This is a genomic window from Ureibacillus yapensis (assembly GCF_003515775.1).
In the GTDB taxonomy this organism is placed as follows: Bacteria; Bacillota; Bacilli; order Bacillales_A; family Planococcaceae; genus Ureibacillus; species Ureibacillus yapensis.
Genome location: NZ_QWEI01000005.1, coordinates 57,672 through 115,342, shown reverse-complemented (window position 1 = coordinate 115,342; position 57,671 = coordinate 57,672). Strand labels below are relative to the sequence as shown.

The following is a 57,671-nucleotide window of genomic DNA, read 5'->3' as shown; positions in this document are numbered from 1 at the left end:
AATATAATCGTTGACCCTGTTTCCGGATAAATAATAAACATTGTATAAATATAAATAATTGAAATTAATACAATTAGCCAACGAACCTGGCTTTTGGGATATCTTGGATACAATAACAACGTAATAGATAACATAGTTACAAATATTATATGGAGAGTATATCCAAAGTTCCTGGAACCTATTAGCGGGTTATCCAAAAATAAACCGGCAGCCATAATCAAGATTAATAGAATTGCCGTAATATAGTAATAACTTTTCAACTTTGGATTTGTTATGATTGTTTTCATGTAATTCTCCATCCACTTTCATTTTACTTCATTTGTAGAAGTCTCCCACTTCCATATTGGCGAGAAGAGGTTTTGTCGACGGCTAAAGCATTGGGAGCAGTGTAAATAGTCCAAAACCTATTGATTGCTTTATTAAACATTGTATATCTTGCCATTATTTTCTACAATCCATTTCACTATTTGACCAATCTCCGCGTTAGTTCCTTATGTTTCCCCCTATTCCCAAATTTTCAACCCATGCATACACTAAGAAAAAAAACGGAGGATTTTTTGACTTATGTATAATGGCTATCCCTATTATTATGTGCCATATATTCCGGTGAATCAAAATCAGGTGAATAACAACGGTTTTATGGAACCACCTCTTCAATATGTACAACGAAATGCTCAACAAACAAATCGACCGAGTGTACAGCAAATCCTGCAACGAATTCGTACACAACATAGCAATTTATATACCCAACTTGAAGGCGTTGGCATGAATCGACAATTAATTGAAGCATTCTTTTTCTATCTTGTAAACTTCACAAGAAATGAAGCAAACATTACGATGACACCAAGTCAAGTCTATAATCAGTTTCAAAATGAAACACCTTGGTTTAATCAGTTCATTCGTATCTTGAACGTACCTATTGATATCGTGGATCGAATATTTACTACCGTAATTGAAATTACTTTAAATATTTTGCGGGGCAGTCAACCTGGCCCTACTCCCTCTCCAGGTCCAGGCCAAAGATGGTCGGATTGGGAAAGTCTTGGCGGGACAATTATCGGGGCTCCGGCTGTTTCTTCATGGCAGCCGAATCGTTTGGACGTCTTTGCAAGAGGAACAGATAACGCTTTGTATCACAAATGGTGGGACGGCAGTCGATGGAGCGATTGGGAAAGCCTTGGCGGCGTGTTAACTTCGCCTCCTGGTGCTGTTTCTTGGGGACCGAACCGCATTGATGTATTCGTCAGGGGAACAGATAACGCTTTGTACCATAAATGGTGGGATGGCAGTCGATGGAGTGACTGGGAAAGCCTTGGCGGTGTATTAACAAGCGGTCCTGCTGCTTCATCACGCCGTGCAAACCAATTGGATGTATTTGTGAGAGGAACAAACAACCGTCTTTACAAGAGAACGTGGAATGGATCTCGCTGGGAGGATTGGGAAGACCTTGGCGGCAACTTAAATTCAGAACCAGCGGCGGTTTCTTGGGGACCAAATCGGATTGATGTCTTTGCCAGAGGACAAAACAATGATTTAATTCATAAGTGGTGGAGCGGGAACAATTGGAGTGACTGGGAGAGCCTTGGCGGAACGTTGACAAGCGCGCCGGCCGTTTCTTCCCGACGCGCAAACCGGCTTGATGTTTTTGTAAGAGGTACCGGCAACCGTCTATATAAACGTTCATGGAACGGATCACGTTGGGATAGCTGGGAATCCATCGGCGGCAATCTTACAAGCGCACCGGCTGCCGTTTCTTGGGGGCCGAATCGAACAGATGTTTTTGCCAGAGGCCAGAATAACGATGTCATCCATATCTATCAAGGACAATAATCATGAAGAGAAGGGAGATGCCTTAAAGGTATCTCCTTTCTCTCATCCATCAAACCCGGCTTTTTACAGTTTTTACTATTTCCATTACGTTTAAATAAATAACATGATATATTCATATATAGTACTGAAGGGTTGTTCATTTGGGCATCATATTGTTAAGGAGGCAAGATGATGGAACAAGCGAATTTAAAGTTAGTAACTCAGTTAAGGCATGAGCTGCATGCACAGCCTGAATTATCCTACGAAGAAACTTGGACAAAACACCATCTCATTCACTTTCTGAAAACCCATACAAAGAATATAGAAATTATGGATCAGGGGAAATATTTCTACGCTGTTTACCGTGCCGGTGAAAATCGAAAAAATATTGCATTTCGCGCCGATATTGATGCACTCCCAATCCCGGAAACAATCGATTTACCTTATGCTTCCCAAAACCCCGGCGTAGCCCATAAATGCGGGCATGATGGCCATTCCGCATCTTTAGCCGGATTTGCACTTGAAGTAGATCAAAAAGGGGCACAGCATAATATCTTTTTTCTATTCCAACATGCCGAAGAAACAGCTCAAGGCGCAATTGAAGCAGTTGAGATGATCAGCAAGGAGAAGATCGACGAAATATACGGCTATCACAATATGCCAGGGCTTCCATTAAAATCAGTCAATGTAATCGATGGCACAGCACACTTTGCTTCCAAAGGCATGTCAATTGAAATGGAAGGCTACCCGGCACATGCAAGCGAACCGGAAAACGGCATCAATCCAGCCTATGCCATTGCCAAAATTATTGAAGCGATTCCACAATATACAGCAAAAGAAAAAAACGAAGGTCTTGTGCTTTGTACCATTATCCAAATAGACGTTGGCTCGGAAAATTACGGCATTTCCGCACATGAAGGTAAATTACGCATGACGATTCGAGCAGAAAAAGAAGTTGAATTGGAACGCCTTCAAAAAAATATAGAAAGTTTAGCAGCCCGCCTTGCTGAAGAACAAGGGATGAAAGTGACTTTCACGTATCATGATATATTTCCTGAAACTGCAAATCATAAAGAATGCTCGGATATTGTACGGCAGGTTTGCAGGGAAAAAGAGCTTTCCCTTTTGGAGCTTCCAAAACCTTATCGCGCTTCCGAAGATTTTGGGCATTATTTGAAACTTGCCAAAGGTTCTTTCTTTTTTGTAGGAATGGGAGAGGATGCACCAACCCTGCATACTCTGCATTACGATTTCCGCGATGAAATTATCGAAACCGTTGTAGAAGTTTATAAAGGGATATCAGGTACACTGTAAATAGAAGAGAGACTACACTGTAAGATTAAGCGCAAGTAATTTTACATCAAATCTTATTAAATAATATTCTATAAAATGCACATTACTAAAAGTTTAAAATTTAGTAGTGTGTTTTTTTTGCTCGGTTTTTTTGTGAATTCTTTGGTGGACAATCAGATTACGTTTTTCTACCAACAATGCAATGCTTGGGTTGTGAAGCTGAATTTCCAAACCCAGATCAAGAGGATGAATTATGAAGCCATTCAATGCAAAAACGATTTAAACAAATTGGATTAGAGTCGAATTCGTAAAGCTAAACAAACAAGCAAAGCAAGAGTGGTAAAGTGAACCATTCCCGCAAAAACTGAAATCCCCAATGAATTCGATGAAAGCTCATTACGAAGGATGTCGACAATAGAGACCTGAACGTAGCAAAAAAAATTATTTTAAAACTCCACAATTGCACCAGATCGGTTAGAAAAAATCTCATAAATTATATAGTGTTAAGGGGGTGAAAAATATGGGATACAAAGAGGATTATGTTGCTGGTTCTTATGACCGAAAACACAACAATGAATTTGCTTTGATCGTTGTACTATTCATCCTATTGATTATTGTTGGTACTCACTTTATGAAGAAAGATAACTACTACTACTAATTAAATCTTGTCCGCCACCGCAAGATTTCTCATCAAAGCATCTCCCCATACCGAACAAAAGCGCTCCAATCGAGCGCTTTTTTTATTTACCGTCAAATAATTGCACCCTCAATGACGGTTTTTGGACAGCTGTTTTGTTTAATCGTTTATGTTTAATTTAGGCAAACGCCTAGATCCTCAATCAACACATTGCATAACTTATACTGAGTTCTGAAAGGAGGAATAGTTATGCAGAATTATGAACAATATGACAGAGATGATAGGTACGATGATGGCTATGAATACGATTATGACAGTTATGGAAGACGTCATAGAAGAAGACGGCGTCCACGTTACCGATATCCATTTTTCCCATTCTTCCCAATCTACCCAATCTACCCGCCATATTACCCCTACCCTTATTACCAATATCCATACTACAACCGTCCATACGGCTACTAGTTGCCATTGATGCAAATAAAAAACAGGATCATAAATATAGATCTTGCTATTATTTTTGAATTTTAAGTTTAGCATGTCCTCTACTAACATAAAACGACATAATATACTGTAAGTTTAAGAAAACTTCCATTTCTTTTGAAATATTCATCATTTAAAGCCAAATTCATATAATTTGGCTTTTATTTTTTTGTGCTTCTCTAACTAATCTGACCCGTCAGTTTAAGCCTGTTTATTCACAAGCAAAGTAATTCAGAGTTTGCAAGTTATAAAATGATATTACTTTAATTCTTGTTTTTCAATAACATCCATTTCGAGCAATTTTTATAAAAAAGATAACAATATTCCCCCAATTACCCCGGTAGCCACAACAATCCACGGAGCTATTTTCCAATAGCTCAGCATCCCAAAAAGAATGACAGCGAAAACAAAGTCCACCGGTTCGAGAATAGCGGAAGTGAAAATAGGATCATACAAAGCGGCAAATAAAATCCCTACTACCGCCGCATTCATCCCCATGAACGCTCCTTTCATTTTGCCATTTTTCCGTACAATATCCCAAAATGGCAGAGTACCGAAGACCAGCAAGAATGCCGGTAAAAAGATGGCAATCATTGCAACAATTCCGCCTAGCCAGCCGTCCATTACAGCTCCAATATACGAAGCAAATGTAAACATCGGACCAGGAACAGCCTGTGTTGCACCATAACCCGCCAAAAAGGCCTCTTCGCTGATCATGCCTGTTGGCACAAACTCCCGTTCCAATAACGGCAACACTACATGCCCCCCGCCAAATACAAGAGAGCCTGCCCGGTAAAAACTATCGAACATGGCAATTAGCGTTGAGGTCGTTATCTCTCTTATAATCGGCAAAATCACTAAAAGAGCAAAAAATAATGTGAGGCAAAAAGCTCCTGTTTTTTTAGAAATAGGAAATTGGAAATTTGCCTTGTCGGTTTCATTATCTTGCTTGTAAGCAAAATATCCTATCAAACCAGTGACCAAGATGACCCCTACCTGAGCATATGCCGTTTGCCACAACAGAACGACGGATAAAGCAAAAATGGCGATTGCTTTACGCGATAAATCCGGCGTTAGGTTTTTCGCCATTCCCAACACGGCATGCGCAACGACGGCTACAGCGACGATTTTCAATCCATGAATCCAGCCCGCATCACTTACATCAAACCCTTGCACTAATAAAGCGAAGATGATTAACGCCACAACAGAAGGTAATGTGAACCCCAGGAACGAGATCAAGCCGCCTAAAATACCGCCTCGCATCACCCCGACTCCGATTCCCACCTGGCTGCTTGCCGGCCCAGGCAAGAACTGGCAGAGTGCAACTAATTCTGCATATGTTTTTTCATCCATCCATTTTCTTCTGCGGATATATTCTTCATGAAAATAGCCTAAGTGTGCTGTTGGCCCGCCAAAGGAGGTCAACCCCAATTTAGTAGAAACTTTCAGAATCTCCAATAATGAGCCCGATTTATTATTCCTTAACTTCATGATTCCTTTTTCCTCATTTACATTTTTCTTTCATCATAACAAGGGATTCTTCTATATTTCAGCGGGAAAATCTAAATTTTACATAAGCTTAATATACTTTAGAAAAGAAAATTTCAATAAATTATTAGAAAATACTTATTTTTTCGAGTTAATTCGTCAAATGTTATAATAAGTATTTGACCAACGACCATTTACGTAGTAATATTTTTTTCATAATTCAAATAGAATAGGTGTTAATTTTGTCGAATTTATTTAGAAAAAAACAAATAGGTGAATTGTTAAATAAAAAAGGGGACACACAACTTAAGCAAACATTAAGTGCGTTCGACTTAATCATGCTTGGCGTTGGAGCAATCGTCGGAACAGGAATCTTTATCCTTCCCGGGACTGTAGCGGCTACCCATTCCGGACCGGCCATTATTATTTCCTTCGTTCTTGCTGCTTTCGTTTGTGCTTTAGCCGGAATGTGTTATTCCGAGTTTTCTTCCGCTATACCGGTAACCGGCAGTGCCTATACTTATGGCTACATCATATTTGGCGAAATCATTGCATGGTTTGTAGGATGGGCATTGGTACTGGAATATGGCTTGGCCTCCGCCTCAGTTGCAACCGGTTGGTCGGCATATTTGGTTTCTTTATTGGAAGGGTTGAATATTACAATTCCCGCTGCATTATCCGGACCCTTTGATCCGGCAAACGGAACCTATGTTAATCTGCCCGCTGTCTTGATTGTTTTCGCTCTTTCATTCTTATTAACTAGAGGCATTCAAGAATCAGCGAAAATTAACCGGATTATGGTCTTTGTTAAAGTCGGCGTCATACTTCTGTTTATCGCGGTAGGTGTATTTTACGTTAAACCTGATAATTGGCAGCCATTCATGCCATTTGGCTTTGAAGGTGTTTTAGCTGGAGCAGCGCTTGTATTCTTTGCTTTCTTAGGCTTTGATGCCGTCGCTTCGGCAGCAGAAGAAGTAAAAAATCCACAGAGAAACTTGCCAATCGGCATCATTGGTTCATTGGTTGTTTGCTCTGCACTTTACATCTCGGTTTCTTTAGTCATAACCGGCATTGCTCCTTATACACAATTAAACGTCAGCAACCCGGTAAGCTATGTTATTCAACTTGTTGGACAAGATTGGATTGCGGGCATCATTTCGCTAGGTGCCGTTACAGGGATGATGACTGTTATTCTTGTGATGCTTTACGGCAGCTCCCGCTTGATTTATGCGATTGCTCGTGATGGCCTTCTTCCAAAGGTGCTATTCAAGGTCAATCCGAAGCATAATACACCAGTCGTGACAACTTGGATTGTGGGATTGGTTGTAGCCTTTTGTGCAGGGTTTATTCCTTTGGACAAGCTTACTGAGCTAGTAAATATGGGAACACTAATTGCCTTTATGGTCGTATCCATCGGCGTTATTTTCCTAAGAAGAAATAAAACCATCCCTAGCGGCGGATTTAAAGTACCGCTTTTCCCTGTACTTCCAATCCTGTCATTCCTGGCTTGTTTATTTTTAATAAGCCGGTTATCGATTGATACATGGATTGCATGTGGCATTTGGTTTATTGCCGGCATGATTTTCTATTTCATCTATGGGAAAAGACACAGTAAATTGAATCAATAAAAAATGAGTCCCCTTCAAAGCGGGACTCATTTTTTATTTTTCATTTTCTAAATAGGATTGGTATAGATAAGCCACCCACACACATCTGCTCTCTACTTTAATATTTTTCAATAACCCTTGGATTAAAGCCCCACTTAACTTCGGTTCTTGTAAATTTTCGTTTAACATTTGTAAAGATTCCCAAATAATTGAATTGATTTCCGTTTCCTGTTGTATACTTTCAAGGAGTTCCATTAGCTGTTCTTTTGAATAGCTTGTCTTGATATTTACACTAGATAGATACTCTGGTGCAATCGCCTGGATCTTTGCGTGCTCGGCAATAATGCCGACCTTTTCAACAATGGAACTGCATAGAACATGCAAGTCAACTTTATAATGTTCGATTAAAAATAATTCTGCATGACTTTTCATTAAACCACTGGTTGCAAAAACAATATCCAAGTACATGCTTGGGTGCAGCTGATCAAACTGCCGCTGAACAATGGATAACAAAATTTTATTTAAAATCGTGATATAGCCTTGCATTTTATTTAAAAGCTCTTCGTTAAAGGCATGAATTTGTTCTTTCAGAAAAACTTTGGCGAAATTTGCTTGTTGCCCAAACTCGCTGAACGATACGTTGAGATAGTTATATAATAATTCTTCTTTTGGTTGCCCCTCACTGACCGACCGTTCAATTTTCGCTACAAACTTTGTCATAAAATCGTCAATTAAACTATCAATCAGTTCATCTTTTGACTTAAAATGCAGATAAAATGCTCCTTTTGATATTCCGCAACGTTCGGTTATTTGCTGGATCGATGTAGCTTCAAAGCCGTTTTCAGCAAACAACTCCAGTGATTTCTCCATAATGATCTGTTTTTTTACCACTCAAGACACTCCCAATCTTCATTTGACAACTGACCGATTAGTCATTAGTATAAATAAAGGTAAAACAAGAGTCAATTTTTTTAAGGGCAGGTGTAAAGGTGAAAGGTTTAGTGAATTTTGTATTGAAAAATAAACTGGCTGTTTGGTTATTAACGATCATCATTACAGTATCAGGTATTTATTCAGCTACGAAAATGAAAATGGAATCCATTCCGGACATTTCCATTCCTTATTTAATTGTGATGGGAGTCTACCCGGGCGCTACTCCGGAACAAGTAATGGATGAATTGTCCATTCCAATGGAAAAAGCCGTGGAAGGCCTGGAAGATGTTAAAGCCGTCTACTCAAGTTCTTCATCAAGCGTATCCCAACTTCAAGTTGAGTATGAATATGGCGTTGATATGGATGAGAAGAAACGCCAGCTTGAATCGGCAATAGATAACGTAACATTGCCGGAAGAAGTAGAACAACCAACAATTATGGCCATTAGCATGAACATGATGCCTGTTGTTGCTCTTTCGGTAAGCAGTACGGAAGAGGATATCGTTGATTTAACATCCACTGTCGAAGATATCTTGCTTCCAAAAATCGAAAAAATTGATGGTGTTGCTTCTGCTACAATCACCGGTCAACATATTGAAGAAGTAGAATTTACATTCACTGAAGAAAGAATGGCTTCATTGGGATTAACGGAAGATAAAGTAAAAGAAATGGTGAAAGCCAGCGACATGGCATTATCCCTGGGGCTTTATGAGTTCGTTGAAGGCGAAGAAGCCGTAGCAATTGATGGCGACTTTAAAACAGTTGATCAGCTAGAAGAGATGCTGATTCCCGTTACGCCAACCGCTGCAAACCCATCTCCATTTGTTCGTCTTGGTGATATTGCGACAATCGAAACAGTCGGTAAAGTTCAATCCGTTTCGCGCACAAACGGTGAAGATGCGATTGCAATCCAGATTGTTAAAGGCCAAGAAACAAATACTGTTACTGTCGTAAATGCAGTCAAAGATTTAATCAAGGAAGAGCAAGGAAAGTTGGATGGTTTAGTAATCGATATATCCCTTGACCAAGGTGAACCAATTGAAGAATCTGTTTTCTCGATGGTTGAAAAAGCGGTATTCGGCGGGTTAATTGCTGTATTGATTATTCTCTTATTCTTGCGTGATTTCAAATCTACCATTATTTCCATTATCTCGATTCCAGTTTCTATTTTCATGGCATTGTTGCTTTTGCACTGGCTGGATATCACATTAAATATTATGACATTGGGTGCCATTACGGTGGCAATCGGCCGTGTAATTGATGACTCGATTGTCGTTGTGGAGAACATCTACCGCCGCATGCACTTGAAAGAAGAAAAACTTCGTGGCCGCGCGTTAATCCGTGAAGCAACGATTGAGATGTTCAAGCCAATCCTATCGTCTACATTAGTTACCGTTGCGGTATTTGCACCGCTTCTATTTGTAGGTGGAATGGTTGGGGAATTGTTCATGCCGTTTGCATTAACCATGTCCTTTGCATTGGGTGCTTCCTTGCTTGTAGCCATTACAATCGTACCCGCACTCTCGCACTTCTTGTTCCGCAAAAAACTTTATGGCGAGAAAACCGAAAAAAGCCACAAAGAAGTTGGCAAACTGGCCTTATGGTATAAGGGCATACTGGAAAAAGCATTGAACCATAAGATCATTACTTCGTTAATTGCGATTGTATTATTGGTTGGTTCGCTTGCTCTTACGCCATTAATCGGCTTCAGCTTTATGGGTTCTGCCGAAGAAAAAGTAATGTACTTGACTTACACGCCAAAAGCTGGAGAGTTAATGGAAGAAACAGAAGCAAATATTGAGGAAGTCGAACAAAAATTATTAAAACGCGATGATATTGATATTGTGCAAATATCGATCAATGATCCTGAAAATATAGACCCTACTGCCATGATGATGGGCAGCGGCGGCGGTGCATTAATGTACCTGATCTTTGATGACGAAATGGATAACTTCCCTGAAGTGAGGGAAGAAATCGAAGAATATGTATTCAACATTAACCAATCCGGTGAATGGACATCACAAAACTTCGCTGCAGCATCCATGTCTTCCAATGAAGTAAGCTATACACTGTATAGCGAAGATTTAAATGACTTAATGTCAGCCGTTAAACAAGTTGAAGATGCACTAAATGAAGTTGAAAGTCTCGAAGATATCACATCCGATGCGGAAGATCCATATGTGGAAAATGTCCTGAAAGTTTCCCAGGAAAACATCCTTCAATATGGCCTTACTACAGCACAAATCGTGATGGCTTTATCAAATTCAGGCTCCAAGGAAGTATTGACAACCGTTGAAAATGACGGAGATGAAATCGAAGTCATCATTCAGCGCGAAGCAAAAGCAACGCCTGAAACAATGGAAGATTTATTGGAAACTGAAATCCCGACTGCTCTCGGCACAACGATGCCATTATCCGAGTTGGTTGAGCTGGAAGAAGGAACAACGTTGAATACGTTATCCCGTTCTGCAGGAGAGTACTATGCAACCGTTTCAGGTACAATAGTCGGGGATGATATTTCGGTCGCTTCAAAAGAAGCACAAGAGAAAATTGATGAACTCGATTTACCTAAAGGCGTAACAACTGGCGTTGCGGGTGTAACAGCGGATATGGCCGAGACATTTACACAATTGGGCATTGCCATGATTGCGGCCATTCTCATTGTATACTTCATCCTTGTTGTTACATTCGGAGAAGGTTTGGCGCCATTTGCCATCCTCTTCTCGCTGCCATTTACAGTCATCGGGTCGTTTGTAGGTCTGTTTATTACAAATCATACGATTTCGGTTCAAGTAATGATGGGTCTATTAATGTTGATCGGTATTGTTGTCACAAACGCGATTGTCCTGGTAGACCGCATTATTCATATGGAGCACGATGGACTGGTCATGCGTGATGCCATCCTTGAAGCCGGTGCAACTCGTTTGCGTCCAATCTTGATGACGGCTATTGCAACAATGGGTGCCATGCTGCCAATGGCTCTTGGTGTTGGCGGAGGCGGAGGCCTAATGTCCGCTGACCTGGCGATTACCGTCATCGGAGGCCTTTTAAGTTCTACATTATTAACGCTCGTCGTGGTGCCAATTGTTTACGAGATTCTTTCCAAACTATTAAAGAAAAAAAGATATTACAGAAGACTAATTAGTTAAGAGGTGTCCCAGTTATGGGGCACCTTTTTTATATCAAACGGACAAAAGCCGAGAACGCATTGTCCTCGGCTGAATTCCCGCTTATTTTTGGATGAACATTTGTGTCCAGTAATGACCGTTTTGGACATACCCTACACCCATGTGAGTATAGCTTTTATTTAAAATATTGGCTCTGTGGCCTGAGCTATTCATCCATGCATTTACTACCTGCTGGGCTGATGTTTGCCCCATTGCAATATTTTCGCCCGCAGCTTTATATTGAATGCCGTAATTTTTCATCATCGTAAACGGTGAGCCATATGTAGGGCTTGTATGGCTGAAATAGTTTTTGGCTGCCATATCTTGCGATTTATGTTCTGCTACTCTAGCAAGCTCCCAGTCCATCTTTAAAGCTGGAAGACCAGCATTCGCTCTTTCCTTGTTTACCAAGTTCAAAACTTCTTGCTCGGCCGTGGCATTTTCTAGATCGGGCACAGTTATTTTTTGTCCAGGATAAATTAAGTCGATATTTTTCAATTGTGGGTTTGCGTTAATTAACTCATGGATGCCTGTTTGGGTTTTTACTGCTACTTTCCAAAGGGTATCACCTTTTACTACAGTATATGTATCAGCTGCCAATGCTGTCGCCGGCAATAATAATGAAGCCCCTATTACAGTAGCCGTTGCCGCTTTTTTAAATTTCTTGAACATCGAATCGTTCCTCTCCTGTATGTTATAACCATATCCTACAGGAGATTCCTGGTTTGATTCATTATTAAAATATTGGCAGCAATTTTACAAAACCATGACAAGGTGGTTTTCCCCTCCCTATCCCCCTTATTCCATGCGCCTTTATCAATCCATTTATGTGTAATTTTTGTAATATTATTGTAATAGGTATTTTTTTCTGATGGAAAATAATATCCAAATTCAATCTTATCTATTTTGATAAAATAATAGATTGATGAAGAGCCTTTTCTTTAAGCACTCTTTCTAACCATTTTTTACAGTGAAATAACAATCTAATTAATGGTTCCACATGAAACAATTTATTAAAATAGCATTTACCTTTTCTTTGAAGAAAAGGGTTGTTATAGTCTATCATGAAGTTGAGGTGATGGTGTGAAAACGAAAATTTATATTGATAATGATCAGTACATTGCAGGCATTACGTTGAAAGATCCACTGCAACCAGAACTGAATAATATGGCACTGCATGTTTGCGAACAGCCACTTGACGTGATTGAAAACCGAATTAAGCTTGCTGCTTCTTTAAATTGCGTTATTCAAGATTTTGTTTGCGCAAATCAAACGCATAGTGCAAATGTTCATCATGTGACGCTTGAGGATAGAGGGCGAGGCGCCCAAAGCACCGAAAATGCAATTCCCGACACGGATGCGCTCTATACTTTTGAACCCAATACATTGTTATGCGCCTTTACTGCGGATTGCGTTCCGGTTATTTTCTATGAAGAAAAATCGAGTCTGACAGGCGTGATTCATTCCGGTTGGCAAGGAACAGTAAAAGAAATTACCCTTAAGGTTTTTCAGCATCTCATCCAAGATAAACAAATCAATCCAAAAGCGATTAAAGTAATGCTTGGTCCAGCGCTTAGCCAAGAGAAATTCGAGGTGGATGAAGATGTATACCAAAAATTCGTTTCACTGGGCTATGCGGATGACTTTATGTATTATAACGAAGCTACAAATAAATATCACATTGACAATCAACAAACAGTTAAAAAACAATGTGAACTTGCAGGCATTCCTTCAGAAAATATAACAATCGATCCTACTTGCACTTTTGAGAGTTCCGAAGGCTTCTCTTACCGACAAGATAAAAAAAGCGGCAGACATTTAAGCTTTATTTTAAGAAAAGCATAAACACCTCAGGCTACTCGTTTATTGAGTAGCTTTTTTTGCTGAAAAAAACCCCAATTCAACGTTTGCTGGTAGAGTTGTATTTTCTAAGCATGCATACAACGTTATCTTTCATATAGTTTATATGGAACATATAATGAGGAGGATCAAAATTTGATCATTCATGTTGTCAGTCAAGGCGAATCACTTTGGCAAATTGCAAATCGATATAACGTATCGGTAAATGCCATCCAGCAAATAAATCAATTGCCCAACCTGAATCAGCTGTTAATCGGCCAAGCGATAGTGATTCCGGTGGCAGGTTCACTGCACAGGGTTCAAACTGGTGAAAATCTATGGTCCATCGCACAACGTTTTGGTGTTTCGGTAAACGCAATTATAAATGAGAATCGACTTGCGAATCCAAACCTTTTATATCCAGGTGCTACCCTTTATATCCCTCCCAGAATCCATATTGTTCAACCAGGCCAAAATCTATGGCAGATAGCAAATAATTATGGCACAACGATTGAAGCGATTATGAATGAAAACCAACTCCAGAACCCTAATATTCTTTACATTGGCACGCCACTCATTATTCCGCGCAGAAAACCATTTATTGAAGTGAATGCATATTCCTATCAACCAGATGAGGAAGCAGCCCAAACAGTGAATGAAATTGGCCATCTTCTAACGTACCTTAGTCCTTTTGCTTATATAATCCAAGAAGATGGTTCCCTACAGCCATTTGCTGATGAATTAATGATTGCAGCCGCCAACTCAAAAAATGTGGTTCCTATGATGACCATCACGAATTTATCGGTCACATCGGCAGGAACCAACCTTGCGCATACTGTCTTATCCAATAAAGAGCTAACGGAAAAACTGCTATCAAATATTATCGAAATAATGAATACAAAAGGCTATAAAGCGTTAAATATCGATCTTGAATATGTGCCGCCTGAAGACCGGGAAAATTATAATCAGTTTATTCAATCAGCAGTTGATCGTTTGCATCCGCTGGGTTATCTTGTTTCGACCGCGGTTGCGCCAAAAACAAGCGGAGAACAAACAGGATTATTGTATACAGCGCATGATTATGAGGCCCATGGAAGAATTGCCGATTTCGTCGTTCTGATGACCTATGAATGGGGCTGGAGAGGAGGGCCTCCTCAAGCGATTTCACCAATCAATCAAATGCGTCGTGTTGTGGAATATGCTAGGTCCGTCATGCCGGCCAATAAAATTTACCTAGGATTTCAAATTTATGCGCGGGACTGGACCCTCCCTCATGCCCAAGGAGATATAGCCGAAACATTTAGCGCACAGGAAGCGATTCGTCGTGCAACCAAGTACGGAGTTGAAATTCAATACGACGAAACAGCTCAGTCACCTTATTTCCAGTATGTAGATGAACAAGGCACAAGGCATGAAGTGTGGTTTGAGGATGCCCGTAGTGCACAAGCCAAGTTTGACTTAGCAAAGCAATATAACTTGCGAGGAATCAGTTATTGGGTATTAGGCTATCCTTTCCCGCAAAACTGGGCGCTGTTGAATGATAACTTTGCAATTATTAAAAAGTAAGGAGGAACGATTTGGACGTTTATGTGTTGCCCGGAACATCCTTTTGGTCTTTAAGCCCGCTGTTTTCGATTCCGATGCAACTGATCATTGATTCAAATCGAGATCTAGGCACTCCATATCTTTCTATTGGGCAAAGAATTAGAATACCCGGCTATGTATCTGTTGAGGAACAAATTCGACAAGGAGATTCTTTTTGGAGAGTAGCGGGAAGAAATAACATACCGGTTGAAAGCCTCTTGCTGACGAATCCAAATGTGAATCCAAACTTTCTGCAAGCTGGTCAAACCATCCGCGTTCCCAGAAGAGTTACTTGGCGTTATGTCATTGGACGACAAAATTATGATTACAGTATCATGATGAATGACCTATCAATACTTATGGCTGTATATCCATTTATGCAAATGACCATTCCCGGAACTTCTGTGCTTGGACTGAATATTCCGGAAGTGCTGATTGGCAATGGTGCAAAACGTGTGCACTATAACGCCTCTTTCCATGCGAATGAGTGGATTACCACACCCGTTCTGATGACATTCCTAAATGACTACTTATTGTCGCTTACGAATCAAAGTACGATTCGAGGACTATCCACTGCTCCTTTATATATGCAGACACTACTTTCCGTTGTGCCGATGGTGAATCCTGACGGGGTAAATTTAGTCATCAATGGTGCCCCGGAAGATGCCCCTTGGCGAAATAGAGTAATTGAATGGAATAACGGCAGTTCTGATTTTTCGAATTGGAAAGCAAACATTAATGGGGTTGATTTGAATGATCAGTTCCCTGCAAATTGGGAAGCCGAAAGAGAGCGCAATCCCCAAAGTCCCGGCCCACGAAATTATGGCGGGGAGGCACCCCTAACCGAGCCGGAAGCAATTGCTATGGCCGATTTAACTAGACGAAGAGACTTTGCTCGTGTCCTTGCTTTCCATACGCAAGGGGAAGTCATTTATTGGGGATTCGAGAACTTGGAACCACCCGAATCAGAAATTCTCGTCAACGAATTCAGCAGAGTAAGCGGCTACGAACCGATCAAAACCATTGAAAGCTACGCAGGCTACAAAGATTGGTTTATACAAGACTGGCGCAGGCCTGGATTTACGGTTGAACAAGGAATCGGCGTTAATCCACTTCCTATTAGTCAATTCGATGAAATTTACGAAAAATCGTTTGGCATTTACCTGGCAGCGCTGTATATGTAAGAAAAGCGCAAGCGCGCGGCTAGTCCCGACAAGCAAAGATTTGGAGCCGGAGAGTTGTTTCTGCTCCGGCTTCTTAAGTAAAGTATTCCAGCTTAGCACGTGAAAAGAATTTTTCCATATAACGATAAAGATGTTCCTTAATCTCTTCTTCTTCATCTTTCTGATAAATATACTTTCCGATTCCGTACTTGCCCCATTTATAGCGCCTTGCCGATTCATCAAGTTCGAGCTTGGTCATGGGGTAATTTTTTTCGATCACTCTTTTTGCGGGCTTCGTAAAACGATGCTGGATGAATTCGAAGGTGATGTCGTCTCTGGCATCTTGGGGAAGTTCCGCGTCAAGACGTTCAAACATATGATAATAGCCTTCTTTCCACCCTTCATGAAGGTAAATCGGGGCTACGATGAATCCCAGAGGATAACCGGCTCTGGCAACTTTTCCGGCAGCCTCGATTCTTAAATTCAGCGGAGAAGTGCCCGGTTCAAAATGCTTAATCACATAATCGGCGTTAACGCTGAAACGAAACCTCGTTCTTCCGTTATGATTTGCATCCAACAAATGATCAACATGATGAAACTTCGTAACAAATCGCAGCCGGCCAAATTCACTTTGTCCAAAATGTTCAATGGCTCTCTTTAATGTATGGGTTAAATGGTCGATTCCCACGATATCCGACGTACATGATGCTTCGAAACGAGTGATATCCGGGGCTCGCTCTGCCATATATTGATCCGCCGTTTCCAATATCTCCTCTACATTCACATAGGTGCGAATATACGGTTTACTGCCCATTGTCGTTTGCAGGTAACAATAATGGCAATGCCCCATACAGCCTGTTGCAAAAGGAATGGCATATTCAGCGGATGGCTTGGAAGTATCAAATTTCAACGTTTTCCGTATCCCCACCACTAATGTTGATTTGGCAATTCGGTATTTCTGAAAATCATTGTCTCCTGGCAGGTTCCGCACTTGGTTATGGGAAGTGGTTTCCCTTATTTCCACTCCCAGATTTTCAAATTTCTCTTTAAGCTCCATTCCTAGCGGATAATCCAGCGCTTTCGGCTCAAAATACACTAACTGAGGCATAAACGGCTTTCTCATGCTGTGCTCTCTTCCTCAAAAAAATCACGATACGCACTTTCTGCTTCTTCCAGACTCGTATAAATCGCTAAATCATCCGTTAATGGATAGTATGTTTCATAAACGAACACGGCCAATTCAGCCGGATTTTCAGGGTTTTTTACAACAGCCGCTTCTTGTACATTGGCAACATCCTGCGTATGGGGATTTCGAATAAATAGATAAACAACATCTCCTGCCTCGAACTTCATGGTCCTCACATCCTTTTCTGGTTTCCTCATTAGCTTGTCTCATAAAAGGTAAAATAACGATGTTAAAAGATGGGGAAATACGCAAAATTTTTGTAGAAATTGTCACCTTTTGAGGGGCTGTTGAATAGAATATAAAGATTTGATTTTTAGTAAGACCATTGCCCATTTTCTTTTGCACTTTAATAAAATTACAAGTCCAATGGGTTTCCCTGTTGGAGGATAGGAGAAGCATGAAAAAACGATTATTTCTTTCCCTTTTGCCTTTTGTTTTTTTAGTTGGTTGCACCAATTCTCCAAAAGAAGAAGAGGAACCAAAAACAGTAGTGAAAGAAGAATCAAAAGAGACTCAATCCGTTTCTGGAGAAAATAAAACTTCAACCGAAACGGAAACAGCCAGCTCCATTCCCGAAGAAAACTTGGCGGATAGTTTTTCGGCATATTTGGATGACATTAGTGTTCTTGCTCCTGAAGAGGCGCGGATTATCGAGCTTTACGATGGCGTCACAGGGGTAAACTATACAAACGACGATGTGCTGTATACTGCGCTTTTAGATGAAATCATTCCGGCATACCGTGACTTTGTTGCTGAACTGGAGTCGATCATGCCTCAAAATCCTCAGATAAGAGAGCTGCATGAAGTATATATTGAAGCGGCCAATATTCAATACAATTCCTTTATCGTCATGGTTTCTGCCTTGGAAGAGCAGGACAGTGATAAAATCACCGAAGCCAATCAAGGGTTGGACCAAGCAAGAAAACTCCTTAGAGATTGGTTATATGAAGTGGAATCTATCGCCTCGGAAACAGGCGTTGCCTTGCAATAATTGAAAATTGTTGCTCTAAGTCGAATACTGTCGTCTCCATGTTTGGTGGGGCGGCAGTTTTGCGTTTTTAAAATACATAATTATTTTAGATAAATGTGTATTTTTCATGATAAAAAAATTATTAACAACTCATATTAAGAGTGAAGAATGAAAGGAGATGAGTCTGTTGGGAAGAGACGATAGCAAAAGCAAAGGAACTAATAAGCAATCCCTGCCTCAAACACCAAAAAACGAGAAAATTGCACCCAATAAAATGCGCGAAGAAGCTGCCCATGAGCTCAATGAGCTGCATGAATTAGTCGAAAAAGCAAAAAATCATTCGTCACAAAATCAATCATAAAGGAAGGGATAACAAATGGATTATAATCGAGCACAAGAAATTTTTGCTTCCCCAAATGAATACGAGGTCAGCTATAATGGCGTTTCCATCTGGATTGACAAGCTTCACGAAGATGGCAAAACAGCAACTGTCCATTTAAGAAGGGCTCATGAAGAACGTTCGGAAGTAGCCATTTCCGAACTAAAGGAAGAATATCAAGTTCACTAAAATCATCCCGCTGGATTGCCTCCAGTGGGATTTTCAGCATCCATATCCGCGCACTTCTATACTCCCCCTTCACAACACGATTAAAAATACACGATTTCGTTCATAATGCCATCAGTAAGTTTAATCCAGGAAAGGAAGAAATCATGAGAAAGTCTGTACTGTTATTAGGCATCTCGATTGCCTTTTTGAACTTATTTGACGGCATTGCAACAAATTATGGATTGTCGAGAAAATTGATTGAGGAGATCAACCCATTGATGGATCAGATGATTTCCGTAAGTCCCTTTTTATTTTTAGGCGTAAAAGCAGCCCTCTCCCTCCTCATTTTATTCGTTTCTTATTCTGTCTACGCAAAAAGCGAGGCGCCTTTTCAAAAACTTTACTTGGTTTCATTAGGTATTGTGTTTTTTATTTATTGCGGAATTTGCAGTATTCACCTTTACTGGTTAACTCTCATTTAAAAAAGCCCTCTAAGCGCACAGCATGAGGGCAGATGATAAGCAATTATTTTATGATTCGCGCTAATTTGGAACCATTCTTTGTTTTGTCCAGTCGATATAATCCTTCGCTTTCAACGGTTTTGAGAAATAGTAGCCCTGGATGAGCGGCGCTTCCTTCATGGCAGATAAAAAATTATATTGTTCCTCCGTTTCAACACCTTCAATAACAATTTTCAAATTGAGGGAGGAAGATAGCGCAACAATTGATCTCAAAACAGCCGAATCCTTTTCCGAACATGGAATTCCGTCTACAAAGGACTTATCAATCTTAATGGTAGAGATGGGCATTTTCTTTAAATGCGACAAAGAGGATAAGCCCGTGCCAAAATCGTCCAGTGCAACAGATAGACCAATTTCCCGGAATCGATTAATGGCTGTTATTGCATTTTTGATATCATAAACAACACTTGTTTCGGTAATTTCCAGCTCAATATGCCTTGTGGGAATATTATAATGCACTAAATTTGCCGTAATCACATCAAATAAACGGCAGGACGTAATATACGACCCCGGGATATTAATGGCAACCTGTTCGAATTCAATTCCTTCTTTAATCCAGCCTGCAATTTGCTGGCAAACCTTTTTAATGATCCAATCTGTGACATCGAAAATTTTCCCGCCGGCAGATTCAATCACCGGAATAAAAACTCCAGGGGGGATCATTCCGTTTACAGGGTGATGCCAACGCACCAACGCCTCCAAACCGGATACCTTTTCGGAATGGGTCTGAATTTTCGGTTGATACACCAAAAACAATTCATCATTCTTCATGGCACGATCTATATCTTCGATTAATTGCCTTTCTACATTGTATGTATGGACTTTCGGGTCAAATTCTATAACAGTCGATTCAAATTCATTCCTGCTATGTTGAAGAACTGCCAGATTATTCATTAACAACTCCCGAACAGTTAGCTTCTCCGATGTGGAAATGGCACAAATGGTCTCCATGGCAATTGAATACGGTTCAATCTCTATCGGCTGTTTTAATCCTTCTGTTACCCTTTCCACAAGAGCCTTTAAAGCACCATAATCTTTGTGATTGGAGCTAAATATAGCCAGTCGGTTTCCCTCGACTCGGTAAACCTTGAAATGATTCATTTTTTTTCGAATAATCCGTTCACTGACCGCTTTTACTACTTTATCGCCAAATAAATAGCCATATTGGTTGGTCAAATTTTCAAGGTTTTGTATTTGGAAAATGGCGAGACTGCCTGTCGTTTCCAAATAATTCGTATCTTTTTCAAATTGGCGTTGATTTGGAAACAGCGTTAAAGCATCATAATGATTTAATCGGTAATCCACATAGCGGTCCAGCAAACTCATTAATCCTGCGATGATAAATAAGTTGAATATCCCTGCTGCAACCAAGATGATAAAAGCTGAATCCATATGATGGATGGACATCCCATGAGCTTCAGGCTGTGTCCCCTGTACGTAGAACTTTACCGAAACCATTCCGGTATAATGCATGCTTGATATGGCAAGGCCCATTAAAATAGCGGTTACGATTTTAATCCAAGAATTGCTCTTATTCTTTTTGAAGAATAAAAAGATATACATGGCAATATTGGAGACTACAATGGCAATGGCAATGGATAAAACAAATGACCATGGTTCATAGTAATAGCGGGCTTCGGTTTCCATCGCCTTCATGCCCAGATAATGCATGGCCGCTATACCCAACCCCATCACAACTCCGACAAGCAAAAAGGAAAACCTTCTCTGGTTGGATGAATTGGCAAAGTAAAGAGCGATATAGGATGCAATGACGGCGACAATGATGGATAGAATAGTGAGGAAATTGTTATATTTCATGGCCACGGGCAGCTCGAGAGCACTCATCCCGATAAAATGCATCGACCATATTCCCAATCCCATAGCGAGGGATGAGAGGAATAACCAAAATATTTTTGGAAAAAAACCATTTTCCTCAATTCTTTGATTCAAAAACAAAGCTGTATAAGATGCGCAACAGGCAATAACAATCGATAAAATAACCAAAGCAACAGAATAATTTTCTTGTAATATTGTAATTTCTTGAGAATTAGGTATCGAAAACATAATACTCCTCTTGGCTTCATAAATTTATCTTTAAATTATAGCGCTTGAGGAAAAAATTTCAAACACTTAAATTACTCGTCAATAAAATTTAAATATTCAGTGTAATTCCAGTGTTTTAAGGGGCAAAAGAACCTTTTTGCCCCAACAATCTTCTTCGATGAACAGCAAGTGCCTTAATGTTTATTCGTGTGTTGACTTAGATCGAAACGTCTTACAGCATGTATCCCGCGAGTTGCTGGCTTCTTCCGTAAGAGATTTAAAATCAAGATCTGTTGCAAACTCCGTATCTTTGTTCCGCGAATGGTAATCCATATCAATCTGGATTTTTTCCGCCCCACAGACATTTCCTTTTGCATGGAAAATACAGTTCGACACCGCACAGCTTACTTCTACATTTGGCATAGCCATCCTCCTCCAAGATTGTCATGAAAAGCGAAAATGAGCCCAAGATCACTCACTTTAGCCGTTCATCCCCTATTTTGTCCAATTAGAAGTCGGCTATTCTGGCCACTATCATTTTCCTGTTCAAAATAAAAGAGAAGAGAGCATCCCACGTGCTCTCTCCTATAAATTTTAGTTCACTTTTCTTAATGCTTTTCTTAACTGAAGAACTTCATCTTCAGTCTGAGGCTTTACGCCATATAATTCTTCCGTTTTATAAGCATGGACATTCGTATAGATTTTCTTCATTTTTTCCAGTACCCATGCCTCTGTACGCTCAACAGGAGTCCAGCAGAAAATGTCCATTTTATTCAATTCTTTCGATATATTGTGAACCCTCTCATACCGGATATTCGCCATTCTCAAGAAGCTGTGGCGCTCGTAAAAACGAATTCTCTTCTCGGAATCGGGATCTTCCATGGAAACAGGTTCAACTTCCAGAATAATCGCCTTCCCCTTTTCCTTGAGAACTTTCAGAAGCTCACCACCTACCCCTTTTCCGCGCGTATTTCCGGAAACTAGGATATAATCTATAAAAATAAAGTCAAGTTGTTCATAGTAAACAACAACATAATCGGTCCCTTCCATGATCTGATACATCTCGGGTTTGTCTTGCAGAAGAGCATCAAAATGATTTTTGGATTTCATTTCTCTTTCCGGGAAGTATTCTTTCAATCTCTCATACCAATTTGTTTCTCCAAATACTTCTTCAACTAATTTTTCTCTTCTCTGAATTAGCAATTTTAATTTCTCCCTTAAGTTAATTTTTTATCTATTCACAGAAGTCTGAAATTTGAGCCACTCACATTTTAACATTACTCTACTACCCAAATACATAGGAGAAAATGTAAAAAAAGTTAAAGTTTAATAAAAATTTAGAATACTTTGTCGAAAGCATTTTATTTCATTTTTTTTTTAGTACAATAGGATTCGCAAAGAGCTTTTGCTAGAAAAGCGCAAACGCCCGTTTAGCCCCGCGTCGGCGAAAACGCAACGTCCTGCTCCTGCGATTACTCGTCGCAAAATGCTTTTGTTGCAAATGTTTTTTTGCGCGAAAGCGAAGCGACAGCAGAAGATTTTTTTTGCGCGAAAGCGAAGCGACAGCAGTATCGCCGACATGACTCACGACGCGAGCGCCTTAAGCGCTGAGGTCCGAATCGCGAAGCTTTTTCAGCTTTCGACCGAGGAACTGAAGTGACTCAGAACGGGCTGGGCGATGGAGCTGGACACTTAAAAATATATTTCAAGAGACGGGAGATTTTTGGAGAATGAATGTAAATCACAACCAAACAACTGCACTACTTGGATGGAGTCTACAAGCAATTGAAGCAATTGATAAGATGAACCGCCCTTTTGTCGTGGTGGGACCACCTGAATTTGAATCGTTTGCTGAGAAAAATGGCATTTTATTTGTACCATGGCAGTTCAATGTTCCTATTGAACAATCATTTGAATTATATGAGAAGCTTAAAGCATTCAATGTCAAAATCACGGTCCCTATTTATGAAGAAACAGTTGAATGGGCCGGTATGATGAACTCATTAATCTTTGAAAATCCTAAAATCTACAATAAATCCTTATTATTAAGAGACAAAGGCTTGATGAAGCGCCGTGCCCACTTGGCAGGACTTCGCGTGGGCGTTTTTGAAGAAGCCTACAATAAAGACGATATTGCTCGTTTCTTCAATCGAATCAATCAAGCACTGGTTAAAATCGACGATGAGCAGCTTGAACCGATCCATGTAAAACCGTTCGATAAAGCCGGTACGGTTGGACATCGAATGATCAAAGAATTGAAGGACATCGAGGAAATCGAGGATGAAGAATTCCCGCTACTGATGGAAAGCCATCTGGAAGGACAGGAATTTTCATGCGAAGCATTTATCCATAATGGAAAAATCAAATTTTTGAATATTACGGAATATGTAAAGCTGGGCCACTCCAACTTTGTTCCAGCATCTCCTACACTTGAACAATGGAGACCGCAAATCAAGGAAATTATCGAAAAACTGGTCGATTCTTTTGATGTGAAGTATGGAATTATCCATCCTGAATTTTTTGTGACGCCCGAGGGTGAGATCTACTTTGGGGAAGTAGCCAATCGTATACCGGGAGGGCATATTTTCGAACATATCGAAAGAGCTTATGGCTTTAGTCCATACCAAGGCCAAATCCTTTGCTGCGACCCAACGACAACGGAGGAAGAATTGGAAGCCTTTTTCCCGGAAGAAGTGGTTTCGGCTAAGGGCCATTCCGGCAATTTGATGGTTTATCCAAAAGTAAAAACCGTTTCAAAACTAAATGTCCCAACTGAATTAAAGGACCACCCTTATTTTGTAAAACATAATATGTTTATTCCGACTTCCTCGAAAGTGGCAGAACGCGTTGGATTTGGAAACCATTATGGTTCGATTACCTTTTTCGGTAAGGACCCTTACGAAATGAGAAAGCTTTTAGAAGAATATGAAAAACATAATTTCTACTTATAAGGAGTGTTCCATACGATGAGTACGACGATAACGAAGGAAAAGAAAACGAGCACGACGAGAAAAAAAGCTGTAGCAACTGCAACAAAAAGAAAAAAGGCAACGAACCCAATCGACCTTTTGGAAACTAAATTTGTCGCGGCACTTAACACGCTCGACCAAGCGAAGCCTTTTGCCAAAAGCCTTTATCAAACAGACGTTTTTCAATTGGCAAATGAGTTAGCTTGCATGGAGAACGGCATCACGATTCTTGACAAGTATGCCCACCTATTTGACAACGCCGGTGTATTCCTGGGTGGGGATTGGGAGGATCCAACAAAATTGCAGCCGCCTTTCGTAGGAAACTCCCTGAGACTAAGAGGCATCTACTCTATTATTGAAATGCTGAGCGAAATGAGAATGCTGGCCATTGCAAAAGGGACATACAAGCATGCGCAGATTACGAAAGAAGAAGCAAATGCATTTTTGAATGAAGTAGTCGCTTTAAATCTCGACCTTTTATCCAACAAGTTGCCAGAAGATTCATCGTTCCTGGAAGAACACATCGTTCGCGCACAATATCTATTCAATTTCTTGGTGCAGGAACTTTCTTTTAAAGAAGTAGCTGAACAGATGATTAAAGAAATCGACCGACTTACGGTTCAACGCCCGATTATTACGAGAAGAATTGTCGAATTGATCGAGCTGTCGGAGCAGTTATTAAACAGCACGCTTGATCAAGAGACATTCGACGCGCTTGAAAAGTATTGCCGGGCGATTGACACACCAACGCCATTAAGCAAGAATTTCTCAAATGCTAGAGAATACCGTCTTAAATTGGAAGAAGCTACAGAACAAGAGCTGATTGCGGAGGCTAAACTTTTTGCGCAATCCATGATAGATACAGGGCTTGTGTCACCATATCATGTCGTATTGCTTCGTTTCCTTAACCGAAAAGACAGTGAAATCATCCCGGTTGCACTTGGTTTGGCAGAAGCCGGAATCTCAAGCTTTAATGATCATAAAAAGTTGATCCATGACATTATCCAGATTGCGATTTATCCTCAAACCAAACAAGCTGTTTATGGTCTTTCCAACATGTTAAATCGTGGCGTGCTAAAAATCGATTCACTTGTTCCTGCTTTCGGACAGTTATTTGAATTGCCTATTCATGCCGAGGTTCAAAAGCAGCTTTCCGCTTTTGCAACCGACCAAAGCGGCATCAGCATGAACGGCCTTCTGATTGCTGGCGTGGTAAGCGTATTGGGGCAACCTTTAGGGATTGGTCAAGGTCAAAATCCAACCTGCCAATCTGCACGTGCAATCTCCCTTTGGGCACAATTTGAACCGAATTTGCTTATGGCATATATTGCTTCTGCGGCGCGTGATTATAATATTGAAATGACGTTTGAAGGGGAACCGATCCATTCCAACCTGCTGACTGAAGGAATTGCAGGAGACATACAGCAAGACCTGGATACTATCTCCATCTTGCTTGTCCCTCATCTTGATAAAATCTATAACGCCATGATCAAGCGTACTCTGCTTCGAGGTGAAGATGGCCATAAATGGGTAAACCGCGAATTCTATGGCGAGTGGATTCCAAGCGGATTTATGAATGCCATTGATCAACTTACCTTGAAAGTGAAAAATTATTCGGCATTCGTAAAATTGTTTTATGCGACGCATCACCCAATGTACAACGAAGGTTCCAAGCTGATTTATCCGAACCCTGTAGGCATTTTCCTGACAAATATTCACGGAGAGCTGCTTGGCCTTCATGCAGTATCGATTCAAAGAATTGAGAACGACCAACACGGGGACTGCAGAGTGTACTTCTACAATCCGAATAATGATAGTACCCAAAATTGGGGTCAAGGAATTAAAGTGAGTGTAGCAGGATTTGGCGAATTGGAAGGCGAGTCTTCCCTTCCATTCCATGAGTTTGTAGCCCGTATGTATGCGTACCATTATAATCCTTATGAACAAGGCGATACGTATATGGTGGAAGAGCGCCTTGTGAAGAATGTAGAAGAACTGGCAAAGGACAGCTGGGGCAAAACCTACATTTGGGAATAATGAGTTGCTTGAAAGAAAAAAAGAATAATTGAAACATGATAAAAGACCCGAATTCTTTCGAGGTCTTTTATTATGTTATGGAGCTCTAGAACAATAGATATAGGATAAGGCGTTTCTGTCGCTTCTTTGCTCCTGCTCCTCGACAAAACAGGCCGCCAGAAGCATTTTCTCCAATGTGAAGCTAAGCGGGACTTTCTCCCGGCTATTTATGCCAATCTTTCATATTAATAATTTTAAAATAATGGTACATTTATCAAATTTTTTAAATACTCTAATAGTAAGACATCAACAATCTTTTTTCACGATAAATGATTAAAATAAACAGTTTATGTTAATTGTAATTTATAGGAAATATGTGAAAAGGAGGATGGATGATGGGACTTTACCTGTTCTCATCGGAGAATGCTTTTCAAAAGGCTTTTCAGCAGCTCTTGCAGGCGCCCTTATTTAGCAAGAAACTTTTCCAGGAAGCCGTTCTTAATGAGGCATATGAGCTTTTAAAAGAGCCGAATGGATTGGAAAAACTTTATGGATATGCACACCTTTTTGATGAAGCCGGGTTATTTATCGGAAAACCTTGGGAAAACCTCGACAAACTCGATGCCACATTGGTCAGAGGGACACTTCATGCGGGCGGTACTACAGCTGCCGCAGAATCATTAAGCGATTTGCGAATTCTGGCGATTGCCAGAGGCGACTATCTGCATCCCCTTATGACTTCTTTTGCCGCCACGGAATTTTTAACGAAAGTTCTGGCTTTAAATATCGACTTACTCATCATGAAAGAAACAGAAGAAAATCGGGTGACGCAACTATACAAAGATGAACACGCTTCCGAACTTTTGCATTTTATTTCCGAGCATTGCTTTTCATCCCGCGTCTTCGAAAACCTTTACCAGGAAGTTGATAACCTTGCCGTGCAAAGGCCCATAGTCATCAATAAAATTTTGAAGCTGATTGCCAGTGCAAAAAAGTTAACTGAAGGCCGCGAAGAAAAAAGCTCCAAATTGATGATTTATGAGAAAGCGGTTTATTTCCCGACAGAACTGGCAACAGGTTCTTTGGAAAAGTACGAAAGGCAATTGAAAAATTGCGAGGATGCTGATTTAGCAAAAGAAGCCAATCAACTTCGTCAAACAATGGAGCAAACTGGATTGGTTTCCCCCTATCATGTGGTATTTTTGCATTATATCAATAAAGAAAAACCCTATTTGCTCAAAGAAATGCTTGCCGTTGATGAAATGGCAGCAACGAATCTTCAAACCCATTCAGTTTTGATTTCTTCACTCATTTCTTTATCTGTAACAGTTGAGACTCGCCGAAGCATTTATGGCTATTTGCGCTTGCTGCAGAGAGATATTTTCACACCTGAACTAGTGAAAGCGCTTGAAGATTTAATGGAAGCACCCCTTCCGGAACAGCTTGAAAATTGCTTAACAGCCGTTCACAGATCAACCGATAAAGCGGATTTACAAAAACTTTTAATATCCGAAATGATTAATATTCTGGGAACACCCTTGGGAGTGGGGCAAGGCTTTAACCCTACGTGCCAGTCGACAAGAGCCATTAGTTATTGGTCCCAGAAAAAACCCGTCTTGTTAGTCCATATGTTGAATGACTTTTTAAGGACAGGATCGATTACCTTTACTTTTGAGGGCCGAGAAATTTCCACAAAAACCCTCCTCCCTGTTCCATTGGAAGATACGGCCAATATAGATGCCATTTCATTGCTGCTGGTTCCCCATCTTGATGCTATCTATTTCGAGTTATTGAAAACTGCCGATGGACGTGGACAGGATGCCCATAAGTGGATAAATCCCGCTTTCAATTTAACGGGTGTGTGGGCCGGATTCTCAGATGTATACAGCGATGTCGAGTTTAGGGAAAATTTTTACCGTTATTATTATCCATTAAACAATCCTGCGGTGAACGAACAGCTTCCACAGCCGGCGGGTATTACGATATACAATCGCTCAGGCCAGGTGCTTGGGGCCCATGCCATTCTCATTCAAAGAGTCGCTCCGGATCCGACTGGCAATATTCGCGTTTATTTTTATAATCCAAATAACGATAGCCTACAGATTTGGGGGCAATCAAGCCAAACGAGCGTAACCGGTAATGGAGAACTTGAAGGAGAATCTTCTCTTCCATTTGAAGAGTTTCTAACCTTTGTCTATGCTTTCCATTATCCTGCTTAGAAAAAACATTAATTCAAAAACAAAGGAGATTTACTTGACGCTCGAAACTATTCGAATACCTCATTTAAATGCGTTCAGAGGGTAAAAGGCATTTAAATGAGGTATATTCTTGTTTTCTGAAAGTTTTTCAATAAAGCCCCGATTCTTTTCCCATACAAAAAAATAAAACTCCCGCCAACATTTTCGGGAGCTCCGTTCATATTTTATTGTTCTTCCACGATTTCTTTAACTTCGTTTAGCTTTTCTTTCAAATCATCCAGATGTTCTTTGTTTTGCTCGACAGTGTCCATATGTTCGTTGTGTTGCTGAGCATTTTGCAGTGCGTTTTCTGCATGGTCAATCGAATTGAAAGCATGCTCTACCGCTATTTCTTCCGGGTGTGACATTGCCTGCTTTACAGCACGGTCAGCCTTTTGTACAGAATTGCTGAATAGCGTGCTAGGATGGTCTTGTTTCCAACTTGTATCCGAGTGTTTAGCCACTTTTCGCCTCTTCCCTTCATCCCATTTTCAACAATAATTCGTTGATCTAGCTTTAGTATTGTAAGATCTCGCGGAAATATGCATCGACAGAAAATTGAAGGTTAAAGGAAATATTGTTATAACATTCTGTCTATTTAACGTTATAATGTTAACTAAGCAGAAAATAACAGAGAAGAATTAATGAAGTAATGAATTTATTGAAGTTGCGGGTAGATGAAGTTAAACAAATCGTGGATTTAACCGCTACATTTTCAAGCCAGCAATATAACTCTATTCATGAGATTTCGACTGCCATGAACAACTTGATCGAAGTAGCGGAAAAAATAGAAGACTTGGCGAAAAAACTATGACAAGCTATAACACAGCTTGTTCATGGTTTTTTCTTTATTTTTAAAGAAGGTGCCAGTTCATTACCTTCTCAGGCGGGATTATTTTATCTTTTCTATAAAATACTTTAAAATTCGAGCGGTTAGGCCCCAGATGGTATAGCCTTCATAATCGTAAAACCATTCTTCCATGGAGCGCACCCGCCATTGGTATTTGTCCCCATTCATGATTTTATGGAATGGAAAATCATCGGCGGGCTTCGGTTCCACCGATACAAGGTGTCGATAAGGTTGATGGTTCAGCAACCAGTTAAGCGGTACGGTGAAAACATCTTCCACCTCATGCCTGTTATAGTCATGCATCTGATGATTCTCGATAATTCCTGCAAAAGGGTAGACTACAAAGGATGGGGATGCAATATAGGGGCTTAGCTCCCCTATTATTTCGATTGATTCGGGAGGAACACCCAATTCTTCATAAGTTTCTCTCAAGGCAGCATCCAATGGTGTTTGATCGGTCGCATCGATCTTGCCGCCCGGAAAACTGATATCGCCAGGCTGTTTTCTCATCTTTAATGCACGCACCTCAAAAAGAACATGCCATTCTTCATTCACGCGTACCAATGGAATTAAAACCGCCGAACGAAAAGCCGTCTCTTCTCCTATGAATAGCGGCTGATTTTGGTTGAACTTATCCTTAAATTGCTCTTTCACCATAAATACCTCCGCTTGCTTTTACCATTTATCGTATCATTTTAGGCTGTTCTATAAAAGTGATTCCCCTAAACAAATTACAGTAATCTTTTCCCCACAAACAAACTAAAAGGCCTTTCAATTACAAAATCCTCTTTCTTTGTACATTTTTATTATTTCTTCGTTTTTCCATTCAACAATAAAAAATTATTATTAATTTCACCTACAAAATTGAAACCCATTTTTTTCCTAAACGTCTAATTGGTGTAAGAAAAAATGAGAACTTAGGAGGATGCTTCATGTCTTTGCCATTGTCGATTCCAAAATGGATTGTAATGGGAGCAACAGTATTGGTTTTACTGGCAACATTCATCTTTGGGGGAACGTCCGCTTCAGCCACGATTAATTATGGAGAAGAAGTCTCTGAGGTCGCAAAGCGTTATGTCAATACTCCTTTTAAATGGGGAGGAACAACACCGAAGGGTTTCGATGCAAGTGGTTTTACACAATATGTCTATAAAAATGCAGCGACTAAAATGACAATCCCACGCACTAGCGATTCTCAATATAAAACAGGCGAACCAGTCAAACAAGATCAATTACAAAAAGGCGATTTAGTGTTTTATGCAACGGGGGAAAAAGGAAAAGTGTCATTTGTCGCCATTTACAATGGCGATGGTACATTTACTGGCGCGACATCAAAAGGAGTAAAAATTGTTAAGATGAGTGATTCTTATTGGAAAGAACGGTATATCGGGGCAAAACGTGTAATTAAATAATGTAAAATGGGGGCTGACTCTAGTTCAAAATTACAAGTCAGCCCTCTACCTTAAACCGTATTTTTTATTTAAACAAATTAAAAAGGATTCGTTGCGATGAAGCTAGCTGTTTTCACATAAATGCGCGGATTTAGTTTCAATTGGTTGACGATAAATTCTGCAATGTCCTCGGGCTGCATAATTTTTGAATCGTCGTTTTCCTTAATTAAATTCAAGTCAAACGCTAAATCAGTCGCTACTGTACTAGGCGTCAATGCCGATACACGGATGTTATTTCGGCGAACTTCCTGCGCAAGCGATTCGGTAAACCCGATCACCGCAAATTTGGATGCACTATAAGCACTGGAAGTGGCAGCACCATTTAAACCGCTAGTCGATGAAATATTAATAATATCTCCGCCGTTTTTCTCAATTAACTGCGGCAAAACGGCATGTGTAACATAATATGTCCCCATCAGGTTGACATCAATTATCTTTTTCCATTCTTCCGGATCCATCTCCAATACCGTTCCGAATGAAGCAATTCCTGCATTATTAATTAAAATATCGGGAGCTCCCAAACTGTCTGATAGTGATTTAATGGCTGTTTCTGCTTGTTCTTTAGATGAAACGTCGCCTGTTGCAAAAGCAACTTTGACTCCCAGGTCCTCAATTTCTGTTGCTGCCTTTTTCAAATCGGACTCTGTTCTTGCAATCAGGCCAATATTGACCCCTTCTTTAGCTAACTGAAGCGCCGTTGCCTTGCCAATTCCTCTTGCTGCACCAGTGATAAATGCTACTTTACCCTTTAGAGATTGTGCCATTATGACCACTCCTTCCATTTTGTCAGAACTTTCGCCCTCATTATACAATTTTCGATTCGCTATTACATGAATTAGGCTTAAAAACATCGAAAGGCACTCTTTATTAAAAAGATTCTTTTTTCATCTTTAGCCGCTTTTTGTCGATTTTGCGAACATCAAATACTTATTCTCATTTCAACGCAATAAGGCTATGTTCAATAAAGATAACCTATTCAAAGGCTCTATCCAACCTTTCCTCCCTCCAAGTTTATTAAAACGAACAGCTTCCATTTAATAATTAGTATACTTTTTTGCATTATGCCAAAAATATAAGAGTGTTTTTGTTGACAAATTTCGCGGCTTAAATAACAATTAGTGTTAGATAGTAATTAATCTAAATAAATTATTGGAGGTATTTTTCATGTCATTAATCGGAAAAGAAGTACTACCATTTACAGCACAAGCTTACAAAAACGGTGAATTTGTAGAAGTTACGGAACAAGATCTAAAAGGAAAATGGAGCGTAGTATGCTTCTACCCAGCAGACTTCACTTTTGTTTGCCCAACAGAACTTGAAGATCTACAAGGCCAATACCCAGAATTACAAAAACTTGGCGTTGAAGTATACTCTGTTTCAACTGATTCTCATTTTGTTCACAAAGCATGGCACGATTCATCAGAAGCAATCGGTAAAATTACGTATACAATGATCGGGGATCCTTCACATGTGATTTCACGCAACTTCGACGTTTTAATTGAAGAAGATGGTGTTGCAGATCGCGGTACTTTCATCATCGATCCAGATGGCGTAATCCAAGCGCTTGAAATCAATGCAGGCGGAATTGGCCGTGATGCAAGCATTCTTATTAACAAAATCAAAGCAGCACAATATGTACGCAACAATCCAGGTGAAGTTTGCCCTGCAAAATGGGAAGAAGGCGGCGAAACACTTAAACCAAGCCTTGACCTTGTAGGTAAAATCTAAGGAGAGCGATATAAATGGCACTCGATGCAGAAATCAAATCTCAATTAAATCAGTACCTGCAACTGCTTGAGAATGATATTGTCCTGAAAGTAAGTACAGGCTCTGACAAAGTATCCGAGGAGGTGCTGGCTCTAGTTAATGAGCTAGCTTCTCTTTCATCAAAAATTACGGTAGAAAAAGCGGAACTGGTAAGAACGCCAAGCTTCAGCGTCAACCGTGTTGGCGAAGAAACAGGCGTTACGTTTGCCGGTGTTCCACTAGGCCATGAATTCACTTCATTGGTACTTGCTTTGCTTCAAGTAAGCGGGCGTGCACCAAAAATCGATCAAAGTGTCATCGATCAAATCAAGGACATTGATGGTGAATATCACTTTGAAACTTATGTCAGCTTAACTTGCCACAATTGTCCTGATGTGGTTCAAGCCTTGAACATCATGAGTGTATTGAACCCTAACATTACACACACAATGATCGAGGGCACTGCATTCAAAGAAGAAGTGGAAAGCAAAGATATCTTGGCTGTACCAGCAGTTTATTTAAATGGCGAATCATTCGGCAACGGCCGTATGACACTCGATGAAATTCTGGCCAAATTGGGGTCAGGTCCAAAAGCGGATGAACTTTCCAATAAAGAACCTTACGATATCCTTGTGGTTGGCGGAGGTCCTGCTGGAGCAAGTGCTGCGATCTACTCAGCGCGTAAAGGCATTCGTACTGGTATCGTAGCAGAACGTTTTGGCGGCCAAATTTTGGACACCTTAACGATTGAAAACTTTATCAGTGTAAAAGAAACAGAAGGACCAAAACTTGCACAGGCTCTTGAGGAGCATGTCCAAGAATATAACATTGACGTGATGAAACTTCAGCGTGCGACACGCCTTGAAAAGAAAGACTTAGTTGAAGTTGAATTAGAAAACGGCGCTGTACTTAAGAGTAAAGCTGTAATCATTTCAACAGGTGCCCGTTGGCGCAATGTAAATGTTCCTGGTGAGCAAGAATTCAAAAACAAGGGTGTGGCTTATTGTCCGCATTGTGATGGTCCATTATTTGCAGGTAAAGACGTTGCTGTCATTGGTGGAGGAAACTCCGGTATTGAAGCAGCGATTGACCTTGCAGGAATCGTCAATCATGTAACAGTGCTTGAATTCGGCTCGGAACTAAGAGCGGATGAAGTCTTGCAAAACCGTTTACGCAGCCTACCGAATGTTACGGTATATACAAATGCCCAAACAACTGAAATTACAGGTACGGATAAAGTAAATGGCCTCACTTATGTTGACCGTGAATCTGGTGAAGAAAAACACATTGAATTAGCTGGTGTGTTCGTCCAAATCGGATTGGTGCCAAACACTGAGTGGCTGGCAGGTACGCTAGAACGCAACCAAATTGGTGAAATCATTGTTGATAAGCGCGGTGCTACGACGATTCCTGGTGTATTTGCTGCCGGCGACTGTACAGACAGCGCCTTCAACCAAATCATCATCTCGATGGGATCCGGTGCTACTGCAGCATTAGGAGCATTTGATTATTTAATTCGCAATTAAACTCTATTAACCTCTAACAAGATGTTTTGTTAGAGGTTTTTTTATTTTGTTTTAAATAGAACCAATAGGGTAGAAAAAGATGAGTGAAGCTTTGGGAGTGAATAATACCAGATGTTTGGTCTAGCTGATCTCGTGTCACTAATTATTTCTGCCTTTATTATTTTGCCTGTTGTCGTTTTTCTTCGTGAATTGGGTTATTTAATTTTCAGCGGGTTATTTGGGGTAGTACAACCAAGGATAACCATTGGCACTGGTCCGCGGCTTATTAAATTTGGAATGCTTGATATCCGAAAATATTACCATTTTTACAGCTGGTTTTCGTATGATGATTTAAAATATAAAAATAAATTTGCGTACGTTTGTATCTATTCCGCTCCGATATTAATGAACTTATCTGTTGCCTTTCTGCTCAACTTTTTAATCGCCAACGGTTGGGCGCAAGAATACAAAACGTTTTGGGACCGCTTTATTTTTTATGCATTTTATTATGCATTATTTGATATTGTACCGATGTTTACACTGAATGGAAAACCGAACAACGGTATGATTATCTATCAGATGATCCGTTATGGGAGACGAGTCGACTATAATACAGATCCCTTTCTCCCGTCAACTTCAGAAGTGGAGACACAATATCTGGAACATATGAAAAAAATTGAAGAAATAAAAAAAGAACGAGAAAAAGAAAACAGCAAATAAATATTCCATAGAAAAAGAGAGACCCCTCACGACTTTTTGAGGGATCTTTCGTTAAAACTTTCTTCTAAAACATTCTACTCTTTCGGTAAATCGAATGTAACGGATTTTTCTTTAAATAACACTTCCGCATCGCCATCTTTAAGCGGTCCTACATGAAGTTGAAGTTTTTTAAAGATATCGAATTCATCTTTTCTGAAAAGGAAAACCGTAATGAACTCATCTTTGTCCCCAGGATTTGACGTACCGCTGTAATTTGGTTCAAGCATCCCCTGATTGAACATCGTCCCGCGATTTTCGTCGATGACCAATTTGCGATCAACGAAAAATTTGTCAAATGGCGTATCGCTTCCATTTTCAACAACCAGGTTCAAGGTTAAAGCCACAACTCCACTGTCGCCAAAGTCGGTAAAGCTTTCTTTATAGGCAGCGGTTGGCGTTACGTTCGCATATTGCACACCTTCCAGCGTGATTTTCACGCCATCAATTTCTTTTGTTTCATTAATGTTGGCTTTTTCGAAAAACACTTCTTTGTCCGCAATATTTTCCGTTACCATTTTATCTTGGTATAGCTGCGCTGAAACTGCGGCTTTTTCAACTCCTTCATCATTGAAAGGAATTTTGAATACCGCATCTTCCCCTAACTTTTGAGAAACATCATCATTCAGGAATAAAGAATCAATTGTCAGCGTTGGAGAATTTAGCTTTTCAAACTGCGCCTTTGTCATCGAATGTGCATTCATTCCAGTAAAGCTTTGCCCTTTGCTGAATTGGGAAGGGTTTTCCGTACTTTTATCCTTTAGCCATTGCTCCCGGTCAACAAGATGCTGTCTTGGGATAATATGGTCCATTCCATCATCCGACAATAAAGAGACTCCTCCAGCAAAGTAGACATCTTCGTCGGATTGATTATCCAATGTCATTTTATACGTAAGTACATAACCCTCATCTTCCCCATCAAAATTTGTCTTACTCGATTCATTCATATTGGAAACATGAACAATTTGATATTCATCGATTTTAATGGTTACCTTATCACTGTAGGCATGTTCCAATTGTGGGTTTTTATTCGTATAAACCACTTCCACATCCGCGTTCAAATCCTCCGCGATATATGGATTTAATATTGTTCCGTTGTCTTGTGGCTGTTCGGTGCTTGCCTCAACTGTTTCTTCATTATTTTCTTCTACTACTTCTTCTTCAGCTGCCGGTGTAGCTTCTACTTTCTCAGCTTCTTCCTCGCTGCCACATGCTCCTAATAAAAGAACGGATGAGACAGCTCCTAAGAATAGTGACCTTCTTAAAAACACCATTTTTACCCACCCCTTCTATTTGATTACATTTTTATCATATCATTTACAAAATTTTGCGTGGTTAATTCTGGTAAAAACTGAACCAAAGAACCAACAACTTTTCTAAAAAAAAGGAGTTTATTCTTATAAATGAGAATGATTAAATAGGAATATGGAGGCGTTTAACGGTAAATAAAATAAGATGGTCCAATTTCTAAATTGTGGTGGGGGAAATATGAAAATTTCAATTGAACAAATAAGCAAGGATCTAATGGAAGAAATCTTGATAAAATGCCATGAAGTAAATGATGAAATCTACGAAATGATCAACAAGCTAAAAACCGAAAACTTCGTGATACATGGCTATCAAAATGGAAAAGTTCACCGCATTAAACTTGGTGATATTTATTATTTTGAGGCGGTTGACGGGAAAGTGTTTATTTATTGCAAGAATAGCGTTTTCGAATCAAAACAAAAGCTTTATGAGCTGGAGGAATTATTCAAAGGGAAAGACTGTTTTCGCGCATCCAAGTCAACAATTTTGAATATCACCAAGATTTCATCCATCTATCCGTCCATTAGCGGCCGGTTTGAAGCCGTTCTTGATAATGGGGAGCGGGCTGTGGTATCGAGACAGTATGTTCCTGTCCTAAAAAGCATGCTGGGACTGTAAGGGAGGATGGAAAAATGAAGATTACCGGGTTTTTACAGAAAATCATAAAAAATTTCTTGCTCATCTTTGCAGCCATCATGATCATGATGACAGTTTTGCGGCAGCTATACGAACCAACTGTGCCCTTTGATATTAAGGAAATTTATATCGTCATGGCCTTTTCATTTTTAAGTGCATTATTGGGATTCATTTTATACACGCCTTCTAATCCAAGCGAGAAGAAAATGCGTTTCAGAGTGGTCCTGCATTTTATTGTTTTGGAAACACTATTGATCGCCCTTTGCATCGTGTTCAGGATTGTAGGCAACTTGCTGGAGGCAATCATTTTGGCACTGCAGGTTGCAGCTGTTTATATTCTCGTTCGTCTGCTTTCATGGAAAAATGATAAAAAAGAAGCCGAGAAAATTAATGAAAAATTAAAAGCTTTCAAGAAAGATGCTTATGAGTAGGCTTTTTGCGCCTGTCGCTTTACTTTCGGCGCGCAGAAAAAGGAGATGTCTTGGGGACATTTCCTTTTAGCAACTTATTGGTCTATGAATGCAACTTACTGAATTTCTATATACTTCCTTTGGGGGATTTTTTATGATGAGCTCATGGAAATTTATTCAAAGGGAATGAGTGACAATTATGGGGATGTTTCTTTTATTGGTTGTATTGATTTACGAAATTGGATTTGCAATCTACTGTTTGGCAACAAAGCAACAACATGCAAAAGTGAAAAATTGGATTCGAATTGGATTATTTATCGTCTTTTTAATACTGACGTTTGCATCGGTCATTGAATGGAGTCTCAGATGGGGATTGATTGCACTCCTGCTCTTCATTTTGGCTGTCAAAGCAACCGTTTCACTTATTCGCGGCAGAACCCATAACAGGAAGTATAGTGCTTCCCGTATTGTATGGAAATCGATTTTAGTGATATTGGTTACTATCATTGCATTCTCACCTGCCATTGTTTTTCCGCAGCATGATCCGCCGAAGGTAACCGGTGAATATAAAGTGGATACTGCTACTTACACCTATATTGACGAAAGCCGGATTGAAGAATTCAGCGACAAGGGAGACAACCGATTTGTCAATGTAGAGTTTTGGTATCCCAAAAACGCAGAGGGCAAGTTTCCTTTGCTGGTGTTCTCTCATGGAGCTTACGGCGTTAAGGCAAGCAACACTTCGACTTATAACGAACTGGCAAGCCATGGGTATATAGTGGCTTCAATCGATCATCCTTATCATTCTTTCTATACTCGTTCAGAGAATGGAGAGATGGTTATGCTCAACACAGCTTACAACAAGGAAATCGATAACATGAATAAAGGTGTCTATTCAAAAGAAGAACTGTACGAACTCATACAAAAGTGGATGAAACTGCGCAGGGACGATATGAACTTTGTCATTGATACAATCATCGCAAAAGCCAAAAGCGGCGAGAATTCCCTGTACCAACAGATCGATTTCGAAACTATAGGGGTTTTCGGGCATTCAATGGGCGGTGCAGCCGGTGCTTGGGTAGGCCGGGAACGGGATGATATTAGTGCTGTTGTAAATATTGACGCCCCTTTCTTCAGCGAACTGATTTACGATGACAACACCAAGGAGTATGTTGCAAGCAACGAAGCTTATACAACACCCATTTTTAATATTTATTCGGACGATGTATGGGGGCAGCTTGAAAGCAACTCTCTTTATGCAGCGAACAAACTTGATAACGAACAATTCAAACAGGCATATACCGTTCATTTTGAAGGTGCCAAACATTTAAGTTTGACCGATTTGCCGCTCGTCTCTCCGATTCTTGCAAACCTTCTGCAAGGCGGAAAAGCTGAAATTGATCAAACTTATTGTATTGAAACGGAGAATGAATTAATACTTGAATTTTTTGATGAAAAATTAAAGGGAATTGGGCATTTCAATCCAGAGGAAACTTATTAAAATTCCCTATCAATGGTTGTGTGACTGCTTGTTTATTGGATGCCAACTTAAACAATGGAGGTCTTTTATGAAGAAAACTAGATTAGGCGGGATTTCTGCCATCCTTGTTGGAATCTGTTATTTGCTTACTGTCATTGTGGTCTTGCTTTCACCGCCAGGAGAAAATGCTGTCATTGACCATGTAACCTATATGAACCAACTGATGTTGGTTCATTATATATTGGGGGCCTTGGGGATCCTGGGAATTATGGTGGTATTGACGATTTCCCGAACATTAGAAAACCAAACGAAAAATAGTGAATGGTACCCCTATTCCCAAGTGATGGCAATCATCGGTTTCGCTTTGCTTGCCATTAACAATTTTCGACAAACTGGATTGGATCATGAACTAAGCCACGATGCCGTACATGCTGGCGGAGCTGTTCTGGATGCAGTCGTAATTGGTTGGGTCGGATTGGTAGAATTAAGTCCTCAAGGCTGGATTGATTTTGGCTTCGTCGGTATCTGGATGATTACGGTAAGTGTTTATTATTTTAAAATAAGCAAAAACTTATCGGTTTTAGGCTTCATTGGCGGTAGCTGTTTTATCCTAACCGTTCTGGGAAATATAACTGGCTTTTCTCCCCTAGTGATGATTGGAATGGGGGTGGGCGGATTGGTGATTGTGCCTGCATGGTTTATGTATAATGGTGTTCTTTTATTAAAAAAGCCTCCATTGTCTATAAGTCCTTCAATTCATGGCGATATTGAATAAAATGAATGGGGTGCATCACTATGGAACTCGATAAATTTCCCGGCCTCCAAAAGGAAAAGCTGGCAAAAAGGGATGAAGAAAAAAGGCAATTTTACGAAACGCTTTTTATGATGTCAGTTCTAGTGGCAACGGTATTTCTCTTTCCTAAGTTTCTGGGTATTGTTTCGATTCTTCCTTTCCTTTACTTTTTTATTGAAAATAGAGTCAGGAAGCATTCCAATCTATTAGTAATCTTTAAATTTAAGGGATTATTACAGGACCTTCAATCTACCTGGGTGGCATTTTTGACAGTCGCTTTTCTGCTGCAGGCATTTTACTTTTATGTCTTTAAAAATTTCTCTCCTGAATTATTATCACATGTTAAGGAAAGAACTTCTTTTATTGCCTCCTTTAATATCGGGCTTGTTTTAACTTTGCTGGTCCTTGCTCTGGTAGAAGAAGTCGTCTTTAGAGGATTGTTTCAAAAAAGAATCAATTTAAAACTGAGCCCTCTCTACTCGATTTTGATTACTTCTATTGTGTTTGCAGCATTGCACATTTCCGACGGGACACCATTTGTTGTAATGATTGATTTAGCAACGGTTTTTATTGATAGTGTTTTTTATGGCTATCTTTTTTATAAAACGAACAGCGTGTATGTTGCATGGCTGGCCCATGCATTGGCCAACATAACGGCTGCATTTCTTTTGATTCATTTTATCTAATTGGCTTTCCATCTCTCATTTTATTGAAAGTATAATGTGATTGATTAAACGCAAGTAATCTCTTCATTTAAAAAGAGAAAGAAAGACCTCTAATCTGCTACTTTATGCTATTATAATATAGTAAATTATAATTATTTTAGGAGGTCTAATAAGGTGAAATTAAATAAAGGAATTTTATTTATTTTATTAGGGGCATCATGTTTTGGCTTTACACCCATCTTTGCCAAATTAGGCTTCAAGTACGGTTACTCGCTTGGCCAAATTATTATCGTTCAGATGGTAATTTCCTCGTTGCTATTATGGACTTTAACTTTAATAAAACGCTCCAGCTTTAAAGGGCTCACTAGGAAAAATATTTTTCAAATCATGGGGACCGGTTGTTTTATTGGTTTGACGAGTATTTTTTATTATGCCTCGATGCAATACTTGCCAGCTTCCTTATCCATTATTTTAATGTTTCAATTTGTTTGGATAGGGATTATTTTGGAATGGGCTTTCAGCAAAATAAAACCGGCACCTGTTACGGTCTTGTCGATTTTCCTCATTTTGATCGGGGTCTATTTTGCTTCAAATATTGTCAACGGGGACATACAGGGATTGCCTGTGAAAGGAATTGTGTATGGACTTCTGTCTGCATTTACTTATGCAGGTTTTATTTTTTTCAGCGGGAAAGTAGCGGTCAATGTGGATGCATGGACAAGAAGTTCTATCATGTCCACAGGGTCAGCCATCTTGGTACTGGTTCTTTTCATGCGTGACATTCCAACCGTCCTTCCATTGGAATACAACTTATTAATGACTGCAGTTGGCGTTTCATTCTTTGGATCGGTTCTTCCGCCATTATTTTACGCGGTAGGTGCTCCTTTAGTTTCAGGAGGAATCGCCAATATATTAACATCCGTTGAATTGCCTATTGCAATTCTATCAGCCAGCCTTATTTTGTCGGAAACCGTCACCCCACTTCAATGGTTGGGTACAGCCATTATTCTGGCGGCAATCGTATTAAATGAACTGGGTGCTAACCTTTTCCCGATTAAAATGCATTCTAGAAAAGCAAGTGCCTCTTCCACAATTCAAGAATTAAATCAATCGGACTATAATCAAAATCGATGAAATTCGAGCTTGATTATGTCCATTGGCACAAAATTCAAGGCAAAACCAAACAAAGCCCTGTTCCGCATTTTTAGTGGAACAGGGCTTTGCTATTATTGCCTGCGTTCTAAATCTTGATAATCCTGCATGTATCGGCCATTATCCGCTACTGCAGAATGGTATAATGCCTTAATCGCCAAGTTTTTTTCCAAGCCCATTTCAGCTTTTATTCTCTTCAATTCATCATGCAATTCACGATGTTCATTGATTAATTTTGTCATGACTGTTTTATTATATTTCATCTTGTCACTTCCCAGGTTTCATTACTTTGATAAATACTACTTTTAAATAGTTAAACTCAGGAAAATTATGCGGAACAGCAAAATCCTCCGGGAGCTGATGCTCTTCCAAAATTTTATAGCGCGTATTCGTTTCTTTAAAGGCTTTATCAATAAATGTTTTGAATTTTTTCATGTTAAAACTTGCATTGTTGGTTGAGGCAATAATAATGCCATCATCATTCGTAATTTTCAGCGCATCTTTTACTAGTTTCGGGTAATCTTTCGCTGTACTGAATGTCATTTTTTTCGTACGGGCAAAGCTTGGCGGATCCAGGACAACAACATCAAATTTCAAATCATGGCGTGCCGCATAGCTAAAGTAATCAAAAACATTCATTACCTTGATGTCCTGTGATTCATAATCGATCCCATTGACTGCAAATTGTTCAATCGTTTTTGGAAGGCTGCGCTTTGCCAAATCGACACTCGTTGTTCCGATAGAACCTCCTAGTGCGGCTGCGACAGAAAATGCACCTGTATAAGAGAAAGTATTCAGGACCGTTTTTCCTTCCGAATATTTATCCCGCAATGCCTTACGAACATTTCGCTGATCCAGGAAGATTCCTGTCATGGCTCCATCATTTAAGTCCACTGCATAATTCATGCCGTTTTCCTTCACGATTAATGGGAACTCGCCTTTCTCGCCTGATACGTAATCATCCTGCTCTACATATTGGCCGTTCCTATTAAAACGCAATTTTTCATAAATTCCGCGCGTATTCACTACTTCGTTCAGCGCGGTATATACGTCTTTGCGGAATGAATAGATTCCTTCACTATACCAGCTTGCCATATAAAAGCCATTGAAGAAGTCGATTGTTAATCCACCGATTCCATCCCCTTCACCGTTAAATACACGGAAAGCAGTTGTATCTTCAGATTCATTATAATTGGCACGTTTCCGGATCGCTTCACCAAGTTTTTTTACAAAGAATTTTAAGTCGATTGTTTCCTTTTCCTTACGAGTTAAAACCCAACCAATCCCCTTGTTTTGAATTCCATAATATCCCGTTGCAACGTAGCCATTATTTTTATCAACCAAGCGCAATAAACTTCCTTCTTCAATCGTAAGGTCAGAATTTTCAATTGCTTCTTTTAAGATTAACGGGTAGCCATTTGTAATATCTTTAATGGATGTTGATTTTAATTGGAGTTCTACTAACTGTCTCATTTAGTCATCCTTACTTACTATTAGTATTTAGTCTATTCATTATGCCACTTTTTCACGGAATAAGCGAAACATGAAGAAAAATATATGCATTTTATCTTTTTCATTTTTCCTTTCATGCTGAATGGCAAATTTCCCATGAAATATATAAAAAAAATGATAACTTATGAGATTTAATTGAATGAATGCTTGTAATCTATTCTAAATTTTCAGATAATGGTAAGATTCCCTGTAAGCGTTATCAATGCAAAGGGGGAAATAAAATGTTTGCTGCGTTTAAGTTTAAAAAATGGGGTAGCTTTTTGGCAGGCGGTGCACTAGTTCTAAGTTTGGCTGCTTGCGGAGGAAGTTCTGGTTCAGATTCTTCTTCTTCGGGAGAAGCCGAAACCAACAATGGAGAAGTTGCATATCCTGAAAAGGCATTTATAATTAATGCCCCTTCTGGCGCGGGTGGAGGACTTGATACGACTGCTCGAGCATTAACCAAAACATTGGCCGATACAGGATTGGTCAAAGAAACAATGACCGTAGAAAATAAACCTGGAGGCGGGCAAACTGTCGGTCTCGCTGATTTTATCAACCAAGATCCCACAGACCCATATCGTCTATATTTGCCTTCTGTTCCACTCATCATCAACAATTTAAAGAAAGAAGGAAATAGTCCTTATTCCTATAGAGATTTAACGCCATTGGCACAGCTGACAAAGGATTATGGGGCGATTGCGGTAAGATCTGATTCTAAGTATCAGGATTTACAATCATTGTTCGAAGATTTAAAGAAAAATCCTGAAAGCCTTTCTTTGGCTGGAGGTTCTGCTCCCGGTTCACAAGATCACTTGGTAGCAATGCTTCCTGCCGTAAAAGCAGGAGTGGATCCAACGAAAATCAAGTTTATCTCTTATGATGGAGGCGGAGAGGCCATGACGGCTTTGCTTGGAGGTACTGTTGATATTCTTGCTACCGACATTTCCGGCACAGGCGAATTTTTGAAGGCAGGGAAAATAAGAGTGCTAGGGATATCCTCTCCTGAAAGATTGCAAGGCACTTATGCGGATATTCCAACATATAAGGAAGCCGGCATTGATGCTGAATTCACCATCTGGCGCGGTTTGTTCGGACCAAAGGAAATGCCGGACTATGCTGTTGAATTCTGGGATCAAACATTATCCGAAATGGCGCAGACTCCTGAATGGCAATCTACTCTCGAGAAACAAGGTTGGGAAGACGGTTATAAGAATTCGGAGGAATTCGTGAAGTTTTTGGAGGAGCAGGAAGTTTTGATCCAAGAAATTCTGGAATCGTTAAATATGCAAAAGTAGGTTTTAGCATTCAAGAATCTTAGCCAAAAAAAGGAGAAGCAAATAATGAGTGAACAAGCGGAACAAATCAAGCAAAAAGTTCAGCAGCAATTTGGACAACATGCCCAAAAATATGTCACAAGCAGTACGCATGCCACGGGCTCAGATTTGGCACTATTAAAAGAATGGCTGGAAGTAACTTCGGATTCTGTCGCACTCGATATTGCAACAGGAGGGGGCCATGTCGTAAAAACCCTGGCTCCTCATGTAGGGCAAGTTTTTGCAACAGACTTAACTTATGGAATGCTTGAAACAGCAAAAAAACATTTGGATCCATATGCATCGAATATTTTTTATGTGATTGCGGATGCAGAATCACTGCCTTTTTTGGAAAATACTTTTGATGCAGTCACTTGCCGAATTGCCCCTCACCATTTTCCGAACCCGCAACTTTTTGTGAAGGAAGTTGCCCGTGTCCTAAAGCCGGGTGGCAAGTTCGTGCTCATTGATAATATTGCTCCTGATGACCCGGTTTTGGATGACTTTGTGAATACATTGGAAAAACTGCGTGATGATAGCCATGTTCGCAGCTACTCTGTATCGGAATGGACAAAATGGTTTGAACATGCCGGCTTAAGCTTGCTGAAAGCAAATCATCGCAAAAAAACATTTCCTTATCCTGAGTGGGTTAGAAGAACAACCACTTCCGAGGAACAAGTCAAAGTGGTAGATGCCCATCTTCTTTCCGCCAGCAAGACGATTCAAGAATATTTTTCAATTGAATCCGTGGATGGAAATATCCAATCCATCATTATTGATGAATGGATGGCATTAGCCGAAAAGAAATAATATAAAAATTGGATGTTTTGTCGACCAAGCGAGTCGCAAACATCCAATTTATTATTTTACCCGATATCTTCGCTCCGGCCTTCCAATGGTTCCAAACAAAATTTCCACTTCCATCTCGCCTTGCGCGACTAGATACTCAAGATAACGCCTGACGGTAGAGTGGCTGGCTCCCAATAATTTTGACAATTCTTCCGCATTTATGCTATTTTCCATGCCTTTCACACTGTTCCTTACTTTCTTTAGCGTATGTTTATCGATTCCTTTTGGCAAGCTTCCCCCTTTTCCGAGCTCTCCACCTTGTTCCTCACGGTTATTTATCCTAAAAAAGTGGTTAACATGATCTTGCTCAACGGTTGTTAATGTTAATAATGCCAATCTTGTTTCTTTATAATTTTCCAACGTCCCCAAAAACTTATCGATCATAATCGGCTTCATCAGATAACCAAAGGCTCCGCCTCTAATCGCTTCGCTGACAGTTTCCGCATCATTGGCCGCTGTTATCAATATTACATCTACACTGCGTAGCTGTTTTCTGATTTCCCATAATAAATCCGTCCCTTTCATATCGGGAAGGAATACGTCCAGCAGTATCAAATCCGGCGTAAAGATATTGATCAGTTCCAGTGCCTGTTTTCCTGTACTTGTCGTCGCTACAACCTGGTAACCTTCAACTTTATGCGTGAATTTTTCATAAATCTTGATGGCTGTTTCATCATCTTCAATAATCATGACTTGAATAGGGCGATTCGCCATGAAATTCCCCCCTTATGCCTATTTTTTCGGTAGTACGATTGTAAATTGCGCTCCACCCGAAGAACTGGTAGATAAATAGATTTCCCCGTGCAGTAAATCCAATGTATTTTTCACAATCGCAAGTCCTAATCCGTGGTTCTCCCCACCCTTTGTCGTAAAGCCCTCTGTATATATTTTTTCATGCCACTCCATCGGTACACCATTGCCGTTATCTTCAATATCGAAAATAATCTCGCTCCCAATGTCGGTAAAGGAGATCTTGACATGGGCCTGTACTCCTTTAGCCACGATTGCTGCTTCCATCGCATTATCGATAATATTGCCTAGAACCCCAACAAACAGCTTTGAATTAAACGATTCCGGAATATGCGCTAAATTGCTTTCCTCATCAATTTCCAGATTTACCTTCAACTCTTTTGAACGATTGATTTTCCCCAGCAGGCAAGCCGCAATATAGGGGTCTTTCACAGAAGAAGTCAAGAAAACAACAATATCCTGACGTTCCTTTACTTCATCGGAAATCAGCGCTTTTGCTTCATCATATTGTTCCAATACAATCAAACCATAGATTGTATTCAATCGATTTAAATACTCATGATTTTGTGCGCGGATACTATCGGAAATACTCTTAATCTCCAAGACCTCTTTAGTAAACCGTTCAATTTCCGATGTCGGCCGAATCGTCAAAACTGCCCCGATTGTCTGTTGTTTTTGAATAATGGGTGCAGCATCTACCATATAAAGTTGATGACCAAACAGAAATTTCTGATTGATTAGATTCTGCTTTGTTAGGATAACGGATTCTATCAATGTAATTAATCGGCTATCAACTACTTGATCCTCCCTCACATGATGGTCTGTCAGCAACTCCCTGGCTCTTTTATTAATTGAGGTAATATTATAATTTTTATTCACTGCTACAGTTGCATCCCTGATGGATTCTATAGTTGCCTCTTTTTCTTTAAATAAAAAGGAAATCTCCTCCGGTTCCAGGTTGAATATTAATTTTTTCACTCTTCTTGCTAATAAAATGGCTCCGATTATTCCAATCAATATAATGATAACGGAAAATTCAAATAATTTCGAATGGTATTCTTTCATTCTTACTTTTACCTCATCCGTCAAAAAGCCCACGGATGATACACCGACAATTACTCCATCTTTATAAATAGGTGTTTTCGCTTTGATGGCTTCCCCGGAAATTCCGCTGCCTTCATAAATAACGGAAGCGCCCTCTTCTATTGCACTTTTGCTGCTTGTCCCCATTTTCTTACCGATATATTGGGGCATATGGTGGGAATACCGAATACTTTCCTTATTGCCAATCACAACATATCCCGCACCGGTTGATTTCCGAATCTCCTCGGCGATCGGCTGTATTGTTGCCGAAGGGTCGGGGTCATCCATGGCCTCGATGATTTCTTCATGCCGGGCTGCCATCTTTGCAACCGTCATCGCTTGATTCCCAAGCGATTTTTTCGCTATATCATCGATCATCGAAGAAAAAATGATGCTAACGGAAAGGACTGTCAATAAAACAATGATGGATATTAAGAAGATTAATTGGCTCAATAACGTTGGGTGTTTAAATTTATTCCTCATCAACCAGCCCTGCTTTCATATCTTCAGAGAAACGCCGCCTGTACATTATTAAATAGTTTTGGAAACAGGATTTCCTCCCTTGCTCTTCTATACAATATTACAATAAAATGCCATAATCTTTAACAAAAAATTCCGGGCGTACCTTATAATGAAGTAAAACAATTGGAGGAAATAAATGAAAAAAATATACTTGTCCATTATCATATTGGCACTCTTCGGTTTCTCTTTCCTAACCGAGGAAGTAAAGGCAAACTCATGGGTGGATTACAATAAGGGGATCCAGTTGCTTGAAAAAAGGAACTATGCCAAAGCAATTCCTTATTTAAAAAGGGCTGCAACAGAGAGCAATAATGCGTCCTACTATCGAAAACTGGCCCAGGCCTACGAAGCAAACAAACAATATCAAAAAGCATCCGACACTTTGTACACGGAAGCGAAACTTCATTATAAAATCGGCATGAAAACGGGAGACATGAATACCTATCATGCAGTCATTGCCATGGCTGAACGCTTAAACAGCGAACTCGAACTATATGCGGAAGAACAGGTGCGACCGAAGAACACAAAATCGCTTGCGAAATATGAACCAGCGGCGGGAATGTACATAGGTGCTTTTATAGACGGCGATGAGCTCCTAGATAAATACAAAAGAGAAGAAAAATACAAAGAGTTCAATAAACAAACAGGAAAAAACCATGCTACATACTTCCGCTATTTGAAATATGGCGATGATTTTCCAACGGATGATTGGGCCATGAATGTTAAAAAGAACGGTGCTGCCATCCATCTTGCACTGGAGCCTAAAAATGGGCTTGGGGAAGTAAAGGATAATCAATATCTCCGCGAATTTGCACGTGCGGCTGCAGCAATGGAAATGCCCATTTTTCTTCGCTTTGCAGGAGAAATGAATGGAAACTGGGTACCGTGGCATGGCAATCCTTCCAAATATAAAGAGGCCTTCCGCACAGTTTCACGCGTAATGAAACAAGAAGCCGAGAATGTGGCGATGGTCTGGTCACCTGGATCTGAACCAAGAGACACCATTAATGAATATTATCCTGGTGATGCGTATGTAGATTGGGTAGGCACAAGCATTTATAATGTTCGTTTTTTCAACAATGACGTGAAGAAATCTGCTGAACATGATAATCCATTGGAATCGCTTGATTTCCTCTACAAAGAATATGCCAACCGCAAGCCGATCATGGTGAGTGAATATGGCGCTACAACATACAGTAAAGCCGGCAACATGGACACAACGAACTTTGCCATCAATAAGATGAAAATGCTTTATCATGGGGCAATGCTGAAATACCCAAGAGTGAAATCGGTTCAATGGTTTAGCGTCAATGCAATCAAAAATGCTCGGCCTGGCCGGAAGCTGAACAACTATAGTCTAATGGAGAACAAAAAACTGTTCTCGGCCTATTCTGCTTTAATTAAGCATGATTATTATTTAACGGATGTGGTGAATGGGCCGTTTGCAAAAGCTCAAAAACCGGCAACACCAACTGTTGTAGCTCTTGAGAAGAAAGTCATCCGCCAACCGACTACAATCTATGCGTGGACCAAAATCTATGATCCAAACATCTCAAAAGTCGTGTTTAAATTAAACGGGAAATCTTTTGGCGAAAGCCGCAGCTATCCATTTTCAGTTAAAATCAATCCCAATAATTTAAAAAGCGGAAAGCAGAAACTTCAAGCCTTGGTTTATGATTCTAAGGGCAAAGTGGCCATTAAAAAAAGCGTCACATTCCAGACGGGCAAGGAACAAAAGCCTGCAAAAGACTAGAAACATTAGCATCAATATTAAATAATCCCATCCAAACCACTAAATAGGCAAAATCTTAGCTGAAAAATTCATCTACATAAGGAATTTTTCAGCTTTGTTTTTTAAGATCTAACCACCTAATTTATTTAAGTCCCCCAAAGACAATCGCTTAATAACATCGTAACCTTTGCCCTCTCCTTTAGGCTTGATCAGTACTGTCCCCATATAAGGAATGTCGCCTAAACCGAGACCTTTCGGAAAAGTGTGAGCAACAATCACTTTATTTTTGCCCTTCTTTGGAACGATTTCCATAACCGAATTAAAGGTAGTCAAAATTCTCTGTTGTTCATCGCTAAGTAAATTTCCACTCAATCGATAGACCTCAAACCAAAAAGGATTGACTTGAACGCTGCTCTTTCCAAATGCCATCTGAGCTGTTTCTATGTTTCTGCAAAAAGGGCTTGCAGAAACAGGAGCTTGAATCGGTATTTGCAACTGCCTCAGAACTTCACCATAAGAAATAGCCTGCTGTCGTCCCTTTTCAGAAAGGTTTCTTTGGGTGAAGCAGTCTTGAAAATTTAAAAAGGGCAAATCATTTCCGACAGTTGCTTCCCCGTGCCTTGCATAGAATATATATCCTCCTTTTCTGAGGGAGTTAAGCAAGGATTGCTCCAAAACCACCTTCTCCTTTCAAGGTTCGTGCTATTTTACCTAATGTATGTTAATTGGCAAGGTTTGTTAAAAACAGGGACTGAATTGGAGAACCAACAGTTTCTTTTTAAAAGCTATGGCCCTCTGTCTTATCTGCTACGAATAAAAGCGGAAAGCCCCCTACGCAAGACCCTTTATAGATACTTCTCCTCCAAAACAAATAAACAAAACTATAGTTGTTTTGTAAATTCATGTAAAATTTTTCGTGATTATGTAGATAGAAAACAGTACTTTTATCCTATCTATTGTTATATAATATTCCGTGGAAGAATATTCCTTATAGTGAAGTAGCAAAGATTAGTAACGGCCTGGTTTAACTTTTGGTTGGTCTGTTTTAAATAAAAATATACTTTTCAAGGAAAAATCATTGAAGAAAGCAGGGGAAAAAATGTTACTGGGATTAGTAGTATTAATGGGATTACTCTTACTAGGATTAATTTACGAACAAATTTCACGGGCCAAAGATGCGAAAAGGCTTCCTGCCGGTAAAATGATTGATATGGGCGGCTATCGTCTCCATGTTATGGATGATGGCCAAGGAGGACCCACGGTTATCATAATTCATGGAGCCGGTGATTGCTCATATTCATGGATGCATATTCGTAAAGAAATATCTAAGTTTACTAGAGTGATTACATATGACCGTGCAGGTATGGGCTCGAGTGATCCCGGTCCCCTGCCAACTCCCGAGCATACCATCAAAGAACTTAAAAACCTGCTAGACAAAACCGGCGGCCCCGGACCATTTGTACTTGTGGGCCATTCCTTGGGGGGACTGATCGCCCGGCTCTATGCTTTGAAATATCCCAATCAGGTGGCTGGCATAGTATTTTTGGATTCAACGCATGAGTTTCTAAAGGATGATGCCAAGTTCAAGCAAGGCTTTGCTATCATCGGCTTTATGCTGAAGATACTAAGACTGATGTCTCCATTTGGCATTCCGCGCTTCCTTGGCAATACTCTAGGCATTATTCCGATGTATGGCAATGAACGCTCCTATTACAAACAGCAGCTTAGTGCCGATGAGTATAAGCAATGGAAAGGGATGGTTTACAGTATTTTTGCCGGTAAGACAGCTGGTGCAGAATTCAAATGTGCCTGGGCACACCTGAAAGAAGCATCGAATCAATTAAATAACAGTACTGAAAAATCCCAATTTGGCAACCTTCCAATCGCTGTACTAAACAACCCGGGATTCGGTGACCAATGGACCGAGATGCAAAGAGAATTGGCCTCCCGTTCCACCAACAGTATCCATAGGATTAGTGATCACAAAGGACACAGTCTGCAAATGCCACGACCCGAATATGTTATTGAAGCAATCCATCACGTAGTCGAACAGGTACAGGAACGTAACGGTCAAATTCTTGCTGAATCCTATCGGGAACATAAACAGCTATCCTAAGGACGCAACAAATTCTCAAAATGAGGGGTGATAGATTGATAACAGTTAGAGAAGTTAGCAAAAGCTTTTCAAATCAGCGGGTGTTAAACAAAACCAGCCTTACTTGTCAAAAAGGGGAGATTTTAGGGCTATTAGGACCCAATGGTGCGGGAAAAACAACTTTGATTCGAGTATTGAACGGGGTCATCTTACCTGATAGCGGGGAGATTTCAATTAATGGATATGACCCTGTAATAGATGGCCATGAAATAAGAAAAGTTACAGGAATTGTTACGGAAAGTGCCGGGCTCTACCACCAAATGAATGCAGTTGAAAATCTCGCATTTTTTGCTGATATTTATGGAGTTAAAAACAAATCACGCATCTATGATTTATTAAGACAATTCGGACTTGATGATCATAAATCTAAACCCATAGGTACATATAGTACAGGTATGAAAAAAAGACTGGCACTGGCAAAGGCACTCTTGCATGAACCGAGCATCCTGTATTTAGATGAGCCGACGAATGGGTTGGATCCGGACGGGATATCCATGGTTTTGTCCTATTTAAAAGAATATAACTATCAAAATGGAACTACTGTGCTTATTTGCTCTCATGTTCTACACCAATTAGAAAATGTTTGCAGTTCCTTTGCCTTTTTGGATAACGGACATATCATCGATAGCGGTTCACTTTTACAATTGCAAGAAAAGTATTCTACTCATATTAAACTCAACATCCATACCAATATGAAAATAGAGAATGGAAATGTATCTGGATTTCCATGTGAGCAATTAGAAAATAATCATATCCGAGTGACAGTAAATCACAAAGACGAGATTTCACCGCTTTTAAAAAATATTCTCCTTGAACATTGGATTCATTCCGTCGCAATAGAAGAACAGGATTTAGAATCCATCTATTTTATGATAAGGAGTCGGAACAATGAATAGGACTGTTTTGAAGGCTATTACCAAAAAAGATATAAAGGATATTTTCAGAAGTAAAACACTTTTGCTTACGATAATCTTAATCCCTGTTATCTTTTCTCTTATTATTCCTGCAGGTGTTGTGTCTACAATCCTGTACTTTGATTTTGAGTTGGATACAGGTACCCAAAAAATGTTGGATAAATTTCTATTGAAAGTTGGAAACGAGGAAATTCTCGCATTTTCTTTAAAAGAACAGTTAGTATACCTGTTTGTTAACTATATGATGGTATCGTTATTTCTTTTAATCCCTGTTATCACAGCATCAACCATAGCAGCGAACAGTCTCGTTGGAGAAAAAGAACGAAAAACATTGGAGAGTTTATTATTTGCTCCGATTACTGTTAAGGAATTATTTATTTCTAAAATCTTATCATCTTTTATTCCTGCTTTTAGTGTTTCCTTGATCAGTTTTATACTAAGCGGCATTATCATCAATGGGTTATCCTACTCTACCTTCAAGGAACTTATTTTTCCTTCTATGAACTGGATTGTATTAGTACTTCTTCTTTTGCCAATGGTTCTGATTTTGACGATTCTATTGAACGTTCTCATATCCTCAAGGGTAAAAACATATCAAGAAGCGACAAACTTAGGAGGAATTATCGTTCTGCCTGTTTTAGGGATACTCATTGGCCAAGTAAGCGGCTTATTTTTTCTCGGGCTAGGCTTGATGGTCATCCTAAGTACTATTATTTTGATTATTAATCTAGTCCTGCTGAGACAGATTGCGAAATATAACGATCGTCATCTGCTGTTTGAGAAGCAGATTTAGTTTTCTAAAAAATAATTGAAGGAATTAAATAAGTTGCTTTCAGCCTGAACCCCAGTCTTTCTTTCAACCTGCTTATTTGAATCCCCAAAAAATAAATGGAGATTTTCTATGATTCTTTGAATCAACTAAAAAGAGAAGAGGTTGGCCTTATGAGAAAGTTTTTTAAAATTGCCCTAATTTTCGTTTTAACACTCGGAGTCTTAGGTGGTGCTTCTTTGTTAGCGTTCGGTCGTGACAATCATGGAAATTTATCCGGAAGCATTCCCGAACAAATCGATCAGTATTTGTCAAATCAAGAATTCCAGGGAGCAGTCTTAATTGCTAAGGATGGAGAATTATTATTTAAAAAAGGATACGGAATGGCTGCCCCTAATGTGCAAAATGGCACGGATACTTTATATCAAATCGCTTCGTTGTCAAAATCGTTTACGGCTGTTGCTATCATGCAACTTGCAGAGAAGCAAATGCTTACTGTGGATGACCCCCTCGCGAAGTATTTTCCCAACTTTCCAAATGCCGATACCATCACACTCGGACATCTGTTAAGTCATAGCTCGGGAATTCCGGATTACCTAAACCCAGACTATCAATTTGATTACAGTCAAGTCTGGGAACCTAATGATATTATCGAGGTTGTACGCAACGAACAGTTGGAATTTACTCCAGGAGAGAGCTTCAGTTACAGCAATACAGGTTACGTACTCCTTGGACTCATTATCGAACAAGTAAGCGGGCAACCATATTCTGACTATATAGAAGAACATATATTCATTCCAAGTGGTATGCATCATTCCATGTTCACTATTCCGGAAGGATCTCCGGCAGCAGAGGGACATGTGGAAGGGGAATCTGGCCCACGTATGGATAATTCCGCAGCATTTGCAGCAGGGGATATTATTTCTACCGCCGAAGATTTGGCACTCTTTGATGAGGCATTACGCCAAAACCTGCTAGTATCTGAGGAAACGACAAAACAGATGGGAACGACTCATGCTTCAAAGTTTCCATACCAATATGGGTATGGCTGGTATACGCAGGATGTTTTGGGGCATAAAGCAGTAGGCCATTCCGGCGGATACCCAAGCGGCTTCCGTCACTATGTTGTTCGACTCCAGGATGAGGATCTTACGGTTATTGTGCTTAGCAACGAAATGACCGTGAATTCAAAGACAATTAACCGTAACCTGACTTCTATTGTTTTACAAGAACCTATTTGGATTTGGCAAGAGCTTCTTTGAGTAGATTTTATAACTTATCATCCTTCAAGTTAAAATTGGATAAGAGAGTGACACTATCACCAAAAATTGGGTTTGCCAGAGGATTTAACCGGCAACTGGAGAGGGAATTTATCGTAGTGGATTTGGAAAGCAAAAACTTTACTTGGTGGCCATTCATGGGGGAGTGTTCTTGGCTCCCTCCTGGCTCAGGAATATCATGATTATATTGGCGTCGGTCAGATTGTTAGTACGGTAGAAGGCGAAAAAATTTCCTTTGGCACCAGTAAAGCAACTAGTGTGGTTTGAACACTCCGGGCATTGTCTTCCGTTTGAAGAGCATGAAGAATTTAATGAATTGTTGTGCCAAGTTGAAAAATCTGTCGGATGAGACAGATTTTTTTATAGCCATTTTACTCTTTATCGCACTGGATGTTATCTGCTTATCTAAAACGCTAAATTGGGAAGTTATTTTATTCAATCAAAGATTGCTAAAATGAATGTCGATCGACGACACAGCGAAATCCAGTATTTCCAGTTGAACTGTCTGGTGTATTGGATGACCTTGCCGCGACCCGGTAGCGACTACAGTAGGATTCATGACAAAGATATGAACCTCCGCGAATAACCCTGCTCATTCCAAGTTTCGGACCTGTAGGATTATCATTCCCGCCCTTTTGGTCAGGCTGGTCAGTAAACCAGTCCATACACCACTCCCAAACGTTTCCAGACATATTATAAAGTCCGTACCCATTAGGAGGAAATGACTTTGCAGGAGCTGTACCGAGATAGCCGTCCTCTTCCGTATTCATACTTGGAAAGTCACCTTGCCAGATATTGCAGGCATGTTTTCCTTCGGGCATTAATTCATCTCCCCAAGGATAGCGCTTTTGCACCAAACCACCACGGGCTGCATATTCCCATTCCGCTTCAGTAGGAAGCCGTTTGCCTGCCCATTTGCAGTAAGCAACTGCATCGTTCCATGACACATGAACAACCGGATGATCCATAATGTCCTTAATCGAAGAGTGGGGGCCTTCCGGGTGATTCCATGCTGCCCCTTCCACAACCAGCCACCATGGTGTGCCCGCTACAGCCTGGTTTACATACGGCAGCATTTTCTCTGATAAAAGTAAATGAAAAACAAATGACCAGCCAAACTTCTCAGCGTCTGTGACGTAGCCTGTATCCTTTATAAAATCCCTGAATTCTGCATTTGTCACTGCATAGGCATCCATATAGAAGGGATCAACAGTTACATCACGAATTGGTCCTTCGCCATCTGCCGGAAAACCGTCCTGATCTTCAGTCCCCATTTTAAACATTCCGCCCGGTATGAAGACTAGTTTATCTCTCCCTAGTTTTTTCGCTGCTTGAGTAACTTTTATAACCTGTGATTCTCTTGGTTTATTTCTCTGCAGTCCGGCACTGCAGCATGAATTCTCTCTCATTTATCGCTACCCCCTCCCATTCTTTATCCTTCTGTTTTCCCTTATAAACCAAACGACTTGAAAGTTAGTTTATATGACATGGGAATGTAAGTTAAGAGCTACACTGTTTTTTAAAAAAGACAATGGGTAGACAAGTAATAAGTATATTCATATTAAAGGAGTCAAAAAAATGTCAAACACAAAACCGAACATCGTATTAGTTTTTGCCGATGACTTAGGATATGGAGATGTTTCCTGTTTCAATCCTGAGTCAAAAATCAAAACAAAGAACATAGATGCATTAGCTGAAGCAGGAATGCGTTTTACGGATACACATGCCACCTCAGCCCTGTGTACCCCGTCCCGTTATGGTTTGTTAACCGGTCGCTATAATTGGCGCTCCAGCTTGAAGAGCTTTGTAATACCAGGGGATTCCATGCCATTAATTGAAGAAGACCGCAAGACGATTGCCCATCTACTTAAAGAAAATGGCTATAATACAGCAGCTATCGGAAAATGGCACTTAGGCTTAAAATGGCAGTTGAAGGGGTACTTTGATTATGAAAAATTCGGGTTAAATCCTGAAGATTTCCACGAGAAAGAAACCCGGTTTGGCCGCGATGGCATTTTTGACATCTCAGCAGGAAGATTGGACTTTGAAGGATTGGATATTGATTATTCAAAACCAATCACATTTGGCCCAAATCAGTTGGGATTCGATTATTTTTATGGAACACCTGCCTCTCTTGACCAGCCACCGTATGTTTATATTGAAAATGACCGGGTTATTGAGGAACCCACAGACGTAACAGGCATACACATGATGGACCGGGCTGGACCCAACCATCAGAAGGAATGGCAAAATGGAGTAATCGCACCAAACTTTGTTCACAGGGAAGTTGCGGATAAAATGCAGAAAAAAGCATTGGAAATGATCGATCGGTTTGCAGAAGAAGACATGCCATTTTTCTTATACTATCCAAGCCATTTGGTGCATGGTCCACTTTTGCCTAATGAAAAATTCGAAGGAAAATCAGGTATCGGACCGTATGGCGACTTCGTACTTCAACTTGATCATTACATTGGTGAAATAATAGCTAAACTGAAAGAAAATGATTTATTTGATAACACAATTTTCATTTTTACAAGTGACAACGGGGCATCCGCTCTAGCTGATTTTGTTGCATTAAAGGAACATGGACATAATCCGAGCTATATTTTCAGAGGACTCAAAGGAGACATTTGGGAAGGTGGGCACCGCGAGCCAACGATCATTTCTTACCCGGCCATGATTCAAGGGGGTACTGTCTGCAACCATATGATCAGTCTATCTGACATCTATCGAAGTATTGCGGAAATCATTGGCACTGAAATTCCAGATGATGCAGCGGAGGACTCCATCTCCAATGTTCCATTATGGAAAGGAAAGAATGAGCCGGTACGTGAGGATATTGTCCATTCTTCTGCAAATGGAGGACTTTCAATTCGCCGTGGAGACTGGAAGCTGGAATGCGTGTACAATGGGGGCGGAATGATAAACTTCCGTGAAGGACTAGAAAATCAAGTTTATAAGCCTGTCGAATTATATAATTTGAAAGAAGACATATGTGAAACAAATAATGTCATCAATGAGCATCCAGAGCTTGTTGAAAGCCTCAAAAAGTCATTGGAAGAATATATTATCAATGGCCGCTCTACTCCAGGACGTCCGCAGGAAAATAACCGCAACAACCCCACAGGAGAATGGCCTCAAATCGGGTGGATGGACGGATATAAAGAGTATATTTCAAGGTTTAAATTCGATTGATCCAAGCGAGGGCTGGTCAGCAGGCGCCTTGATTGTTTAGTAAATGTTTGGCTCACTAATATAAATTCAGTAAAGCGAGACTTCGATTCGGCTATTTACACCCCTGGCTATACTATCTTTATCCTTCAAAATTAGATTTTCTTTCTATAATAAAAACGCACGCAGGGAATATGGCACCAATAATAGATTGGCATCACCATGTAACCCAGCGTGTTTCGCTTTCATATTATATCTCGTTTTTGATTGGGTTAAAACCGCCCCTTTTAATGCGGATCACCGAAACTAATCTAAATGAGATTTTATCTATTTAATAGATTCCTAGTCTTTTAGCAATAGCCAAGCAGCCTCCATTATAACTAGAAAATGGATGGATG

The 57,671-nt window shown here is 40.0% G+C and carries 54 protein-coding genes (1 of these 54 only partly in view); 35 read left to right on the top strand and 19 right to left on the bottom strand.

The features are described from left to right. Positions 1–287 carry the beginning of a sensor histidine kinase gene (locus D1B33_RS11175; RefSeq protein WP_118876485.1) on the bottom strand. The gene continues 925 nt to the left of window position 1, outside the view, so 287 of the gene's 1,212 nt are visible here — the first part of the coding sequence; the start codon lies at positions 285–287; the stop codon falls past the left edge of the window. A gap of 277 nt (positions 288–564) precedes the next feature. On the opposite strand from D1B33_RS11175, the gene D1B33_RS11170 reads away from it, so the two are divergent. From D1B33_RS11170 to D1B33_RS11155, 4 genes are all read left to right on the top strand, one after another. Continuing rightward, the gene (locus D1B33_RS11170; protein ID WP_118876484.1) at positions 565–1,830 is read left to right on the top strand and encodes a PLL family lectin; all 1,266 of its coding nucleotides are present in this window, start codon (positions 565–567) and stop codon (positions 1,828–1,830) included. A 171-nt stretch (positions 1,831–2,001) separates the two neighbouring features. After that, entirely contained in the window at positions 2,002–3,123 is a 1,122-nt protein-coding gene (locus D1B33_RS11165; RefSeq protein ID WP_118876483.1) for a M20 metallopeptidase family protein, read from the top strand. Positions 3,124–3,622: 499 nt separating this feature from the next. Further along, the gene (locus tag D1B33_RS11160) at positions 3,623–3,760 is read left to right on the top strand and encodes a YjcZ family sporulation protein (protein ID WP_118876482.1); all 138 of its coding nucleotides are present in this window, start codon (positions 3,623–3,625) and stop codon (positions 3,758–3,760) included. 228 nt (positions 3,761–3,988) lie between these two features. Then, positions 3,989–4,201 (top strand): hypothetical protein, encoded by a 213-nt coding sequence (locus D1B33_RS11155; protein ID WP_147370398.1) that lies wholly within the window; start codon positions 3,989–3,991, stop codon positions 4,199–4,201. Between the two features lie 321 nt (positions 4,202–4,522). Here D1B33_RS11155 and D1B33_RS11150 read toward each other — a convergent pair whose 3' ends face one another. After that, positions 4,523–5,710 (bottom strand): chromate transporter, encoded by a 1,188-nt coding sequence (locus tag D1B33_RS11150; RefSeq protein WP_118876480.1) that lies wholly within the window; start codon positions 5,708–5,710, stop codon positions 4,523–4,525. Between the two features lie 239 nt (positions 5,711–5,949). Between D1B33_RS11150 and D1B33_RS11145 the strand changes: the two genes are divergently transcribed. After that, complete coding sequence (locus D1B33_RS11145) at positions 5,950–7,335, top strand: branched-chain amino acid transporter BcaP (protein WP_118876479.1); 1,386 nt, start codon at positions 5,950–5,952, stop codon at positions 7,333–7,335. 33 nt (positions 7,336–7,368) lie between these two features. On the opposite strand, the gene D1B33_RS11140 is transcribed toward D1B33_RS11145, so the two are convergent. Further along, positions 7,369–8,205 carry a TetR/AcrR family transcriptional regulator gene (locus tag D1B33_RS11140; RefSeq protein ID WP_118876478.1) on the bottom strand — a complete coding sequence of 279 codons (837 nt, stop codon included), beginning with the start codon at positions 8,203–8,205 and terminating at the stop codon, positions 7,369–7,371. 98 nt (positions 8,206–8,303) lie between these two features. Between D1B33_RS11140 and D1B33_RS11135 the strand changes: the two genes are divergently transcribed. Next, positions 8,304–11,396, top strand: coding sequence for an efflux RND transporter permease subunit (locus D1B33_RS11135; RefSeq protein WP_118876477.1), 3,093 nt, complete (start codon positions 8,304–8,306; stop codon positions 11,394–11,396). 81 nt (positions 11,397–11,477) lie between these two features. On the opposite strand, the gene safA is transcribed toward D1B33_RS11135, so the two are convergent. Then, on the bottom strand, positions 11,478–12,086 hold the full coding sequence (safA, locus tag D1B33_RS11130) for a SafA/ExsA family spore coat assembly protein (protein WP_118876476.1): 609 nt from the start codon (positions 12,084–12,086) through the stop codon (positions 11,478–11,480). A gap of 411 nt (positions 12,087–12,497) precedes the next feature. On the opposite strand from safA, the gene pgeF reads away from it, so the two are divergent. The 3 genes from pgeF (at position 12,498) to D1B33_RS11115 (ending at position 16,021) form a co-directional block, all read left to right on the top strand. Continuing rightward, positions 12,498–13,259, top strand: a complete 762-nt coding sequence (pgeF, locus tag D1B33_RS11125; RefSeq protein ID WP_118876475.1) for a peptidoglycan editing factor PgeF — start codon at positions 12,498–12,500, stop codon at positions 13,257–13,259. Positions 13,260–13,409: 150 nt separating this feature from the next. Beyond that, entirely contained in the window at positions 13,410–14,819 is a 1,410-nt protein-coding gene (locus tag D1B33_RS11120; protein ID WP_118876474.1) for a glycoside hydrolase family 18 protein, read from the top strand. An 11-nt stretch (positions 14,820–14,830) separates the two neighbouring features. Next, complete coding sequence (locus tag D1B33_RS11115; protein WP_118876473.1) at positions 14,831–16,021, top strand: M14 family metallopeptidase; 1,191 nt, start codon at positions 14,831–14,833, stop codon at positions 16,019–16,021. A gap of 73 nt (positions 16,022–16,094) precedes the next feature. On the opposite strand, the gene splB is transcribed toward D1B33_RS11115, so the two are convergent. Together splB and D1B33_RS11105 are read right to left on the bottom strand one after the other, a co-directional pair. After that, positions 16,095–17,123: a spore photoproduct lyase gene (gene splB / locus D1B33_RS11110; protein ID WP_118876472.1), complete on the bottom strand. Its 1,029-nt coding sequence runs from the start codon at positions 17,121–17,123 to the stop codon at positions 16,095–16,097. Further along, entirely contained in the window at positions 17,120–17,383 is a 264-nt protein-coding gene (locus tag D1B33_RS11105) for a transcriptional regulator SplA domain-containing protein (protein ID WP_233549461.1), read from the bottom strand. The genes splB and D1B33_RS11105 overlap by 4 nt, the downstream gene beginning before the upstream one ends. A gap of 200 nt (positions 17,384–17,583) precedes the next feature. Between D1B33_RS11105 and D1B33_RS11100 the strand changes: the two genes are divergently transcribed. The 4 genes from D1B33_RS11100 (at position 17,584) to D1B33_RS11090 (ending at position 19,185) form a co-directional block, all read left to right on the top strand. Next, complete coding sequence (locus tag D1B33_RS11100) at positions 17,584–18,177, top strand: hypothetical protein (protein WP_118876470.1); 594 nt, start codon at positions 17,584–17,586, stop codon at positions 18,175–18,177. Positions 18,178–18,343: 166 nt separating this feature from the next. Next, positions 18,344–18,517, top strand: coding sequence for a hypothetical protein (locus D1B33_RS18575; RefSeq protein ID WP_199677398.1), 174 nt, complete (start codon positions 18,344–18,346; stop codon positions 18,515–18,517). Positions 18,518–18,532: 15 nt separating this feature from the next. Then, on the top strand, positions 18,533–18,724 hold the full coding sequence (locus tag D1B33_RS11095) for an H-type small acid-soluble spore protein (RefSeq protein WP_118876469.1): 192 nt from the start codon (positions 18,533–18,535) through the stop codon (positions 18,722–18,724). A gap of 143 nt (positions 18,725–18,867) precedes the next feature. Next, positions 18,868–19,185 carry a DUF5658 family protein gene (locus D1B33_RS11090; protein WP_118876468.1) on the top strand — a complete coding sequence of 106 codons (318 nt, stop codon included), beginning with the start codon at positions 18,868–18,870 and terminating at the stop codon, positions 19,183–19,185. 60 nt (positions 19,186–19,245) lie between these two features. Here the strand turns inward: D1B33_RS11090 and D1B33_RS11085 are convergent, their stop codons facing one another. The 3 genes from D1B33_RS11085 to D1B33_RS11075 all read right to left on the bottom strand — a co-directional run bounded on the left by D1B33_RS11085 (position 19,246) and on the right by D1B33_RS11075 (position 22,470). Next, positions 19,246–21,288 carry a bifunctional diguanylate cyclase/phosphodiesterase gene (locus D1B33_RS11085; RefSeq protein ID WP_118876467.1) on the bottom strand — a complete coding sequence of 681 codons (2,043 nt, stop codon included), beginning with the start codon at positions 21,286–21,288 and terminating at the stop codon, positions 19,246–19,248. A 180-nt stretch (positions 21,289–21,468) separates the two neighbouring features. Then, complete coding sequence (locus D1B33_RS11080; protein WP_118876466.1) at positions 21,469–21,690, bottom strand: DUF1540 domain-containing protein; 222 nt, start codon at positions 21,688–21,690, stop codon at positions 21,469–21,471. Between the two features lie 171 nt (positions 21,691–21,861). Further along, on the bottom strand, positions 21,862–22,470 hold the full coding sequence (locus tag D1B33_RS11075; protein ID WP_118876465.1) for a GNAT family N-acetyltransferase: 609 nt from the start codon (positions 22,468–22,470) through the stop codon (positions 21,862–21,864). Between the two features lie 527 nt (positions 22,471–22,997). Between D1B33_RS11075 and D1B33_RS11065 the strand changes: the two genes are divergently transcribed. From D1B33_RS11065 to D1B33_RS11055, 3 genes are all read left to right on the top strand, one after another. Beyond that, entirely contained in the window at positions 22,998–24,218 is a 1,221-nt protein-coding gene (locus tag D1B33_RS11065) for an ATP-grasp domain-containing protein (RefSeq protein ID WP_118876463.1), read from the top strand. 15 nt (positions 24,219–24,233) lie between these two features. Next, a complete protein-coding gene (locus tag D1B33_RS11060; RefSeq protein WP_233549459.1) occupies positions 24,234–26,273 on the top strand; it encodes a hypothetical protein in 2,040 nt (679 codons plus the stop codon). Positions 26,274–26,647: 374 nt separating this feature from the next. Continuing rightward, positions 26,648–28,471, top strand: a complete 1,824-nt coding sequence (locus D1B33_RS11055) for a hypothetical protein (RefSeq protein WP_118876462.1) — start codon at positions 26,648–26,650, stop codon at positions 28,469–28,471. Between the two features lie 203 nt (positions 28,472–28,674). Here D1B33_RS11055 and D1B33_RS11050 read toward each other — a convergent pair whose 3' ends face one another. After that, positions 28,675–28,953, bottom strand: a complete 279-nt coding sequence (locus D1B33_RS11050; RefSeq protein WP_118876461.1) for a DUF2564 family protein — start codon at positions 28,951–28,953, stop codon at positions 28,675–28,677. Positions 28,954–29,141: 188 nt separating this feature from the next. Here D1B33_RS11050 and D1B33_RS18460 point away from each other — a divergent pair, with 188 nt between their 5' ends. Continuing rightward, a complete protein-coding gene (locus tag D1B33_RS18460) occupies positions 29,142–29,303 on the top strand; it encodes a hypothetical protein (protein WP_158582964.1) in 162 nt (53 codons plus the stop codon). Between the two features lie 78 nt (positions 29,304–29,381). On the opposite strand, the gene D1B33_RS11045 is transcribed toward D1B33_RS18460, so the two are convergent. Continuing rightward, positions 29,382–29,996, bottom strand: coding sequence for an NUDIX hydrolase (locus tag D1B33_RS11045; RefSeq protein WP_118876460.1), 615 nt, complete (start codon positions 29,994–29,996; stop codon positions 29,382–29,384). Positions 29,997–30,271: 275 nt separating this feature from the next. Here D1B33_RS11045 and D1B33_RS11040 point away from each other — a divergent pair, with 275 nt between their 5' ends. Beyond that, positions 30,272–30,751, top strand: a complete 480-nt coding sequence (locus D1B33_RS11040; protein ID WP_118876459.1) for a C40 family peptidase — start codon at positions 30,272–30,274, stop codon at positions 30,749–30,751. A 77-nt stretch (positions 30,752–30,828) separates the two neighbouring features. Here D1B33_RS11040 and D1B33_RS11035 read toward each other — a convergent pair whose 3' ends face one another. Beyond that, positions 30,829–31,554: a 3-ketoacyl-ACP reductase gene (locus D1B33_RS11035; protein ID WP_118876583.1), complete on the bottom strand. Its 726-nt coding sequence runs from the start codon at positions 31,552–31,554 to the stop codon at positions 30,829–30,831. A 400-nt stretch (positions 31,555–31,954) separates the two neighbouring features. Here D1B33_RS11035 and ahpC point away from each other — a divergent pair, with 400 nt between their 5' ends. The 3 genes from ahpC to D1B33_RS11020 all read left to right on the top strand — a co-directional run bounded on the left by ahpC (position 31,955) and on the right by D1B33_RS11020 (position 34,761). Then, positions 31,955–32,518, top strand: a complete 564-nt coding sequence (ahpC, locus tag D1B33_RS11030) for an alkyl hydroperoxide reductase subunit C (RefSeq protein WP_118876458.1) — start codon at positions 31,955–31,957, stop codon at positions 32,516–32,518. Between the two features lie 14 nt (positions 32,519–32,532). Further along, positions 32,533–34,062: an alkyl hydroperoxide reductase subunit F gene (ahpF, locus tag D1B33_RS11025; RefSeq protein WP_118876457.1), complete on the top strand. Its 1,530-nt coding sequence runs from the start codon at positions 32,533–32,535 to the stop codon at positions 34,060–34,062. Positions 34,063–34,173: 111 nt separating this feature from the next. Beyond that, the gene (locus tag D1B33_RS11020; RefSeq protein WP_118876456.1) at positions 34,174–34,761 is read left to right on the top strand and encodes a zinc metalloprotease; all 588 of its coding nucleotides are present in this window, start codon (positions 34,174–34,176) and stop codon (positions 34,759–34,761) included. 74 nt (positions 34,762–34,835) lie between these two features. Here D1B33_RS11020 and D1B33_RS11015 read toward each other — a convergent pair whose 3' ends face one another. Next, positions 34,836–36,071: a DUF5068 domain-containing protein gene (locus D1B33_RS11015; protein WP_118876455.1), complete on the bottom strand. Its 1,236-nt coding sequence runs from the start codon at positions 36,069–36,071 to the stop codon at positions 34,836–34,838. A 214-nt stretch (positions 36,072–36,285) separates the two neighbouring features. Between D1B33_RS11015 and D1B33_RS11010 the strand changes: the two genes are divergently transcribed. The 6 genes from D1B33_RS11010 (at position 36,286) to D1B33_RS10985 (ending at position 41,223) form a co-directional block, all read left to right on the top strand. Further along, on the top strand, positions 36,286–36,723 hold the full coding sequence (locus D1B33_RS11010; RefSeq protein WP_118876454.1) for a LytTR family DNA-binding domain-containing protein: 438 nt from the start codon (positions 36,286–36,288) through the stop codon (positions 36,721–36,723). Between the two features lie 14 nt (positions 36,724–36,737). Next, a complete protein-coding gene (locus D1B33_RS11005) occupies positions 36,738–37,172 on the top strand; it encodes a DUF3021 family protein (RefSeq protein ID WP_118876453.1) in 435 nt (144 codons plus the stop codon). A 178-nt stretch (positions 37,173–37,350) separates the two neighbouring features. After that, on the top strand, positions 37,351–38,652 hold the full coding sequence (locus D1B33_RS11000) for an alpha/beta hydrolase family protein (RefSeq protein ID WP_118876452.1): 1,302 nt from the start codon (positions 37,351–37,353) through the stop codon (positions 38,650–38,652). A 67-nt stretch (positions 38,653–38,719) separates the two neighbouring features. Continuing rightward, the gene (locus tag D1B33_RS10995) at positions 38,720–39,406 is read left to right on the top strand and encodes a hypothetical protein (protein WP_118876451.1); all 687 of its coding nucleotides are present in this window, start codon (positions 38,720–38,722) and stop codon (positions 39,404–39,406) included. A gap of 20 nt (positions 39,407–39,426) precedes the next feature. After that, entirely contained in the window at positions 39,427–40,110 is a 684-nt protein-coding gene (locus D1B33_RS10990) for a CPBP family intramembrane glutamic endopeptidase (RefSeq protein ID WP_158582963.1), read from the top strand. 153 nt (positions 40,111–40,263) lie between these two features. Further along, the gene (locus D1B33_RS10985) at positions 40,264–41,223 is read left to right on the top strand and encodes an EamA family transporter (protein ID WP_118876449.1); all 960 of its coding nucleotides are present in this window, start codon (positions 40,264–40,266) and stop codon (positions 41,221–41,223) included. Between the two features lie 92 nt (positions 41,224–41,315). Here D1B33_RS10985 and D1B33_RS10980 read toward each other — a convergent pair whose 3' ends face one another. Both D1B33_RS10980 and D1B33_RS10975 read right to left on the bottom strand, forming a co-directional pair. Continuing rightward, positions 41,316–41,504: a hypothetical protein gene (locus tag D1B33_RS10980; protein ID WP_118876448.1), complete on the bottom strand. Its 189-nt coding sequence runs from the start codon at positions 41,502–41,504 to the stop codon at positions 41,316–41,318. A 4-nt stretch (positions 41,505–41,508) separates the two neighbouring features. Beyond that, positions 41,509–42,714, bottom strand: coding sequence for a class I SAM-dependent rRNA methyltransferase (locus D1B33_RS10975; protein WP_118876447.1), 1,206 nt, complete (start codon positions 42,712–42,714; stop codon positions 41,509–41,511). Between the two features lie 260 nt (positions 42,715–42,974). On the opposite strand from D1B33_RS10975, the gene D1B33_RS10970 reads away from it, so the two are divergent. After that, positions 42,975–44,030 (top strand): tripartite tricarboxylate transporter substrate binding protein, encoded by a 1,056-nt coding sequence (locus tag D1B33_RS10970; RefSeq protein ID WP_118876446.1) that lies wholly within the window; start codon positions 42,975–42,977, stop codon positions 44,028–44,030. 45 nt (positions 44,031–44,075) lie between these two features. Continuing rightward, positions 44,076–44,858, top strand: coding sequence for a class I SAM-dependent methyltransferase (locus tag D1B33_RS10965; RefSeq protein WP_118876445.1), 783 nt, complete (start codon positions 44,076–44,078; stop codon positions 44,856–44,858). A 51-nt stretch (positions 44,859–44,909) separates the two neighbouring features. Here the strand turns inward: D1B33_RS10965 and D1B33_RS10960 are convergent, their stop codons facing one another. Then, positions 44,910–45,611, bottom strand: a complete 702-nt coding sequence (locus D1B33_RS10960; protein ID WP_118876444.1) for a response regulator — start codon at positions 45,609–45,611, stop codon at positions 44,910–44,912. Between the two features lie 18 nt (positions 45,612–45,629). Next, positions 45,630–47,213 (bottom strand): ATP-binding protein, encoded by a 1,584-nt coding sequence (locus tag D1B33_RS10955; protein WP_118876443.1) that lies wholly within the window; start codon positions 47,211–47,213, stop codon positions 45,630–45,632. Positions 47,214–47,388: 175 nt separating this feature from the next. Between D1B33_RS10955 and D1B33_RS10950 the strand changes: the two genes are divergently transcribed. After that, positions 47,389–49,005 carry a glycosyl hydrolase gene (locus D1B33_RS10950; protein WP_118876442.1) on the top strand — a complete coding sequence of 539 codons (1,617 nt, stop codon included), beginning with the start codon at positions 47,389–47,391 and terminating at the stop codon, positions 49,003–49,005. Positions 49,006–49,113: 108 nt separating this feature from the next. Here D1B33_RS10950 and D1B33_RS10945 read toward each other — a convergent pair whose 3' ends face one another. Next, complete coding sequence (locus D1B33_RS10945; protein ID WP_118876441.1) at positions 49,114–49,659, bottom strand: histidine phosphatase family protein; 546 nt, start codon at positions 49,657–49,659, stop codon at positions 49,114–49,116. Positions 49,660–50,062: 403 nt separating this feature from the next. Here D1B33_RS10945 and D1B33_RS10940 point away from each other — a divergent pair, with 403 nt between their 5' ends. From D1B33_RS10940 to D1B33_RS10925, 4 genes are all read left to right on the top strand, one after another. After that, entirely contained in the window at positions 50,063–51,100 is a 1,038-nt protein-coding gene (locus D1B33_RS10940; RefSeq protein ID WP_118876440.1) for an alpha/beta hydrolase, read from the top strand. 35 nt (positions 51,101–51,135) lie between these two features. After that, positions 51,136–52,035, top strand: a complete 900-nt coding sequence (locus D1B33_RS10935; protein WP_158582962.1) for an ABC transporter ATP-binding protein — start codon at positions 51,136–51,138, stop codon at positions 52,033–52,035. Beyond that, complete coding sequence (locus D1B33_RS10930) at positions 52,028–52,846, top strand: ABC transporter permease subunit (protein ID WP_118876438.1); 819 nt, start codon at positions 52,028–52,030, stop codon at positions 52,844–52,846. The genes D1B33_RS10935 and D1B33_RS10930 overlap by 8 nt, the downstream gene beginning before the upstream one ends. Before the next feature lie 149 nt (positions 52,847–52,995). After that, a complete protein-coding gene (locus D1B33_RS10925) occupies positions 52,996–54,084 on the top strand; it encodes a serine hydrolase domain-containing protein (RefSeq protein WP_118876437.1) in 1,089 nt (362 codons plus the stop codon). 467 nt (positions 54,085–54,551) lie between these two features. Here D1B33_RS10925 and D1B33_RS10920 read toward each other — a convergent pair whose 3' ends face one another. Further along, positions 54,552–55,511 carry a formylglycine-generating enzyme family protein gene (locus tag D1B33_RS10920; protein ID WP_118876436.1) on the bottom strand — a complete coding sequence of 320 codons (960 nt, stop codon included), beginning with the start codon at positions 55,509–55,511 and terminating at the stop codon, positions 54,552–54,554. A 169-nt stretch (positions 55,512–55,680) separates the two neighbouring features. Here D1B33_RS10920 and D1B33_RS10915 point away from each other — a divergent pair, with 169 nt between their 5' ends. Next, positions 55,681–57,297: a sulfatase family protein gene (locus tag D1B33_RS10915; protein ID WP_118876435.1), complete on the top strand. Its 1,617-nt coding sequence runs from the start codon at positions 55,681–55,683 to the stop codon at positions 57,295–57,297. Positions 57,298–57,671 lie beyond the last annotated feature (374 nt).

What these genes read in the sequence shown, in the direction of transcription:
- D1B33_RS11060 (WP_233549459.1), top strand. Translation starts at nt 24,234, where the DNA reads ATGAGTACGACGATAACGAAGGAAAAGAAAACGAGCACGACGAGAAAA.
- ahpC (WP_118876458.1), top strand. Translation starts at nt 31,955, where the DNA reads ATGTCATTAATCGGAAAAGAAGTACTACCATTTACAGCACAAGCTTAC.
- D1B33_RS11095 (WP_118876469.1), top strand. Translation starts at nt 18,533, where the DNA reads ATGGATTATAATCGAGCACAAGAAATTTTTGCTTCCCCAAATGAATAC.
- D1B33_RS11000 (WP_118876452.1), top strand. Translation starts at nt 37,351, where the DNA reads ATGGGGATGTTTCTTTTATTGGTTGTATTGATTTACGAAATTGGATTT.
- D1B33_RS11020 (WP_118876456.1), top strand. Translation starts at nt 34,174, where the DNA reads ATGTTTGGTCTAGCTGATCTCGTGTCACTAATTATTTCTGCCTTTATT.
- D1B33_RS11015 (WP_118876455.1), bottom strand. Translation starts at nt 36,071, where the DNA reads ATGGTGTTTTTAAGAAGGTCACTATTCTTAGGAGCTGTCTCATCCGTT.
- D1B33_RS10975 (WP_118876447.1), bottom strand. Translation starts at nt 42,714, where the DNA reads ATGAGACAGTTAGTAGAACTCCAATTAAAATCAACATCCATTAAAGAT.
- D1B33_RS10960 (WP_118876444.1), bottom strand. Translation starts at nt 45,611, where the DNA reads ATGGCGAATCGCCCTATTCAAGTCATGATTATTGAAGATGATGAAACA.
- D1B33_RS11055 (WP_118876462.1), top strand. Translation starts at nt 26,648, where the DNA reads ATGGGACTTTACCTGTTCTCATCGGAGAATGCTTTTCAAAAGGCTTTT.
- D1B33_RS11040 (WP_118876459.1), top strand. Translation starts at nt 30,272, where the DNA reads ATGTCTTTGCCATTGTCGATTCCAAAATGGATTGTAATGGGAGCAACA.
- D1B33_RS11150 (WP_118876480.1), bottom strand. Translation starts at nt 5,710, where the DNA reads ATGAAGTTAAGGAATAATAAATCGGGCTCATTATTGGAGATTCTGAAA.
- D1B33_RS11065 (WP_118876463.1), top strand. Translation starts at nt 22,998, where the DNA reads ATGAATGTAAATCACAACCAAACAACTGCACTACTTGGATGGAGTCTA.
- D1B33_RS10990 (WP_158582963.1), top strand. Translation starts at nt 39,427, where the DNA reads ATGGAACTCGATAAATTTCCCGGCCTCCAAAAGGAAAAGCTGGCAAAA.
- D1B33_RS11165 (WP_118876483.1), top strand. Translation starts at nt 2,002, where the DNA reads ATGGAACAAGCGAATTTAAAGTTAGTAACTCAGTTAAGGCATGAGCTG.
- ahpF (WP_118876457.1), top strand. Translation starts at nt 32,533, where the DNA reads ATGGCACTCGATGCAGAAATCAAATCTCAATTAAATCAGTACCTGCAA.
- D1B33_RS11105 (WP_233549461.1), bottom strand. Translation starts at nt 17,383, where the DNA reads ATGAGGAAACCAGAAAAGGATGTGAGGACCATGAAGTTCGAGGCAGGA.
- D1B33_RS11160 (WP_118876482.1), top strand. Translation starts at nt 3,623, where the DNA reads ATGGGATACAAAGAGGATTATGTTGCTGGTTCTTATGACCGAAAACAC.
- D1B33_RS10995 (WP_118876451.1), top strand. Translation starts at nt 38,720, where the DNA reads ATGAAGAAAACTAGATTAGGCGGGATTTCTGCCATCCTTGTTGGAATC.
- D1B33_RS10965 (WP_118876445.1), top strand. Translation starts at nt 44,076, where the DNA reads ATGAGTGAACAAGCGGAACAAATCAAGCAAAAAGTTCAGCAGCAATTT.
- D1B33_RS10955 (WP_118876443.1), bottom strand. Translation starts at nt 47,213, where the DNA reads ATGAGGAATAAATTTAAACACCCAACGTTATTGAGCCAATTAATCTTC.
- D1B33_RS11155 (WP_147370398.1), top strand. Translation starts at nt 3,989, where the DNA reads ATGCAGAATTATGAACAATATGACAGAGATGATAGGTACGATGATGGC.
- D1B33_RS11170 (WP_118876484.1), top strand. Translation starts at nt 565, where the DNA reads ATGTATAATGGCTATCCCTATTATTATGTGCCATATATTCCGGTGAAT.
- D1B33_RS18460 (WP_158582964.1), top strand. Translation starts at nt 29,142, where the DNA reads ATGAATTTATTGAAGTTGCGGGTAGATGAAGTTAAACAAATCGTGGAT.
- safA (WP_118876476.1), bottom strand. Translation starts at nt 12,086, where the DNA reads ATGTTCAAGAAATTTAAAAAAGCGGCAACGGCTACTGTAATAGGGGCT.
- D1B33_RS10925 (WP_118876437.1), top strand. Translation starts at nt 52,996, where the DNA reads ATGAGAAAGTTTTTTAAAATTGCCCTAATTTTCGTTTTAACACTCGGA.
- D1B33_RS10915 (WP_118876435.1), top strand. Translation starts at nt 55,681, where the DNA reads ATGTCAAACACAAAACCGAACATCGTATTAGTTTTTGCCGATGACTTA.
- D1B33_RS11010 (WP_118876454.1), top strand. Translation starts at nt 36,286, where the DNA reads ATGAAAATTTCAATTGAACAAATAAGCAAGGATCTAATGGAAGAAATC.
- D1B33_RS11090 (WP_118876468.1), top strand. Translation starts at nt 18,868, where the DNA reads ATGAGAAAGTCTGTACTGTTATTAGGCATCTCGATTGCCTTTTTGAAC.
- D1B33_RS10980 (WP_118876448.1), bottom strand. Translation starts at nt 41,504, where the DNA reads ATGAAATATAATAAAACAGTCATGACAAAATTAATCAATGAACATCGT.
- splB (WP_118876472.1), bottom strand. Translation starts at nt 17,123, where the DNA reads ATGAGAAAGCCGTTTATGCCTCAGTTAGTGTATTTTGAGCCGAAAGCG.
- D1B33_RS10970 (WP_118876446.1), top strand. Translation starts at nt 42,975, where the DNA reads ATGTTTGCTGCGTTTAAGTTTAAAAAATGGGGTAGCTTTTTGGCAGGC.
- D1B33_RS10920 (WP_118876436.1), bottom strand. Translation starts at nt 55,511, where the DNA reads ATGAGAGAGAATTCATGCTGCAGTGCCGGACTGCAGAGAAATAAACCA.
- D1B33_RS10950 (WP_118876442.1), top strand. Translation starts at nt 47,389, where the DNA reads ATGAAAAAAATATACTTGTCCATTATCATATTGGCACTCTTCGGTTTC.
- D1B33_RS11100 (WP_118876470.1), top strand. Translation starts at nt 17,584, where the DNA reads ATGAAAAAACGATTATTTCTTTCCCTTTTGCCTTTTGTTTTTTTAGTT.
- D1B33_RS11035 (WP_118876583.1), bottom strand. Translation starts at nt 31,554, where the DNA reads ATGGCACAATCTCTAAAGGGTAAAGTAGCATTTATCACTGGTGCAGCA.
- D1B33_RS11085 (WP_118876467.1), bottom strand. Translation starts at nt 21,288, where the DNA reads ATGTTTTCGATACCTAATTCTCAAGAAATTACAATATTACAAGAAAAT.
- D1B33_RS11005 (WP_118876453.1), top strand. Translation starts at nt 36,738, where the DNA reads ATGAAGATTACCGGGTTTTTACAGAAAATCATAAAAAATTTCTTGCTC.
- D1B33_RS11045 (WP_118876460.1), bottom strand. Translation starts at nt 29,996, where the DNA reads ATGGTGAAAGAGCAATTTAAGGATAAGTTCAACCAAAATCAGCCGCTA.
- D1B33_RS11080 (WP_118876466.1), bottom strand. Translation starts at nt 21,690, where the DNA reads ATGCCAAATGTAGAAGTAAGCTGTGCGGTGTCGAACTGTATTTTCCAT.
- D1B33_RS10930 (WP_118876438.1), top strand. Translation starts at nt 52,028, where the DNA reads ATGAATAGGACTGTTTTGAAGGCTATTACCAAAAAAGATATAAAGGAT.